The 49,303-nt window shown below is 66.1% G+C and carries 44 protein-coding genes and 2 pseudogenes; 28 read left to right on the forward strand and 18 right to left on the reverse strand.

Features of this window, described 5'->3' with window-relative positions; all coding sequences use genetic code 11:
• Nucleotides 1-117: 117 nt before the first annotated feature.
• The 6 genes from ACZ6C6_RS34080 (at nucleotide 118) to ACZ6C6_RS34105 (ending at nucleotide 6,321) form a co-directional block, all read left to right on the forward strand.
• Nucleotides 118-357, forward strand: a complete 240-nt coding sequence (locus ACZ6C6_RS34080) for an antitoxin MazE7 (protein ID WP_469208642.1) — start codon at nucleotides 118-120, stop codon at nucleotides 355-357.
• A gap of 3 nt (nucleotides 358-360) precedes the next feature.
• A complete protein-coding gene (locus ACZ6C6_RS34085) occupies nucleotides 361-753 on the forward strand; it encodes a toxin Doc (protein WP_469208644.1) in 393 nt (130 codons plus the stop codon).
• Between the two features lie 747 nt (nucleotides 754-1,500).
• Entirely contained in the window at nucleotides 1,501-3,111 is a 1,611-nt protein-coding gene (locus ACZ6C6_RS34090; RefSeq protein WP_469208646.1) for a hypothetical protein, read from the forward strand.
• Between the two features lie 75 nt (nucleotides 3,112-3,186).
• Nucleotides 3,187-4,614, forward strand: a complete 1,428-nt coding sequence (gene dnaB / locus ACZ6C6_RS34095) for a replicative DNA helicase (RefSeq protein ID WP_469208648.1) — start codon at nucleotides 3,187-3,189, stop codon at nucleotides 4,612-4,614.
• A gap of 154 nt (nucleotides 4,615-4,768) precedes the next feature.
• A complete protein-coding gene (gene tpg, locus ACZ6C6_RS34100) occupies nucleotides 4,769-5,329 on the forward strand; it encodes a telomere-protecting terminal protein Tpg (protein ID WP_469208650.1) in 561 nt (186 codons plus the stop codon).
• A gap of 245 nt (nucleotides 5,330-5,574) precedes the next feature.
• Nucleotides 5,575-6,321 (forward strand): DUF5131 family protein, encoded by a 747-nt coding sequence (locus ACZ6C6_RS34105; protein ID WP_469208652.1) that lies wholly within the window; start codon nucleotides 5,575-5,577, stop codon nucleotides 6,319-6,321.
• 42 nt (nucleotides 6,322-6,363) lie between these two features.
• On the opposite strand, the gene tcmP is transcribed toward ACZ6C6_RS34105, so the two are convergent.
• Nucleotides 6,364-7,479 (reverse strand): three-Cys-motif partner protein TcmP, encoded by a 1,116-nt coding sequence (tcmP, locus tag ACZ6C6_RS34110; protein WP_469208653.1) that lies wholly within the window; start codon nucleotides 7,477-7,479, stop codon nucleotides 6,364-6,366.
• 234 nt (nucleotides 7,480-7,713) lie between these two features.
• On the opposite strand from tcmP, the gene ACZ6C6_RS34115 reads away from it, so the two are divergent.
• The gene (locus ACZ6C6_RS34115; RefSeq protein ID WP_469208655.1) at nucleotides 7,714-8,199 is read left to right on the forward strand and encodes a hypothetical protein; all 486 of its coding nucleotides are present in this window, start codon (nucleotides 7,714-7,716) and stop codon (nucleotides 8,197-8,199) included.
• Nucleotides 8,200-9,032: 833 nt separating this feature from the next.
• Here ACZ6C6_RS34115 and ACZ6C6_RS34120 read toward each other — a convergent pair.
• Nucleotides 9,033-9,632 (reverse strand): hypothetical protein, encoded by a 600-nt coding sequence (locus tag ACZ6C6_RS34120; RefSeq protein WP_469208657.1) that lies wholly within the window; start codon nucleotides 9,630-9,632, stop codon nucleotides 9,033-9,035.
• Nucleotides 9,633-10,104: 472 nt separating this feature from the next.
• Between ACZ6C6_RS34120 and ACZ6C6_RS34125 the strand changes: the two genes are divergently transcribed.
• Entirely contained in the window at nucleotides 10,105-11,232 is a 1,128-nt protein-coding gene (locus tag ACZ6C6_RS34125) for a hypothetical protein (RefSeq protein ID WP_469208659.1), read from the forward strand.
• A 360-nt stretch (nucleotides 11,233-11,592) separates the two neighbouring features.
• Here the strand turns inward: ACZ6C6_RS34125 and ACZ6C6_RS34130 are convergent, their stop codons facing one another.
• Nucleotides 11,593-12,183: a hypothetical protein gene (locus tag ACZ6C6_RS34130; protein ID WP_469208661.1), complete on the reverse strand. Its 591-nt coding sequence runs from the start codon at nucleotides 12,181-12,183 to the stop codon at nucleotides 11,593-11,595.
• The gene (locus tag ACZ6C6_RS34135; protein WP_469208663.1) at nucleotides 12,180-12,731 is read right to left on the reverse strand and encodes an RNA polymerase sigma factor; all 552 of its coding nucleotides are present in this window, start codon (nucleotides 12,729-12,731) and stop codon (nucleotides 12,180-12,182) included. The genes ACZ6C6_RS34130 and ACZ6C6_RS34135 overlap by 4 nt, the downstream gene beginning before the upstream one ends.
• Nucleotides 12,732-13,319: 588 nt before the next feature.
• On the opposite strand from ACZ6C6_RS34135, the gene ACZ6C6_RS34140 reads away from it, so the two are divergent.
• The 12 genes and pseudogenes from ACZ6C6_RS34140 to ACZ6C6_RS34195 all read left to right on the forward strand — a co-directional run bounded on the left by ACZ6C6_RS34140 (nucleotide 13,320) and on the right by ACZ6C6_RS34195 (nucleotide 30,514).
• The gene (locus ACZ6C6_RS34140) at nucleotides 13,320-13,466 is read left to right on the forward strand and encodes a hypothetical protein (RefSeq protein ID WP_365686499.1); all 147 of its coding nucleotides are present in this window, start codon (nucleotides 13,320-13,322) and stop codon (nucleotides 13,464-13,466) included.
• 655 nt (nucleotides 13,467-14,121) lie between these two features.
• Nucleotides 14,122-15,345: an AlbA family DNA-binding domain-containing protein gene (locus ACZ6C6_RS34145; RefSeq protein ID WP_469208665.1), complete on the forward strand. Its 1,224-nt coding sequence runs from the start codon at nucleotides 14,122-14,124 to the stop codon at nucleotides 15,343-15,345.
• Nucleotides 15,346-16,581: 1,236 nt separating this feature from the next.
• Nucleotides 16,582-17,204: pseudogene (locus ACZ6C6_RS34150) on the forward strand (IS5 family transposase); the annotation flags it as partial.
• A 137-nt stretch (nucleotides 17,205-17,341) separates the two neighbouring features.
• On the forward strand, nucleotides 17,342-17,791 hold the full coding sequence (locus tag ACZ6C6_RS34155; RefSeq protein WP_469208677.1) for an SMI1/KNR4 family protein: 450 nt from the start codon (nucleotides 17,342-17,344) through the stop codon (nucleotides 17,789-17,791).
• Between the two features lie 494 nt (nucleotides 17,792-18,285).
• Entirely contained in the window at nucleotides 18,286-24,564 is a 6,279-nt protein-coding gene (locus ACZ6C6_RS34160) for an FG-GAP-like repeat-containing protein (protein ID WP_469208667.1), read from the forward strand.
• 1,033 nt (nucleotides 24,565-25,597) lie between these two features.
• Nucleotides 25,598-26,029 (forward strand): hypothetical protein, encoded by a 432-nt coding sequence (locus ACZ6C6_RS34165; RefSeq protein WP_365686497.1) that lies wholly within the window; start codon nucleotides 25,598-25,600, stop codon nucleotides 26,027-26,029.
• 82 nt (nucleotides 26,030-26,111) lie between these two features.
• On the forward strand, nucleotides 26,112-26,285 hold the full coding sequence (locus ACZ6C6_RS34170) for a hypothetical protein (protein WP_365686496.1): 174 nt from the start codon (nucleotides 26,112-26,114) through the stop codon (nucleotides 26,283-26,285).
• Between the two features lie 81 nt (nucleotides 26,286-26,366).
• Entirely contained in the window at nucleotides 26,367-26,765 is a 399-nt protein-coding gene (locus ACZ6C6_RS34175) for a DUF3307 domain-containing protein (RefSeq protein ID WP_469208669.1), read from the forward strand.
• A gap of 315 nt (nucleotides 26,766-27,080) precedes the next feature.
• Nucleotides 27,081-27,236: a hypothetical protein gene (locus tag ACZ6C6_RS34180; protein WP_365686494.1), complete on the forward strand. Its 156-nt coding sequence runs from the start codon at nucleotides 27,081-27,083 to the stop codon at nucleotides 27,234-27,236.
• A gap of 647 nt (nucleotides 27,237-27,883) precedes the next feature.
• The gene (locus ACZ6C6_RS34185) at nucleotides 27,884-28,093 is read left to right on the forward strand and encodes a hypothetical protein (RefSeq protein WP_365686493.1); all 210 of its coding nucleotides are present in this window, start codon (nucleotides 27,884-27,886) and stop codon (nucleotides 28,091-28,093) included.
• Nucleotides 28,094-29,355: 1,262 nt separating this feature from the next.
• Nucleotides 29,356-29,622, forward strand: a complete 267-nt coding sequence (locus ACZ6C6_RS34190; protein WP_365686492.1) for a hypothetical protein — start codon at nucleotides 29,356-29,358, stop codon at nucleotides 29,620-29,622.
• Between the two features lie 10 nt (nucleotides 29,623-29,632).
• Nucleotides 29,633-30,514: a helix-turn-helix domain-containing protein gene (locus ACZ6C6_RS34195; protein WP_365686491.1), complete on the forward strand. Its 882-nt coding sequence runs from the start codon at nucleotides 29,633-29,635 to the stop codon at nucleotides 30,512-30,514.
• A 115-nt stretch (nucleotides 30,515-30,629) separates the two neighbouring features.
• On the opposite strand, the gene ACZ6C6_RS34200 is transcribed toward ACZ6C6_RS34195, so the two are convergent.
• Entirely contained in the window at nucleotides 30,630-30,857 is a 228-nt protein-coding gene (locus ACZ6C6_RS34200; RefSeq protein WP_469208672.1) for a hypothetical protein, read from the reverse strand.
• 456 nt (nucleotides 30,858-31,313) lie between these two features.
• Here ACZ6C6_RS34200 and ACZ6C6_RS34205 point away from each other — a divergent pair, with 456 nt between their 5' ends.
• Complete coding sequence (locus tag ACZ6C6_RS34205) at nucleotides 31,314-31,553, forward strand: hypothetical protein (protein ID WP_365686489.1); 240 nt, start codon at nucleotides 31,314-31,316, stop codon at nucleotides 31,551-31,553.
• Nucleotides 31,554-31,664: 111 nt separating this feature from the next.
• Here ACZ6C6_RS34205 and ACZ6C6_RS34210 read toward each other — a convergent pair whose 3' ends face one another.
• Nucleotides 31,665-31,838: a hypothetical protein gene (locus ACZ6C6_RS34210; RefSeq protein ID WP_161207907.1), complete on the reverse strand. Its 174-nt coding sequence runs from the start codon at nucleotides 31,836-31,838 to the stop codon at nucleotides 31,665-31,667.
• Nucleotides 31,839-32,140: 302 nt separating this feature from the next.
• Here ACZ6C6_RS34210 and ACZ6C6_RS34215 point away from each other — a divergent pair, with 302 nt between their 5' ends.
• Both ACZ6C6_RS34215 and ACZ6C6_RS34220 read left to right on the forward strand, forming a co-directional pair.
• Complete coding sequence (locus tag ACZ6C6_RS34215; protein WP_365686488.1) at nucleotides 32,141-32,767, forward strand: hypothetical protein; 627 nt, start codon at nucleotides 32,141-32,143, stop codon at nucleotides 32,765-32,767.
• Nucleotides 32,768-32,915: 148 nt separating this feature from the next.
• A pseudogene (locus ACZ6C6_RS34220) lies at nucleotides 32,916-33,891 on the forward strand (tyrosine-type recombinase/integrase).
• A 49-nt stretch (nucleotides 33,892-33,940) separates the two neighbouring features.
• Here the strand turns inward: ACZ6C6_RS34220 and ACZ6C6_RS34225 are convergent.
• Entirely contained in the window at nucleotides 33,941-34,123 is a 183-nt protein-coding gene (locus ACZ6C6_RS34225) for a hypothetical protein (RefSeq protein ID WP_365686487.1), read from the reverse strand.
• A 122-nt stretch (nucleotides 34,124-34,245) separates the two neighbouring features.
• On the opposite strand from ACZ6C6_RS34225, the gene ACZ6C6_RS34230 reads away from it, so the two are divergent.
• Nucleotides 34,246-35,130 carry a hypothetical protein gene (locus ACZ6C6_RS34230; RefSeq protein WP_365686486.1) on the forward strand — a complete coding sequence of 295 codons (885 nt, stop codon included), beginning with the start codon at nucleotides 34,246-34,248 and terminating at the stop codon, nucleotides 35,128-35,130.
• A 327-nt stretch (nucleotides 35,131-35,457) separates the two neighbouring features.
• Here ACZ6C6_RS34230 and ACZ6C6_RS34235 read toward each other — a convergent pair whose 3' ends face one another.
• From ACZ6C6_RS34235 to ACZ6C6_RS34250, 4 genes are all read right to left on the reverse strand, one after another.
• Complete coding sequence (locus ACZ6C6_RS34235) at nucleotides 35,458-35,652, reverse strand: helix-turn-helix domain-containing protein (RefSeq protein WP_365686575.1); 195 nt, start codon at nucleotides 35,650-35,652, stop codon at nucleotides 35,458-35,460.
• A 209-nt stretch (nucleotides 35,653-35,861) separates the two neighbouring features.
• A complete protein-coding gene (locus tag ACZ6C6_RS34240) occupies nucleotides 35,862-36,386 on the reverse strand; it encodes an RNA polymerase sigma factor (protein WP_365686485.1) in 525 nt (174 codons plus the stop codon).
• A gap of 535 nt (nucleotides 36,387-36,921) precedes the next feature.
• Complete coding sequence (locus ACZ6C6_RS34245) at nucleotides 36,922-37,284, reverse strand: hypothetical protein (protein ID WP_365686484.1); 363 nt, start codon at nucleotides 37,282-37,284, stop codon at nucleotides 36,922-36,924.
• Nucleotides 37,281-38,117 (reverse strand): ParA family protein, encoded by an 837-nt coding sequence (locus ACZ6C6_RS34250; protein WP_365686483.1) that lies wholly within the window; start codon nucleotides 38,115-38,117, stop codon nucleotides 37,281-37,283. The genes ACZ6C6_RS34245 and ACZ6C6_RS34250 overlap by 4 nt, the downstream gene beginning before the upstream one ends.
• 134 nt (nucleotides 38,118-38,251) lie before the next feature.
• On the opposite strand from ACZ6C6_RS34250, the gene ACZ6C6_RS34255 reads away from it, so the two are divergent.
• The gene (locus tag ACZ6C6_RS34255) at nucleotides 38,252-38,929 is read left to right on the forward strand and encodes a hypothetical protein (RefSeq protein ID WP_469208675.1); all 678 of its coding nucleotides are present in this window, start codon (nucleotides 38,252-38,254) and stop codon (nucleotides 38,927-38,929) included.
• A complete protein-coding gene (locus ACZ6C6_RS34260; protein WP_365686481.1) occupies nucleotides 38,926-40,191 on the forward strand; it encodes a hypothetical protein in 1,266 nt (421 codons plus the stop codon). The genes ACZ6C6_RS34255 and ACZ6C6_RS34260 overlap by 4 nt, the downstream gene beginning before the upstream one ends.
• A 165-nt stretch (nucleotides 40,192-40,356) precedes the next feature.
• On the opposite strand, the gene ACZ6C6_RS34265 is transcribed toward ACZ6C6_RS34260, so the two are convergent.
• Both ACZ6C6_RS34265 and ACZ6C6_RS34270 read right to left on the reverse strand, forming a co-directional pair.
• Nucleotides 40,357-41,667 (reverse strand): helix-turn-helix domain-containing protein, encoded by a 1,311-nt coding sequence (locus tag ACZ6C6_RS34265; RefSeq protein ID WP_365686480.1) that lies wholly within the window; start codon nucleotides 41,665-41,667, stop codon nucleotides 40,357-40,359.
• A gap of 1,048 nt (nucleotides 41,668-42,715) precedes the next feature.
• A complete protein-coding gene (locus tag ACZ6C6_RS34270; RefSeq protein WP_365686479.1) occupies nucleotides 42,716-42,991 on the reverse strand; it encodes a hypothetical protein in 276 nt (91 codons plus the stop codon).
• A 503-nt stretch (nucleotides 42,992-43,494) separates the two neighbouring features.
• On the opposite strand from ACZ6C6_RS34270, the gene ACZ6C6_RS34275 reads away from it, so the two are divergent.
• The gene (locus ACZ6C6_RS34275; RefSeq protein ID WP_365686478.1) at nucleotides 43,495-43,923 is read left to right on the forward strand and encodes a hypothetical protein; all 429 of its coding nucleotides are present in this window, start codon (nucleotides 43,495-43,497) and stop codon (nucleotides 43,921-43,923) included.
• Nucleotides 43,924-44,211: 288 nt separating this feature from the next.
• Here ACZ6C6_RS34275 and ACZ6C6_RS34280 read toward each other — a convergent pair whose 3' ends face one another.
• Nucleotides 44,212-44,676 carry a hypothetical protein gene (locus tag ACZ6C6_RS34280; protein ID WP_365686476.1) on the reverse strand — a complete coding sequence of 155 codons (465 nt, stop codon included), beginning with the start codon at nucleotides 44,674-44,676 and terminating at the stop codon, nucleotides 44,212-44,214.
• A gap of 154 nt (nucleotides 44,677-44,830) precedes the next feature.
• Complete coding sequence (locus ACZ6C6_RS34285) at nucleotides 44,831-45,679, reverse strand: hypothetical protein (RefSeq protein ID WP_365686474.1); 849 nt, start codon at nucleotides 45,677-45,679, stop codon at nucleotides 44,831-44,833.
• Nucleotides 45,680-46,060: 381 nt separating this feature from the next.
• On the opposite strand from ACZ6C6_RS34285, the gene ACZ6C6_RS34290 reads away from it, so the two are divergent.
• Nucleotides 46,061-46,627, forward strand: coding sequence for a hypothetical protein (locus ACZ6C6_RS34290; RefSeq protein ID WP_365686472.1), 567 nt, complete (start codon nucleotides 46,061-46,063; stop codon nucleotides 46,625-46,627).
• A gap of 59 nt (nucleotides 46,628-46,686) precedes the next feature.
• Here the strand turns inward: ACZ6C6_RS34290 and ACZ6C6_RS34295 are convergent, their stop codons facing one another.
• The 3 genes from ACZ6C6_RS34295 to ACZ6C6_RS34305 are packed head-to-tail and all read right to left on the reverse strand — an operon-like array spanning nucleotide 46,687 to nucleotide 48,184.
• On the reverse strand, nucleotides 46,687-47,181 hold the full coding sequence (locus ACZ6C6_RS34295) for a DUF6420 family protein (protein WP_365686469.1): 495 nt from the start codon (nucleotides 47,179-47,181) through the stop codon (nucleotides 46,687-46,689).
• A complete protein-coding gene (locus ACZ6C6_RS34300) occupies nucleotides 47,178-47,339 on the reverse strand; it encodes a hypothetical protein (protein WP_365686468.1) in 162 nt (53 codons plus the stop codon). The genes ACZ6C6_RS34295 and ACZ6C6_RS34300 overlap by 4 nt, the downstream gene beginning before the upstream one ends.
• Nucleotides 47,336-48,184, reverse strand: coding sequence for a hypothetical protein (locus ACZ6C6_RS34305; protein WP_365686466.1), 849 nt, complete (start codon nucleotides 48,182-48,184; stop codon nucleotides 47,336-47,338). The genes ACZ6C6_RS34300 and ACZ6C6_RS34305 overlap by 4 nt, the downstream gene beginning before the upstream one ends.
• Nucleotides 48,185-49,303: the final 1,119 nt, after the last annotated feature.

Genomic DNA, 49,303 nt, shown 5'->3' on the forward strand with positions numbered 1-49,303 from the left:
GCCCTCATCTCGGGCCCGCTGAGAAGCACTCAGGGCTCGCCTCATCTCCGAGCTATACCGCGACACTCGACGCCAAACCCGTATTCACAACAGTATTCACAGGGGTATGCTGAGGTTATGGCTGACACAACCGTCAAGATCGACACGGCGACTCGCGACCGTTTCGCCGCCATCGCCGCCGCCCGCGGACAAAGCGTCCGCGGCTACCTGGCCACACTCGCGATAGAGGAAGAAAACCAGCTGAAGCTCGGCCACGCGACCGCCGCCTTCCGAGCCGCCGTAGCACGTCCCGGCATCACGGATGCCTTCGACCAAGACTTCGGCGGCCTTCCTCAGCGCACGAACCGGGCGGCCTAACTCTTGGACCTCCACGTCGACATCCGCTGGCTCCTTGACCGCCAGGAGGACCTCCTCGGAAAAGAGCTGACCGTACGGGATTACTCCGCCCTGGTCGCCGCCGTGGCCAGACACCGGGTGAACACTCCCAACCTTGACGAGGCATCACCCGACGCCTTCTGGAGGGCAGCGGCCCTGCTCGAACAGATCGTGCTGCTGCGCCCGCTTCCGGCCCGCAGCGAACTGTTCGGATACGGCGTCGCGATTGCCTACATCGAGGCATCCGGCGAGTCAGTGGAGGCTCCCTACGAGTCCTGGCGTGACCTGATCACGGACATCAGGGCGCTGCGCCTGACCGTCTACGACGTGGCTGACCGCCTACGCTCCTGGCGGGCACCCGAAACGGGGCCCCGATGACGCAGCCCGCTCCCGCCCGGAGCCCATAAACACCGAAGCCGCCCCGTCCTGGCAGGGACGGAACGGCTTCGATCACTCGCTGTTCGACTCGCAGAACTTCCAGGAACCCGAGTCGTGACCGGTGAGGTGACCTCGCCGGGGTGATGCCCGTGGACCATGGGTCCGCGCAGTCACCTATACCCAGAATAAGCGTCCCGCCCCGCGGAACGCCACCATCCCAGGGTCCGGTCAGGTCACACCCGCTGGTCACGGCTCCCCTATCAGGGGAGATCGACCCACTATGTACCGCCCGCCCACCCGTCGTCGCCGCTATGTCGCGGCCGCCGGCCCGGCATTTTTTTTGAAGATCGCTGTCACGTCTGAGGCCCCGCAGATCCTTGGGGTTGGCGTGACCACCATTCCCGCCGCCCAGGCCGCCCCCGTCCCGCCCCACGGGACGCCCATCAAGATCGTTGCCCGCCCTACGGGCCATGTCGCCCTTTCTCGGGCCGTACCGCCCCGGTCCACAGCCTGGCGGGTCCAGAGTCAGCGGATGCGTTCTTCATGCTGCTGCTCGACTCCTGCATGTCACGCGCGCGTGCCATCTCCCACCTCTATGTGCATCGCGCCCCCCTGTGACCAGCCACTGCCCGCCCGCTCCCGCAGCCTCCACCCCGGGGCGGCGCACGCCCTCCTCGGGCATGCGCGGAAGCCCGTAGACCATGCGGTGGCACCGTTCAAGACGCTGCTCGCGGTGGGGGGCGCCGCATGAGGTCCATCGATGGGTCGGTCTTCGGCCGCGGGGACGAGCCGGACCTCGTTGCGGTCACTCGGCAGGTGGCCGAGACACCTGGCCTTCAGCCCGAGGACGTCGGCGTCCTGGTGTACCTGTTGCTCAAGCCGCTGGGATCGCTGGCGACCGGCAAGGACATCGCCGGAGGGATGCGCGAGCTCGGCTGGAAGATGAGCGTCGACCGCTTTGACACCATCGCCAAGCGGCTGATCAAAGCTGGGCATCTGATGCGCAAATCGGTCTACAACCCCGACACGAAACGCCCGGAGTGGCGCTACTGGGCCTTCCACGACCCGGGGAAGAACCCGGACCACGCGGCAACGACCTCTGCCACGTTCTCGCAGGTCAGCACCGGAATCGGGTTTTTCCCGGTTCCCGGGGAGCAGGGCGCGAGCGGAACCGGGGAAAACCCTGTTTCGCCTGGTCAGCACCGGAATCGGGTTTTTCCCGGTTCCGCTCCGGAACCGGGAAAAACCCGCCTTCCCTCAGACGACGTTTCCGCAGGTCAGAGCCGAGATCAGGAAATCCCCGGTTCCGTTGCTGCCCCCCCCACTCCCCCCTATAGGGAGGAGGAGGATTCCTCCTCCCGTAAGTCCCCCTCCGCCACCACCGTTGCGGCTGGCGCTCCCGCAACAGACGCAGCATCCGTCACGGCGGCCTCCGAGTTCCTCGCGGAGCTCCCGGGGCGCTGGGCGTGCGGCCGACGAACCGCGGCCGAGCTCGCACCGCTGCTCGCCGAGGCGGTCCAGGCCCAGGGCTGGGAGCTGGGCGCCGATCTCGTTCAGCAGCTGACCCGGCGTGCCCCGGCCCGCCGCAGCATCACCTCGGTGTTGCAAGAGCGGATCGAGGACCTGCCCCGCTACCGCGCCGCACGCCGCGCCCTGGAACAAGACCGATCCCGGTCGGCGGCCGGGCAGGTGCCGGGCCAGCAGCTCGCCCTGGAGGACCAGACCGACGGCCAGGGCACCGCGCCGCTGCCCGAGGGCGTGAGCTCAGAGCGGATCGAGGAGGCCCGGGTGTTCCTGCTGACGCTGACCGGGCCGTGGGAGCTCCCTGCGCAGTCGGCACAGCGCCTGGCCCCGAAGCTTGCGACGGTGACGGTTGAGCGGGGCTGGGCGTTCGACGAGCAGCTGCGTCAGCAGTTGATGGCGAATCCGGGCGGCGGCCAGAACTACGAGTGGCTGCTGGAGCACCGGCGGATCGCGACGCTGCCGGACCGCACCCGCAAGGCCCGGGCGTCCCGGCCGGCTGCCAAGGCCGGGATGTGCGCACGTCACCCGGACTTCCGCGCCGAGGACTGCCACTCGTGCTTGGTCATCAAGCGCAGGCAGGAGCGAGCCGCCAAGGCAGCCGCCAAAGCTGCTGCCAATGCCGGGCCGGACACGCAGTCCGCTCCGTCGGCCCCTGCGGAGCAGGTACCGGCCGAGGTCGCCGCCTACGTCCAGGGCCTGGCGGCCGGTGCGGCCGCGGACGAGGTCGCACGCCGCGGTGAGCCGGTGCTCACCGACTGGGAGCGCCAGCACTTGGCGCAGGAGACCGAGCATGCACGGCGCGTTCAGGCCCACGACGCGGCCCTGAACGCCTGACCCGACCCCCGGCTACGACCGTGTGGGAGCGGGCCACCCCGGCCAGGGGGCGGCCCGCGAGGCACCCCACCAGCCATGACACCGTCAGGAGTGCACGTGAGCACCGTACCGAGCAGCCGCCGCCCCGCGAACAATGACCAGGACCAGCACGAGAGCGGTGCCCCCCTCTCCCTGCTGGACCGCCCCGCCCCGTACGACGAGGCTGCGGAGAAGTCCTCCCTGGGCGGCGCGATCCTGTCCAAGGACGCCATCGGCGATATCGCCAAGGCCCTCGAACCCCTTGGAGCCGCCGCGTTCTACAAGCCCGCCCACGAAACGATCTGGGCGACGATCACCGACCTGTATGCGGCCGGCACCGACATCACCCCCATCAGCCTCGGACACCAGCTCACCGTCCAGGGCGACCTGGAACGCGTCGGCGGCCACGCCTACATCTCCCAACTCGTCGACGCCTGCCCCAACGCCGCCCTGGCCGTCCACGACGCCGCAATCGTTCTCGACCGCGCCAAGCTGCGCCGCCTGGCCCAGACTGGCAACCACATCGCCCAGATGGCCACCACAGGCGCGGGCGAAGCCGACGACATCCTGGACGCCGCCGCGGCCGCCCTGGCCCAGGTCACCCAGACCGCCGACGCAGCCACCGGCTACACCTTCATGGACGAGGTCTTCCAGAACGCGGTCGACGAGGCCGAGGCCATCGAACGCGACGGCCGCGAACAGGGAATCCCCACCGGGTTCGTCGACCTGGACGCCCTCACCAACGGGTTCCTGCCCGGCCAGATGATCGTGGTCGCCGCCCGCCCCGCGATGGGCAAGTCGACCCTCGCCGTCGACTTCGTACGCGCCGCCTCCATCAAGCACCGCCTGCGCAGCGCCGTCTTCAGCCTGGAGATGAGCACCAGTGAGATCGGCATGCGCATCCTGTCCGCCGAAGCCCGCGTCGGCCTCCACCGCCTGCGCAGCGGCACCACCACCTCCGAGGACTGGCAGCGCATCGCCCGCATCTCCGACCGGGTCCGCTCCGCCCCCGTCGTCTTCAGCGACAGCCACGTCAACACGCTCACCCAGATCAAAGCCCAGTGCCGCCGCCTCAAGCAGAACGGCGGCCTGGACCTCGTCGTCATCGACTACATCCAGCTCCTGCAGTCCGGCGGCCGCCGCCCCGAGTCCCGCCAGCAGGAAGTCAGCGACATCTCCCGCAACATCAAGACGATGGCCAAAGAAGTCCAGGTCCCGGTCATCGCCCTGTCACAGCTCAACCGCGGCCCTGAACAGCGCACGGACAAGAAGCCGATGGTGGCCGACCTACGCGAGTCAGGCTCCATCGAGCAGGACGCCGACATGGTCATCCTGCTCCACCGCGAGGACGCCTACGACAAGGAATCCCCCCGCGCCGGCGAGGCCGACCTCATCGTCGCCAAGCACCGCAACGGCCCCACCGCCACCGTCACCGTCGCCTTCCAGGGCCACTACTCCCGCTTCGTCGACATGCAGCAGACCTGACCCCCGGCGACGACCCGCCAGCCCCACGCACCCCACAACGCCTCTATGCGGCGCGCTCGCTGACGATCACCCATCCCCGAGCCGGATTTCCTTGCCCGGGGTGGAGATCGCCACTCACAGACCCGTACAGACGATCATTGAGAGGAGCAGCCCGATGGGCATCATCGGTGAAAGCCTCGACCAGGCCGCGGCCGCCACGTTCACCCGCCCCATCCCCGCTACACCCGGGGCCCAGATCCGCTACCTCGTCAAGCAGGCCAAGGGCTCTACCCGCGCGGTCGCGCAGGCCCTGGGCGTCTCCCAGCGCACCGTCGAGCGCTACCTCAAGGGCCAGATCCGTCGACCCCGCCCCGACCTCGCCGCCCGCCTCGCCGACGAAGTGCGCCGCCACTGGCAGCCCCGGATCCGCGAGCGCGCCCGCCGCCAGGCCGCCACCTCGACCGGCATCATCGTCGAAGCCCGCGCCCGCTTCGGCTACACCGCCGCCCTCGGGTCGACGGACGACAGCCGCATCCGGTGGATCACCCAAGCCCTCCCACCCACCTACGCGGCCCGGCTATTCGCCGCCCAGGACACCGGTGCGGGCGAGCAGCAACTGCGGGACATAGTCGCCGAAGGGCTCCAGGAGGTCTATTTCCGCGACAACGGACGGCGCGCGGAAGGCCTCCTCGTCGAATTCACCGACATAGAGCACGCCGCCCTCGACTACAGCTGACCAGCTTCGACGGCCTGCCCGATGCGTGATCTAGACGTTGAGGCCCGGGTGCGGTGATCGACGCAGGCGGACCCACCCAGTAGCTTTCAAACGGAGGTTCGAGCAAGTGGACGACAGCAGAGCGAAAAGCTCGATCGGATACCTGCGTATCCGCCCCGGTACTCCGGGGGGAACGGCATCGTTAGGCAGCACACCGAGACCGCTTGCCACAGGGGGACCTCGGATATCTGAGCGGGAGGAATCCGGTGAGTGACCGCAGCGCCATCGAGTGGACCGAGGCGACCTGGAACCCCACTACCGGGTGCGACAGAGTCTCCTCCGGATGCGACAACTGCTACGCCCTGGCGCTGGCGAAACGGCTCAAGGCCATGGGCGCGCCGAAGTACCAGCGGGACGGAGACCCGCGAACGTCCGGGCCGGGCTTCGACGTGACGCTGCATCCGGACTCCCTGCACATCCCGTACGAGTGGAAGGCGCCGCGGGTGGTCTTCGTCAACTCGATGTCGGACCTCTTCCACGCCCGGGTGCCGCTCGACTTCGTCCGCCAGGTCTTCCAGGTCATGGCCGATACACCGCAGCACACCTACCAAGTACTGACCAAGCGAGCGCGGCGCCTGAGGCAGCTCGCGCCGAAGCTGGACTGGCCGGCGAACCTCTGGATGGGCGTCTCCGTCGAGTCCGAGACCGAGCTGCCGCGCGTGGACGACCTGCGCCAGGTGCCGGCCGCCGTACGGTTCCTGTCCTGCGAGCCGCTGTTGGGACCGCTGCCCGGACTGGACCTGGAAGGCATCCATTGGGTCATCGCCGGCGGCGAGTCCGGCCCCAACCACCGGGGCCTTGACCAGGCATGGGTGACCCAGATCCGCGACACCTGCCAGGAAGCCGACGTGGCGTTTTTCTTCAAGCAGTGGGGCGGGCGCACCCCGAAGGCCGGCGGCCGACTCCTGGAAGGCCGCACCTGGGACCAGATGCCGCTCCCCGTCCCGGCCTGACACACACGGCGGCCGGGCCCGAGACGGGCCCGGCCGCACCGGTCAGACGGACAGAACGCCAGGAGCAACGGTGATCTCCCGGGTGCGCTTCACGCCGACGCCGTTGCTGGGCGTCTTGCCCTGCTCGTGCAGGAGCCGTACCGCCTGGCGCGCCACCGGTTCGGTCACCTGCCCGTAGTAGGACCCGAAGATTTCGAGCGTGTGGTCCACCAGCTTCACCGGGCGTCGGGCACGCAGCAGCAGCTTCCCCAGATTGGCAGCGATCTCCGGCAGCGCCTTGGCCTCGACTTCCTTCGGATCGGGCGCCATCGAGAACAGCGTGCCTTCCTCCCGCTCCTCCAGTTCCTCCCACCACTTGGCGCGTGCCCGGGCGACGGCGTCGCCGAACACCCACAGCCCGTACGGGCTGCGAGTGGCGAACACCAGCCGGTACACGGCACGCTTGCGCGGCGAGTGCGACACCGGAACCGACTGCACCACCATCCCCGTGCGGCGCGCCAGACGGCGCGCGTACTCGGCCGCCACCGCCTCGATGGCGTCCTCGGCCGCACCGTCCCTGCCACGGGAAGCGACCGCGTCGGCGAAGTACTCCCGCCACCACGTCCCGCCGCACACATCATCGAACCGCTGCAGCGACTTCTCGTTCCCCTTAGGGGAGCGGACGTGCCCGCCCAGGCGCCACACCGCCATCATGCTGAAGTTCATCAGCAGCTCCGTCGCCGGCCGCTTATGCGGGCGCTTGCGCGCGAGCACATCCACCAAGCGGTCCTGCGGCAGGACCAGCCCGCAGGGGTCCAGGAAAAGGAACAGCGGCTCCCGCGCGGCGCGCTCCACAACCTGGTCCAAAATGCTGTCGACCTCACCGCGGTGCGCATGCGCCCGCACCCCGGAAGCCCGGTACTGAGCGATCACCTCCTGCAGCCGGTCGTACGACTTCGCCTGCGCCTCTGAGAAGAAGCACTCCAGCGTCAGCCCCGCCCGGGCCCGCAGGTGCGAAGCAACCCGCAGAGCAATCTCACCCGAGGCCGGCTGCCCGTTCTCGTAACGGCCCTCACCCGCATACCCGTCCAGATAGACCACGCGCTTGTCATGAGACTGCGTGCCCGTCATTCCCCCGAACTGCGGCAGATACCGCCGGAGCAAATCATGCTTGAACACACTGGGCAGCGCCTTATCCGCCCAGTACTCACCGCTTGTTCCAGACGACACTGCCAGCCCCCTGATCTCTGCTACCCGCACGATTACAGTTAGTGATGCACGAGGGCAGGCTCGGACACAAGAGCACAACCAAGCCACAGGTGCGGCCCGTTGCTCCAGGGCCGTTGTTCACACGATCGGATGAGCCAGCCCAGTTGGCCGGCGAGGTTGTGCTGCGCCCATAAGAATGCGCCGGTGAACATCACTTACAAGTCCGCTGCGGTCGTGCTGGGAGGGGCTCTGCTCCTGGCGGTGGCCGGTTGTTCTGTCGATTCGCCGCCCGAGCATTCAGAGCGATTGCAAAAGGCTGCCGGCCTGAAGACCTTCCAGATCGACACCACCAAGGAGCTGTGGACAAAGACATCGGATCAGACGCCGTACTACCAGGGTGAGCGGCCGATCAAGGCCAAGGTGACCGCCCTGCCCAGCGGTCTGGAACGGATCGAGCTCTCGGGAGTAAGCCTGGCCAACTATCTGCGGGCACTCGATTACGACGCGCACGGAGGGGCCGGAGGCGACGCTCCCTGGAGTCGGAACCGGGAAGCGGAGTCCATCCGCATGTACGACGAGATCTCTAAGGTCCTTGACCAGGTCACCAAACGGCCGGGCGCTGGGGATCCGCCGTTGCGGGTCATCGTGGACACAGCCTTTATCGATGCCAAGCCCTCCCCGACCGGATGACGGCGGGGCGCTGTATGAACCGCCGTGATCGGAGCACGAACCATTGGTTGGCGTGCGACGGACCGCGAGCACCGCCCAGGGCACCGCAGAGTGCCGCCTCGGCCTCGTCGTGTTTAGCGACTGCAGCCATGAAGGGCCATGCGAATTGGGCTGGTATGCCGAAGAGCGTAAGAGGAACTCCAAGCCTTCCCAGGGCTCGGTCACGTTAGTGAGAGCACCGGTCACGGCGCCGTCCCGGGGCGCAGAGGCCTGCGACGACCAGGATGACGACTACTGCGACGAAGCTGAGGATCACCAGTCACCGCACTGGCCTGGGATTCGGACGACACCCACCGATGACGGCGGCGGGCCTGCATGCGTCGGCAGAGAGACCGGCCCCTACCCTCCTGAACCCCGGATCGGCTGGTGCTGGGCAGCGAATTCAGCAAACCCCCCTGCCCCTGGAGGCGGCGGGTCGCCGCACGCGCGCGCCATGGCCTCGGCTCTGGCCCGCAGGTCCTCGGCGTCCCGGGCGAGGTAGCGGGAGGCCTCGTCGCCGACGACGTCGATGAGGCGTTGCAGCAGCGCGGCTCAGCGCTCAAGGGGTAACCCAGTCGGCTTTCGGCGCAGCGCTGCGGGTGTTGTACTGCTCTGAGTCGCCCAGCAGCCGCCCGCACCCTGCCCGGTGGTCGTCACGACGGCCTTTCGGCGAGCGGCAAGGGACTGCGCCGGATCAGCGGGAGAACGCATCAGTCAGGCTGATGCGGTAGCCGTTTCACCAGCACGACGGTGACGCCGAACGGGGCGGGGTGGTCCAGCCTGATAGGGGCGCGGGGTACGGCTCCGGGTTGGGATCAGCGCCTTTCGACGATGCGCCTTAGGTTCTTGAGAGCGCGCACGGAAGCGTCCCGCGCAGCCATCGCACTCACGAGTTCGTCCGCATCCAGCAGGCCAGCCATTCGCAGGTCATCAACGACGCGCTGAGCTGCCTTTTTGCCCAGCGTGTCGCCCCAGCCGTTGTTCTTGTGGAAGGTCAGCCGCTCCAAGGCGCTTAGCCACCGCTCGTCTTGCGCTTCGGCCTCCTTTTTCTCAGTGGAGAGGTTGAGCGCGCTGCACTCCCGCGCCCAGCCTCGTACGGAGAACGAGAACCCCTCAACCACCACGATTGAGGACCCGCGGGCCAATTGCTCGGCGTAGACGAGGCTCTCCAGCGTTGGTGCATAGGCGAAGACGGGCTCGCCCCTCGTTGGACGGCTCCGCGACTGAGGGCTCGTTACCTCGAACCCGCGCAGCGCCGGAATGCTGGAGGTTGCGTCCAGAGTGTTCGCAACGAGGACGGGGGCCGCCCTCTCGTCCTCGGCTCGCATCCGCACCCAACGCGCTGCGAGAGCCGCAGCATCTTCCCAATCCTGCTCAACATCTTCCGGCACCCAGGCCGCGTGTTGTATCCCCATGACCAGACGATACGCGCGGGTGGCTTTCGACTGGTGAGGATGACAACTATTGAGCGGCGCCCCCGGAACATTGCCCGTTCAGACCGCCGTCTGGCGGGGCGCGGGCGCATGAAAACCGACACTGCGGGGGGAGGTTCTGGGCTGGCACTCGTGCCCGTCACGACGGCCTGCTGCGGCTTTCTGCTGCGCGTCGGCGCACCGGCCCCCAGGCGCCGCCGACCACGGTCACCAGTGAAAGCGACGGCGCTGGTCGCCGGCTCCTGACCCAGCCAAGCCAGCAGGGTCCCCCGAGGACGGATACGGTCTCAGCAAGCACGAAGTCCAGAGCAGGCCATCGAGTAAACGAAACTCTCGGGTACGGCCAGGTGGGGGCATCGGATTGCGTTCGGGTCCGTGGTCCGTGACTGAACGTACGGTGGTCTGCAGCAGAGTTGCCCAGTTGACCCGTACGAGCGTGGGTGATGATGGGCCGGTGAGTCTGGATCTGAGTAACTACGAGCTGCGCTGGCCCGCCCAGCTGTTTGCGTCCGAGGGCGAGCGTGTTCTGCGGTCCTCGAACCGGTGGTGGGAGGACCAGGCGATTTGGCTGCTGACGGAGGCTTTGACCGGTACCACGGCGGTCGCCGATTTCGAGGAGCTGCCCAGCCGTCCCGCGTCCTCAGACGATCCGTGGGCCAGTACGACCCCAGGCTGGGGGAAGCGCGGGATGGACAAGCGCGACTGGCTGACGGAGCTTGTCAGTCGCGCCACCGAACTGCGCTGCGCAACCGAGCCGCGGCCGTACTGGCCGCAGAGGCAAGGCCGGGGCCTCTCGCACGACGGAAGTACCGCACGGGATGCCCGACGCGACTTCGAGCGGATCATCAGCGACTTTGCCGACAACGGTTACTTGGTGGAGGTCTTCGGCCAGGAGTGCGTCGATGACGGCAGCGAGCTGCCGGACGCCTCTCGCGTGATCGAGCGGCGCCTGGGCATCCCCGATCTGTGGCCCCTGACCCCCGAGACCTGGGACGAAGACACCTTCTTCGGTCTGATCGAAGTCTTCCATGACATGGTCAGCCGCCCCCGTACCCGCCGCTTCCACTCCTACAGCGGGTGCGGCTGGCACCACTCGGAGTTCCACAACGGACCCGCCCGCATTCTCTACCAGGGCAGGGTCAACGATCTGCTGCGCGAGGCCGGCATCGAGTACGAACTGGCCGCCGAAGGTGAGGATCTCGGGCGCCTGGTCGCCGTCACCGACGACGCCCGCAGCGCGCTGGTGCACCAAGCGCTCACCGGCAGCGCCCCGGACACCACTATCCGGATCCGCCACGCGGTGGCCCTGTTCCGCGGCCGGGACACGACAGTGGAGAGCAAAAGGTCAGCGATTGTCACCCTCGCGGGCATCCTGGAGGAACGCCGGGCTCTGATCAAGGACAAGCTCGGTAGGGATGAAGGGGCGCTGTTTGAGATCGCCAACCGCTACGACCTTCGCCACCGCGATGCGAAGCAGCGCACCGACTACGACGAGGCGTTTCTCGACTGGATCTTCTGGTGGTACCTCGGGACGGTGGAGCTGACCAACCGGCTCATCGCGTCACGGACCACCGGCGGCTGACCCTGCGCGCCCTCATCCGAAACCGCAGCCGAAGCCCTTCAGAAAGGGCTCCAGTCCGCCGGATGGTGGAGTCCTCGGTTGTTGGGTGCGGAAGGGCGTCCCCTCCCGACAATGGGCAGACCGGACATCACTGGAACACAGGCGTCGTTCGAGCTGGGTGATGGGCGCGGAGGTCGTCCATTGAGGCTCGTAGTGGCTGGAGACGACAGCGCGGCGGTCGCCTATCCCCCCGAGGTGGCGACCGCCGCTTTGCTGAAGTTCTCTTCCTGCAAGCCGATACGGACGACTTGCAGGTTTATCAGGTCATTCTGAAACCTTTCTTCGATGCCTCGGTTAAGAGGCATGGTTGTTTTCGAAAAGCTAGATTCGTCGGCCCCCGTCTGCTACTTGGTCCGGGTTGGCGAGAAATTTTTCGATTTCCGAAAGCAGCCTTTCGATGTCTGTTTTCGTTACCTGGGGGAGGCCAGTGCTGGAGCACTCCAACCTGCTGATGTTGAGTGCTGTCACGTAGTGGGAGATTCGATCACTGGCAGAAGCGACTCGTTCCCCTGGCCCGAACTTGTTCTCCGCCTTCAGGATTTCCAGGTAATCCTTTGCGTCCTCATCCCCAGAGTCGGCAGCCATCTGCCACCAGTAATTGGCGTAAGACTGCTCGTTGAGGAGTTCCCATAGCTCTGCCACCCGTCGTTGTTCGGAAGCGCTCAGGCCTTCTTCGTCGGAACGCTTGAGCAATCCCGCAAGTTCGCGGAAATGATTAAGCGTGGACGTCGGGAAAGATGTGCCGGCCAGTCGGTTTTCAGCCCCGGCCGGGGGCCGGCCCGAAGGCCGACCCCCCACACGGTCCGACATCTCTCCCAGTAGGTGGTCGTCGCACAGGGCCTGCTGGAAGAGCTCCAGCAGGACCAGCCTGGCGAGGGCATCACGCTCCTCCGAGGAAAACCAACTGCTCATGCTGACACCCCCTCCTCCGGCGACGCCGTCATAACCTTCTCCAGTCGTGTAAGCGCTGCTCGCAGATACCGTTTCACGGTTTCCTCGCTAACGCCCATCTTTGCTGCAACCTCCGAGGGGTGGACATCCCTCAGGAAGCAGGATTCAACAACTTCCTTCTGGCGTTCGGGCAGCTTCGATACGAGTTCATAAATGCCGTCCCGAACTTCCTGGTAAGCGGCCTCCGGAAGCCCTATGGACGAGACACCATCGGGAAGGGCTTCCGGCGAAACCGGGATAAGGGCGACCCTGGAATTTTTGCGGTATTCGTCAATAAAAACCCTCTTGAGGACTGTTCGGCTGTATGCCTCAAGGCGGCCCGGGCTAACCTTCGCTAGCTCGGGGAGGAACCTCTTGAACACCTTCTCCATGGTCGTTTGGACCGCGTCCTCTGCGAGATGACGGTCGCTGCTCTGCGCATACGCTGCGAGAAGCAGGGGTGTTCTCAGTTCCGTAAAGCGACTTTGAGGGTCGCCGTCGTACAGGTCGGGGCACATCTCCTCAGTCATGCGCCCCTCCCCTCACTGAGGGGAAGGGCGCCGCAGATCGGGCGCCCTGTGGACAGGACGGGGGGCTCTTGCTCCCGTCTCCTGCCATCGCGGGCCAAGCCATCGGCTCAGTCTCCCTTCCAGAGAACTTCAGCGGGTCGAAGGGCGTGCCTTCACCCCCAAGACGTCCGGGGACCTTCGAATCCGGATGCCTGCGCCGAACTTTTTTGGAGAAGTTGCGTAGCTGCTGGTCACACGGTGGGCAGGGTCTGCCTGTTGCCTCTGTGGCTGGCCCAGCGGGATGCCTTGCGTAGACCGGGGAGCACCGTGTCGAGTTGGGTTTTGCCGAGGTACTGGCCCTCGACTCGCAGCCCTGCCGGCCTGTCCGCCAAGAGGGCGCACTCGAAAGGATCTGGGCTCGGACGCGACTAGATCTCGATTCGCTCCGCTTCAAAGCCCGACCTGATGGTGAGGGGTGGGCGCGTATCCGGATTCGGCCCCATCGGACGTGTAAGGAGTGACGGCCGCGAAAGCGGGGGCGGACTACCGCGCTCCCGGCCGCTCGGCGTCGCTCGACCGGAGCGGCGAACACCTTCCCGAAGGAGAGACATGCCTGCCGACCGAGACCGCACCGCGATCGCCTTTGTTGGGGCGGTCGTCGCCGGAATCATCGCTGTTCTGCGCCCGGAACTCATTCCCGCCCTGACGCTCGCCCTGGCCGCCTGGGTCGCCCTCGCCCTCTACCTCAAGCTGTAAACGGTGTCATGGTCCGGGGAAGGTCCCCCCCCCGCCGGTTGAGGGCGGGGCGACCTCAGCCGCGCCAACTGAAAGCCCACACGGCATAGTCCGGAACCACTCGCACAGATAACTGTCATCTGTGGCAAGGGGTGGCGACCCCCCTTCAGGACCGCCTCTGCGGCGAGCATGCGTGCCGCCGGGCGATCGCTACCTGAACTCCCTCACCGTGGCGAACACCCGCCGGAGCCACACCACGACGCTCGGCAAAGTCGTCCCCGAGCGCGCGCGGGCCGGCCCTTGAAGTCCGTCGCCGACAGCGAGGTCGGCCAAGCTCGCACAGCTTTGAGGTACGGCGGCCGTCCCGCTACTCCACCGCGCTGCGCCGGCGGTTGCTGCGCATGTCGTGGTCCTCCTGCACACGCACCCGTTCTGGTCGACTGCCACCGGGGTACTGTGCGCGACTGGCTTGCTCGGGCTGCCGACCGGACGCGCCCGCACAAGCGCACGCCGACGTCCCTCGTCGAGCCGTTACATCGCCAGGAAGCGAAGGTGGGGGTGGCACGGCGATCAGCATCTATATGCTGGCTCGATGGTCAGCGTATGGACCCGGATCCACCAAGAACTCAGCCTCCCTCCAGGCCCTTTGACGTTTGAGATGATCGAGCGGGCCACAATGGAGATCGACGGTGAACGAGACGATCTCGACTGGAAGCGCGTCCTGCCGAAGAAACCTGAGGCTGGTCTCTGGTCGGAGTTCGCCAAGGACGTCGCCGCTATGGCCAACGCCCGTGGCGGCCTCCTCGTCTATGGCGTCCGCAACGACCGAGCCATCGACGGGGTGAACCCCGATGAGATAGCTACAGAGCACCTGTACAAGTGGCTTCGTGCCCACACCCAGCCATTCGTCGGCGGAGTCGACATCTATCCCCTGGAGTCCCCTGACCGTACAAGGACGGTCCTCGTCGTAGACGTCCCCGCGAGCCCCATGGCCCCGCACTTCGTGCTCGGAACGTCGTCGCGCGATAAGGAGCAGCAGGCATTTGCCGTTCCTGCCCGCTTCACTGATCACACCACCTGGCTGTCGGAGCACGAAATCGAGCGCGCCTACCGAGACCGGTTTGTGCGCCAGGAAGACGCCGGCAAGGCGCTGGATCGGTGCGTCGCCGAAACTCGCGAGGTAGTCCTCGGTGAGGGCGACAACACCGCAGCATGGCTGATCGTGGTCTCCCGTCCGTCTCGACCACTTCCGCTGCTGGTTCCCGATCCCCAGCACCACGAGGCCGCCTTCGCGATGAGGAAGGCCCTGTCCACGGCGGCCAAGCTCCGCGGCGAATTCGGAGGAAGCAGCCCCATGCGCGATGCGTTGACCGGCAGTGCCCGTGTCGGCCTGCGGCGCTGGATCGACGGAAACTTCCTTACCCTCTCAGGAGGGCCCCCCGCTGGGCGCCTTGCCATGGTCGAGCTCCACCACGATGGCACCGTCGTATACGCGGTCGATGTCTCAAGCCAGGCGTACAGGGCCCGGGTGCCTGTAGGCCTTCACGTCCCCGTCGAGGTACAGGTCGTGCAGAACGGAATCTGTGACGCCCTGGCCCTGGCCCACGAGGCCGCAGGCACCCGGCACCTGAACTCCTCGTCGGATGTCTTGGCCACCATCGTTTGCGACAGCGACTCACACCGAACAGGACCTACGAGCAGGTTCCCCGGTTTCATCGCGGTTCTGGAGCAACACCGCGGGGCCTTCGACGTTCCCAAAGCCGGCCGCTGCCCCGTCGTGGTGCGCCAGACACCGTACGAGCTCGCTCCCCGTGCCGGGATTGCAGATCTGCGTGCTGCCGTACAGTCGCTCGCTTCAGGCATCATCAACCAATTTGGCATCGAGCCGCATCTCACCTGACTTGGCCGCCCTCACTGGTCTCGCCGCGCGCTCAGCATGCCGCTCCACACAAATTCAGGCCCGGGGAGCACGTCCCTCTATACCGGCCGGTGTCCCAGCGTTGCCCCCTCAGCACACGTTTTGTGGGAAGGGGCGCCGTCGTTGTCGCGAAGATTCGTATAGCGGGAGCAGTGCCGGCACGGCCGTGCTTCCGGTGCCCAGTGATCGTTCGACCGCCAGTCCAGAACATGGTGCGCGCTCCAGCCGGTCTGCCGAGGGACTGTGGGCGCGCCCTGCACTACTGCCGAGGCCGAGGATGCGCACGGAACCGCCGGCCGCGGTTGAGCCGGAACTGTTGCTGGGCCCGGAGGAGCAGAAGGAGCCGGACGTGTAGGCGTCGGTACCGTGGTGGAGGGTGTGAAGAGCGGCCAGGCTCCAATATGCGTGAGCCGTACTACCGGATCCGGGACGACCGGACCGGCGGGGGACAGGGCCCTGGGCTGCGCTTCGCCCGGTGTGGATTTGGAGGGAGCTGAACGGCATGTGGGTGGCCGGTGGCTCGCGCGGTGGGGGAGTTCGCGTTCGGCCTCCGGCTCCACCGGTGGCAGAGCGGGGCGGCCGGCGTTGTGGTCATCAAGCCGGTCCCGGTCGGAGTCGCTGACCCAGAAGCGGTGTGTCTTCGCGCCGAGCTTCTGCTCGACCGGCACGATCAGCCCGGAGGCGGTCCTGCGGACGAGGTCGTCGAAAAAGACGTCCCGCGGCTTCACCGTGACGTGCTGCTTCCCGCACCGATTCGAGGTGTCCGGACACCGATACAGCGCCCGGGCGTCGCACCGCCAGAAGTCCAGCACGCGGAACCCCGACACAACACGCAGATCACCCGACTTCTCGATCACATGCGCCGGCAGCCTGTTGCTCCGCGTCCAGTGCGTGTCAGTCCGGGCCGCGTAGTCGGAACGGTCCGTGTGCCACGCCGGGGTGATCCCCAGCCTCGCCGCCTTGTTCGCACGCGCCTTCACACTGCGCGGCCCCTCCCGCCCGGCCGACGAAAGCTGGATCTCCCAACCAATCAAAAGCCCGGCTTCGCCCTGAACGAGCGTGTCGGTCTGGATCCACGACCGCGGCCCCACCGCCGTACGCACCTCGCTGCCAGCCAACCACCCCTCCGCCGACGACACCCGACAGATCCGCTCCTGGTACGCCTTGTGCTCGTCCGACAGCGCCGTCTGGTGCCGCGCTTCGTCCTCGGACCGCTCGGGCTCGGGCATGACGTGCTGGCGCCGCTTACGGGACTGGAACCAAGCCGGCGTCTGGCAGCGGCTGCACGAGGTCCTGCTGGCCGAACTGAACGCGGTCTCACGGCTGGACTGGTCCCGCTGCATGGTCGACTCCTCCCACGTCAGGGCGCTAAAAGAGGGAGCCAGACGGGCCCCTCGCCAGTCGACCGGGGCCGCGCCGGCTCCAAACACCACTTGATCACTGACGGGCACCGCACCCCTCTGGCTGTTCTTCTGACCGGCGACAACCGCAACGACGTCACTCAGCTCCTGCCGCTGCTCGACGCGATCCCGCCGGTCCGCGGCCGGGTCGGCCGTCCCCGCCGTAAGCCGGATTCGCTGTTCGCCGACCGCGGCTACGACCATGACATCTACCGCGACCAGGTCCGCGCCCGTGGCGTCGTGCCCGCGATCGCCCGACGCGGCACCCGACACGGCACCGGGCTGGGCACCTACCGCTGGGTCGTGGAGAGGAGTTTTGCCTGGCTGCACGGCTTCCGACGGCTGCGGATCCGGTGGGAACGGCGGGCCGACATCCACGAAGCGTTCCTGAAGCTCGCCTGCTGCCTCATCACCCACCGACAACTCAAGACACTGTCTTGACGTCGGGGTGCAAGGCCGCTGGGTTACCTCATTGGTTTCCGTGGCTTATGCAATGATCCAGCCTCATGAGTGACAGTTCGCTTTCACCCGCCTGGCTGGCCTCGTGGACAAGCAGAGTCTCCAGGGTCCTCGTGGCGTTGACGGGCGAGTTCGAGCGTGGGCACGGTTTTCCTCCCGGCACCAACGAGGTCCGGTCGGCCAGCCGCGACGATCAAACTGCGGCTCGCGCGCTTGCTCAAGCGGGTCTCATCCCGGCTGACCTGGTCACTTTCTACGACAGCATCGGCAACGTCACCTGGGCGGACGTCGGCAACGGCTATTTCCTCGACGCGGCAAGCGACGTCCTTCTGCGATTCCAGGAGAACGGCGCTGTCGATGCCGGCGCGGACCAGAAGGTTGCCATCGGCTCGAACGGCGGCGGCCTGTTCTACGTTGCGGGCCCTGACGGGTCAGTTCATCGGACGCGGACGTCATCACTGGACGAGCCCGAGCTCGACAAGGTAGCGGACGACCTGCGGCAGTTTCTGGAACTGCTGGAGCAATCCTTGACGCGGTTTGTCGCCGACAGCGAGCCGGGATCTCTGTAGCTCAGCCCGCAGCGCCCATTCTGTTAGGCGTTGTAAAGGCTGTCCCGTAACTCAGAGCCGGGCCGGCCAGTGTCACCTCGGAGAGCCGGATTGTCCTGTTGCAGCCCGGCTTGCCACCCGCAGTGAGCCCTCGACCAATCGGCCCGTACCGGACTCTGCCGAGGGGCACCAGTAGTTACGGGACAGCCTTTAGTTAACAGGGTGGAACTATTGATTCCGGAGTGACGTGTGTCACTCTTACTGTGTTCCATGTCATGAACGCGGCGCCTTCGGTAGCGTTCTCTTCTGCTATTTAAAGATCATGGCCAGGTGTCTTTAGAGGGCTAGCTGTGGGGGGAAATATGAGATCCAGCCGTTCGTTGCTCCGGTCGATGATCACATGTCTCGTAGTCTTCGGCGTAGTTCTTAGTCTGTTTGGCGCCAATGCGGTCGCACTGCCGCAGAAGCAGTCAGTGGCCGGAGTTGGGGCCTCCAAAGAGGGGCCCCGCCCGGCCGTGAAACAAAAGGCAATGACACTGAAAGAGCGGCACGATCAAGTGCTGAGGGATCGTGCTTACGCCCAAAAGTCTCTTCCTCCGACCTCGTCACCGAGCTCTCCTGAGGAGAGGCGGAAACAGGATCTGCGTCAGTATGCTGCCGCACAGAAAGATGCAGGAGCCCACGGCAGCGCGTCTTCTCCAGACGATCAACTCTGGTGGGGGTCAGCGAACTACATTCGTATCTACGGCGCCGAAGGGGGAATTCGAGCCTACGTTGAATATGCTGATGATGATCACGGAACTGTTATTCTAGGTGAAAACGTTACAGGCGTGGTTGAGGCAACCAACTCTGATGAGCGTTGGGATGCAGAAGGAAATGTAATCGATGCTCTCCACCCCGTAAAAGTAACATGGATTGTCGTGTGTCGGGGAGTCTCTAAGGAGTATGACCTTGGGCAAAAAGGGGTCACACACTCCTCTCTTTGGGATTTCTACAACAAGCCCGCTGACAACCCGGTCTTCACCTTTAATACCGCAGTGGCTGCGGACCAGTGCGACGAAGGAACGGGAACTCCTGGAGACTTTGGTATACAGGCAGAGGTAACTACGACGGACAATAACAGAACAGGCTTGGTTGCTACCTATGCGGAGCTCCTAGGTAGCATCCCTGACGGTCAGACGGCAGACTGTAGCAGTCGCTGCGGATCTTCCATAGCAGCCTTTTCGCAGCCCCAGACTTATCGGGGATCTTCGGTTAACACGGCTACCGGGGCGTTCTCGATCGAAGTTGATGATGTCTATGAGTCCTCTCCTGGTGGCGGAATTGATCTGACCCGCCACTATTCCTCGACCAACTCTGCTGATCCCGCTGGTCTTTCTGCCGAAGATACAGGCCGGTCGCTTGGTCCGGGTTGGTCGCTTCCGTGGGATGCCCGGCTTGTCATAGGGAATAATGGGGCAGTTACTTATGTCTCCGAGAATGGCGCCAGTTACGTGTACGAGAAGGACGGATCCTCGTTCACCACGCCGGTGACGTCCCGATCGAGCCTCGCTAAGCTGTCCGATGATACATATGCACTTATAACGCCGCAGAAAGTGACCTACGCCTTTAGTAAGGACGGTGCGCTGCTCTCACGAAAGGACCGGTCAGGTAATGGCGTGACTTATCACCGCGAGGCTGGCCGTGTGACAAGCGCGACCGACTCTGCCGGGCGCGTAACGACGGCGAGCTATAGCGGTGACCTGCTTAACCGCATTGTTCTTGCCGATGGACGAACCGTCGACTACGCATACTCTGCAGGGCGACTGTCCGGAGTCACTGGACTTGACGAGAGCAACACCATTTACGGGTATGACGCCTCCGGTCGGTTGGAATCGATTAAGGACGCTAGGGGAAATTATCCGGTCCGAAACATCTATAACAGCGAAGGGCAGGTAACCAGCCAGCAAGATGCCCTGGGCCGGGTGACTAAGTTCTCCTACAACGGGTCCACAACAGACACTACGGCTCCGGACGGCGGCGTCTGGACAGATGCCTATTCTGGCAATATCATCACCGCCCAGTACGACCCGTTCGGAAATAAGACGTTCTACGGTTATGACAGTTCCGCGAACGTCAGCAAGATCACGGACCCCGAAGGAAAAGTAACCCGGTACACATATAATGAAAATCAACGGCTAACCGGTATCCAAAAGCCGGCTTCGGGTCAATTCGAGTACGCCTACGATAGTAGCGAAAATGTCACCAAGTACACCGACCCTCAATTGCGTGAGACTACATACACCTACAATGGCGGCGGTTTGCTGGACAGCATCGTCGATGGGCTAAGCAACAGCACTAAATTCACTTATACGACCCGAGGGCAGTTGGAATCCGTCACGGACCCCCGTGGCAAAATTACACATTACGGATACGACAGTGCCGGCCATCAGATATCGGTGACCTACCCAGATGGCTCACGTGCCACCCAGACCTTCGATGACTCTGGGAGAGTCGCTTCGACTGTTGACCCCAGGGGGAACATCAGCGGCAAGGACCCGGCTGAATATACGACCAAGTACAGCTATGACGAAGCTAACCGTCTTCTGAATGTCGCCGGTCCGAAGAGTCAGCAGACGACCTATACCTACGATGCAGCTGGCAACCTGGCCACGACCACGGACGCGGCTGGCAAGACCACCATCTACACCTATGATGCCGCCAACCAACTTACCCAGACCAAAAATCCGGCGGGGCAGACCGTCAGTTCCGCCTACGACGTCATGGGCAACCCTGTCACCACCACCGATGTCACAGGTGCCAAGACCACACGTACCTACGACAAAGCCCAGCACATCACCTCGATAACCACTCCACGAGGCAACATCGAGGGAGCGGACCCGAAGCCCTTCACCTGGACCTACGGCTACGACAAAGTCGGAAATCAGATCACAGTTACTGATCCTGCTGGAAACACCACGCAGACTGACTACGACGCGGAAAACCGTCCGGTGAAGGTGACGAATCCGCTAGGACACACCACCGAGACCACGTATGACGGTGAGGGAAATGTCCTCACGACAACCGATGCCCTCGGGAAAGTTACGACCAACACCTACGACAAAGTCGGGCGACTCAAATCGGTCAAGGACCGGACTGGAAAGATCGTCAGGTACGAGTACGACGCCGCAAGCAACCTGATCTCAGAAACTTCACCACTCGGATTCAAGACCACCTACAGCTACGACGACAGCGGCCGTCAGATCGGACTGGTAGACCCGCGCGGCAACATCGCTGGTGCTGACCCGGACGAGTACACCTGGCGCACTGCCTATGACGCCGCGGGCAACATCACCAGCCAGAGCGATCCTCTTGGCAACAAGGTTGATGCAGTCTATGACCAACTCAACAACATGGTCGAGCGCACCGACCCCCGAGGAAAGAAAACCTCCTACGAGTACGACAGCCTCGGACGGCTGAAGAAGATCGTGGCTCCCGACAACGGGGCAACGACCATGGAGTACGACGCGCTCGGCAACATGACCAAACGGACCGACGCCAACCAGCACGCCACGTCGTACACCTACGACAACGCAGGACGCCTTGCCAGTACTACAGATCCTCTCGATCGGTCCCAGACCTACCAGTACGACCCCGAAGGCAACCTCACCAAGCTGACCAACGCCCGTGGCCAGACCATCTCAAACACCTACGACGTCCGCGGGCAAGTCACCAGACGAACGTACTCCGACGGCACCCCAGCCGTCTCATACAGCTATGACGCCATAGGGCACCCCAGCCGAGTCACGGACGCCTTCAGCACCCGCGCCTTCACCTATGACAAGACAGGGCGACTCACCGCAGTCACCCCCACTACTGGCGGTGGCGCCTTCACCTACGCCTACGACGCCGAAGGCCGCCTCACCAAACGGTCCGCACCCACACAAGAACAGGCCCTGGACTGGACCGGAGCAGCCCAGACCCTCACCGGAGACCTGAACGACGACGGCATCACCGACGTGCTCCGCACGGATGGTGATAGCGGCATCCGTACCTACCTCGGCTCGGCCGACGGAACCTTTGTCGATGGGACCACAATCGCTGGCTCGGGATCCGGCTTCAGCCAGGCACTACTCATCGAGTACTCAGGGGACGGCAAACTCGACCTCCTGGCGATCGAGAAATCCACCGGGCATCTGCTGCGCTACGACGGCAACGGCAAGGGAGGATTTGACACCCCTTCCGACCGCGGTTCGGGGTGGGCGGCAATGTCTCTCACAGCAGCCGACTTCAACAAGGACGGCAACCAAGACTTCCTCGCGATCAACGCATCCGAAGACAAAATGTATTTCTACCCCGGCAAGGGTGACGGCACCTTCGGAACCCGAATTGCCATTGGCTCTGGCTGGGGCACTTACCGCATCGCAAGCCTCGACTTCAACAACGACACCAAGCCGGACCTCCTTGCCATAAAATCCGATGGAACCCTTTACTTCTACCCAGGGACCGGCAACGGGCTGTTCGGTACTAGAGCTGACCTGGGAACCGGCTGGGGCCCCATGAACCTCACGCCCGGTGATTTCAACGGCGACGGCAAGCAGGACTTCCTCAGCCGCAGCACCACAGCCAAACTCACCTACTTCTACCCCGGCAAGGGTGACGGCACCTTCGGAACCCGGATCACCCAAGCTGACAGCTGGGAGAACTACGGACAGCCACTGGCCGGCAAGTTCGACGCCGGTGCGACCCTCGATGCCGTTGCCACCGACACGGCCGGTCACTTGCTCGCCTGGCATGGAGATGGCAACGGCAACCTCAAGTCACGCTCCACGGCCTCCCAGATAACGAACACCAGCGCCACATATAGCTATGACAACGACGGCCGTCGCATCTCAGAGACGGCCAACAACACCACCATAAGTTATGCCTATGACCAGGCCGGAAACCTCACCACCACCACACTTCCCGCAGGCAACGGCCACACTGAAAGTCGTAGCTACGATAACGCTGGCCAACTCACGGCAGTAAAGAGCACCAAGGGGAATACAACCCTTACCAACTGGCAGCAGATTCTCAACCCCGTCGGACAGCCCCTGAGGATTGACTCCGTTACTCAGGGAAAGACGGAATCATTCCGCTACTTCACCTACGACAGCACCGGCCAACTTCTGACCGAGTGCACCTCAGCAACCAAAGCCGAAACCTGCCCCAAAACAACTCCTGATACCGCCTACACCTACGACAAGGTGGGCAATCGAGCCACATCAACCACCGTCGGTGTCACTACCAGTTACACCTACGACGAAGCCGACCAACTGACTCATACCACCGGGGGCACCACCCATGCCTTCACCTACGACGCCGACGGCAACCAAACCAGCAATGGCAACGACCTTCTCACCTATGACGCCGGCAACCAACTCATCACCACCAAGAACGGCCCCGATACTGTCACATTCACCTACGACGCCGACGGAAATAGAACCGCCGCAGCCAAGAACGGGACCCGTCAACGCACCTCCTATTGGGACATCTCTACTCCGCTGACCACTGTCGCAGCCGAGACGAATGGAATTGGACAGCTTCAAAGCAGTTATACCTACGACGCCCAGGGACAGGTCGAGACCGTAAAGACGGGCGCAGGACCCTTCTACTACCACCGCGACGGCCAGGGCTCCATCACAGCGCTTACCAATGCGGTCGGAACGAACCAGTACACCTATAGCTACAGCGCGTTCGGGAAGTCCGCCACCAACAAACTCGTCACGACAGCGCCAGCTAACCCCTTCACCTACACCGGGCAATACGCAGAGCCCATGACTGAATCTGCGCACTACTACCTGCGCGCCCGCAACTACGACCCGGTCCTCGGCCGGTTTACCAGCCAGGACCCTCTCAACCGCGACGCAGTACAGCCCGCCAGAAGTAACTATTCCTACGCCGACAACCAACCCACCAACCTCACAGACCCATCCGGCCGCTGCCCCCTGTGCATATCCGCAGGATTCGGTGCTGCCGTCGGCGGCGTGGTAGAGGGAAGCATCTACGCCTTCAAGCATCGCAATGGTGGCTTTTCCTGGAGCGACTTCGGCAAGGCGACCGGGGAAGGAGCCGTCACAGGGGCTATCGCTGGTCTTCTCATGCCGGGTGCAGGGCAGGCCGCAACGCGTGCACTTGGACTGTCCGGGTGGCGCGGCATCGCCGCCTCGACAGCGGTCAACGCTGGTGTCGGTGCTGGATTTTCCTGGGCAGTCAACAAAGTCAACTGCCGTCCTACAGGCCCCTGGGACCTTCTACTGGGCGCGGTGGGCGGGGCGAGCAGTAGCCTCATAGGACCGGCGGTTAATTGGCTTCGAGCTCTAAAGGGTAAAGCTCCTGTCGCGAACCCCTTCCCAGGAGTCAACGCCCCCAGTAAGGCTGTAGTAAGTCCTGGGCGAGTTTTTCGTGGCGACAGCCGTGACCCTTCTGAGGTCTTCTCTACGGGGTTCCAGACTTCGCCGATGGATGCCCCGTTCGATCTCAAGCAGTACGGTTGGTATAACGCTGGTTCATCGTCGGTGGTGGGGACGAGTAAGAGAGCGGGTCTTGCTGCCATGTTTCCGCAGAAGGCGAAAGGCACCACGTGGGTTTACGAAATTGAATCCCCTGGGGTAGGCATAGATATGAACAAGGCTCTCGGGTTCGGGTACGTATTCAGAGCCGAGAAGGAAATAATCTTTCCCGCAATTCCTGGGTATAGGATAGTAAGGGCCGTGCGCTGGAGTTGGGGCATGCCAACGGATCAAGTGATAGAGAACCCTGGATACCGTCCATGATGCACAAAACGTTTGTATGTGCAAGAATTCCGGGAGGTGCTGAGCAGAAATGGCTCGTATGTTATGAAGATGAACCCCCATGGGGCCTACATGTCATCACTGCAGAGGGGGAAACGCTGTCCGCGACAGGCGTCGATCTTTTCGAAGCTCTTCGTGAGGTGCGGCGAGAACTGGATGATAGAGGAATCCTCATATGCTGCAATGGCGCCCGAATCAATGCCAGGCCCTCGCCAGCAAGTCACGCCCAAGGTTCCCTACTTGTCTATCTAATCCCTAGAGCTCGACCTGTCGTGGAACGCGACTTGGTTCCTCTTTTTGCGCCGGCGCCAGTGGGGGCAGTTGTCTCCGTGTGGCGGCAGGATAGGTTCTGGGAAAAAATCGTGACTGGGCCGGCGATCTTTCGAGCGGGAAATCCAATGCGTCTTTTTAAGGCCATCGAAGGAACCTTCCGCAGGAAGAGGTTCTGGGCCCCAGAAATCGACCATGAAGGCATGACAACCTGGCGATCGGTCCGAGGTGAATGGTGAGGATACGAAGGACCCTAAAATGTGGGCGGCGAGTTTTAATCACGCCTTGGGCGTGTAATTTTTATTCTCCTGGTATTCTCCAGTAAGATTTCCATTTGAGTCGACCTTCCACGCCCCGATGATGGCCGAGGGGGGCACCTCGCCGTATGGATCTCTCACCATTCCATTATCTATTTCGTATACCCAACCGCCTGGATGCCGTCTTGCTTCCTCTGTTAGCTCAGAGGGTGGAAGCTTAGGTGAACGATCCTTACCTGTGGCGGGCCTAGAGTCACTTGTCATGCTTGCGCGTCTCCTTGTCGAATTATCGATTACCGGACTTTGGTGTCACACAGGTGCCGACGGTTACATCATCGGTAGAATAACCAGCTTCATCAAGTATGGGGAACTATCTTTTTTGCGGTGTAGTGCATCCGTGTGTGCCGCAGGCCAGGTGCCAATATTAGTGGCAGGGATGTTGGGCGGCTTGGTGCTGCCCGGCTCGTGACTCCGGCGTGTGTCGGGTCATGACCGTGGTGGAAGTGCTGGCCGAATCGGACTTTGATCATCCGGTTCGCATGTGCGCGGCCCGGGCGAGCGTCGTCAGGGAACGTCTCCGTCGTCCCAGACCGACGGCCCGTCCGGGCGCCCGGCGTGGGCGTGTAGGCGGCGGGTTCGCGGCAGAGATCACCTGGACCCCGGAGGACGACCTCACCGGTTACCTCGCCAAGGCCGTGGAACCCGACCAGCTCGCCTACGCGCTGGAGGCTTTGGGCGGCGGTGACGTCGCCGAGAGCGGGGATCAGGCCCTGCTCGCCGCGCAGCACACCACCGCGCTCGCCCGCCTCTGGAGCGGCGTGCGGCTGTTCAGGTCGTCCGGCTCAGGGACAGCTACGGCCTGTCCTGGCGCCGGATCGCCGGCATCGTTCTGGACGCCCCGGAGCGGCAGTCCGCGGTGAGGCGGATGTACGACTCCGGCCCGTCGCCACATCGGCATCTGACCACCCACCACCGATCACCTACCTCAGAGAGGCCACCACCATGGGTTTCCACATCACCCGCTCCGACGTCAACAACAGCAACGGCGGGGCCCAGACGGACGCGAACGGCGGCATCGTCGGTGGAGTGTTCGGCGGGGTCCACACAGGCATCAAGGGCGGCATGTTCTACGGCCACGGCAACGTCACCTTCTCCGACTCTGACGACGAGAAGTAGTGCGCCTCGGGGCGGCCGTAATCACTGCCAGGAGACCGGCCGCCCCCACGCCCCCGACAGCCCCAGCCACCGGAGAAGACCATGTTCCCATCCCTCTTCGTCCTGCTCTACGTCGCCCATTTACTCGCGGACTACCCGCTGCAGACCGACCACCAGGCCAGCCACAAAGCCAACCGCGGCGCGGCCGGGTGGCGGGCGAACCTCACCCACGCCACCACACACGTCATCGCCTGCTTGCTCGTCCTGGTCGCCGCCGCCGTCGTCCTGGACGAGAGCATCGGCGTCCTGCCCGGCGCGGCCGCGGTCGCGCTGATCGGCGCCACCCATGCCTGGATCGATCGCCGGTGGCCCGTCGCTGCCTGGATGCGGATCGCCCGTCAGCAGAAGTGGGCCGCCGCCGGCGGTGCCGCCCACGTCGACCAGGCCGCGCACGTTTTGGTCCTGGCCGCCGCCGCCCTCACCCTCACCGCACTGAGCTAATACCCACCACCCGCACACCATCACGAGAAAGAGGAAGTCTCATGGACGCCCAGGAGATCCAGGAACAGCTGCGCCGCGAGCTCGAAGAGCAGGAGCGCGCTACCAGAGCGCTGGCCGAGGAGATCGCGAAGGCCGCGCAGCGGGACGGCGGAGCCTGAGCAGAGAGGAACAGCGGCCGGGGCCGGCACGGGGCCACTCGTGCCGGCCCCGGCTCTGTGCTGTCAACGCCGCGGGCCCAAGGGCGGTTTGCCGATGACCGCCTGGAGGGCGGTCCGGCGCGCGTACGGTGAAACGACGCCCTTCCAGGAGGCCACGATGAGCACCCAGCCCGCCCCCACTTCACCTCGTCCCGGCGTGGCGGCCTACCGCCACCCGGAGCTCGCGGACGTTCTGCTCTGCGTCGCGCACGGGCAGAGCTGGGAGGCCCTGATTCCGATGACCTCCGCCGAGGTGCCGTTAGGCGCCTTCTGAAGCTGGGGAACGGATGACGACATGACCGTGTGCGGGCGGGCCCTCCACAAGAAGAGGTCCGGCCGATGAGTACCCGCCCCAACCACGCGTCCGTCACGTCACCCAGGGCGAAGGCTGCCGTGGACGACACCGATCCCGCGCCCGCCCGATACCTGTAGTGGCACACGCCCGCTCGCCCCTGGAGGCACTCGATGAGCGAACAGCCGGGCCCCCCTTCTGACCACGCCCGGCAGTAGTTCGTGTTCCTGGCGGTCGTCGTTGGGCGGGTCCGGCGCAGCATTCGCACGGCCGGCGCGCCGGGCTCCAGGGACCCGGCGAGACCAGGCCGGCACTTCCTCACGGGAAGACGAGCTCCCAGGGAAGTAGTCGGCGCCGCGACCGGCGCTCTGCGCACCCCTTGTCGTCCAGGTCAGACGACGTCTTCAAGGCCCTGCACGAGGGTCGAGCGATGCGACCTAGGACGCGACTCAGGAGAGCACCCAGGGCGGCACGCAGGAGACGACCGAGGGCGCGACTCAGGAGGCGACCTGAGCGAGGAGGACCAAGATTTCGTCACTCCGCTCCGATACCGGGGGCCCCGAAACGCCGCTCCGCGACCGGTCGCGAGGGTGCACACGCGCGCGTGCCGGAGGCGGGAGACTCCTCCCATGAGCACCGCGCGACGACGACTCGTCACCGGCCCGAGCACCAGGACCACGCCCCCGGCCGGGCCCGCACCGCGGCTGCTGCCCGTCGAGCGCGTCGAGCCCGAGCGGCTCCTGGACGACGTCGAGCACCAGGCGGTGGCCGAGCACAAAGGCCGGCGGACCCTCGGGCCGGGCATCGCCAGGGAGCCAGAGGGGTCCCCAGGGAAGTAGTCGGCGCGCCCGGGCCCCCTTGTCCAGGCTGCTGAGCTGCGCCTTCGCCCTCGTCTCGTGGTGGAGCAAGGGGACCCGAAACGGGACCCGGAACAGAACTCCAAACGGAACTCCAAAGGGGACTCGGAACGGAACCTGGTACGGAGCCCCCATGGCCAGGCGTTTGCTCGCCGCGCTGGCCACCGACCGCAAGTGACGGCATGACGTAGGCCCGTCATGCCGTCATGACGGCATCGCTGCTCTGACCTGCAAGGGTCATCGTTTGGGTCACTTCCCGGCGGCATTTCGGCGACTCCGGCCGGGACGGTTGCCCTGCAGGTTGCCGTACAGATTGCTGTACCGGTTGCCGTACGGGTTGCCTTACACGTTGCTCTACAGGTTGCCGGGGGCCATTCCGCGGAGCCGTCTTCTCCCAGGTCAGGGACTGCGGGTCATCCAGCTCGCCCGCCGACACCTCTTCCCCACGGGGGAAGAGGGCCTTCTCCTCCAGTCCCCCGGCCGGCCTGCGCGGCGGCCCGACCCGGTCGTTCGCCGACGGACCGGCGACGGTCGCCCAACAGGTCGCCCTCCTCGTTGCGATCGGGGTTGCGGACTCGAGTGGCGCTCAGGGTTGCCCAACTCGTTGACCCTGGTCTTGGCGAGCGGCCCTGTCCGCGCAGGTCAGGAGGCGCGGGTCAGCCGGAACCAGCGCCGACACCTCTTCCCCTCCGGGGAAGAGCGCCCTTGCTCGGCTTTCTCGTGGGCAACGAAAGGAGGCCGGCGCCGCGTCTGCGGCAACGGCCTCCGGCGAGTCCGCGCGGCAACGCGAAACTCAGTTCCCTGCTGATCAGTGGATGGAGCCAGGAGTCACCAGGGCGAGGTTGTACACATAAGGTGCACGACCCGTACGGCCCGGATCGTGACAGCAGCGCGTACGGGACGCAACAAAGATTGAAGCGCGCGCGCATCAATTCGCCTTATCACTGCTCACTGACAGCAACGTTCGCACCCGGACAACCCGCAGCTCAGACATGCGGGTTCAACGTGCCGTTCCCACCCAATGCGGAGAAGAGGTCCACACCTGCGCATGGGCTTGCGGGGACAGTGGCGCATCAAAATGCGCGATTAGCCACCGCCACGAGGGAATTGGCGTTCCTGGGGTGCCAACATCTTGTCCACGCACCACGCCGGGGACGGCGGCAACTGTCCTGTGGTGCAACTCAGATGGAGCCAGGCGTTCGGCGGCCGCGAGGCCGCCGAACTGAACAGAATCAGGGACACCCATGTCCAAGCACCACCCCTCCACCAGACCCTGCGTGGAGCACGGATCGCCCAGTGCCCGCCGCCTCAATGGGGCCGAAGCCATCGTGATCATCGTCGTGGTCGTCATCACGGCGGCCCTCACGGCTCTCACGGGGGTACCCGCCCTTGAAGTCCTGCAGCTGCTTGCGGGGGCCGGCCTCATCGCCGGAGCCACCATCGCGCTCAGTACCCGTCTCTCCTTCCGGGCCGTCAGGACGGTGCTCAAGGCCGCTCTGACGGCTCCCTGAAGGAGGTGCTGTGGGACGCCGCGAGAAAGAGATCACCACGTCCAACGTGGGGCTGCGCCGGCTGGCGGAGTGGCTGCGGATGCAACGGGCCTGGGCTGGACTGACCTACCGCGAACTTGCTGATCGTGCCGGGCTGCATGCCACGACCCTGCAGCGCGCTGCCTCTGGCGCTTCGGTTCCCCGGCTCACGCCGGTACTGGCATACGCCCAGGCGTGTGATGCGCCGCCCGAAGAGGCCCGCAGGCTATGGCGGCAGGCCAGACGTGAGCATGTCCGTGACCAGCACGCTCGGCACCCGGCACCGTCTCCCCGGCTCGTTCGGGATTTCGCCGACCTGAGCGCCGCCCTGCGAGACGTGTACGAGCAGGCGGGCGCGCCGTCGCTGCGGACCATGGAGAAGAGGGCCGGCGAGTTCGGGGTTCTTCCGCGCAGTTCCGCCCACCGCGTGGTGAATAAGCAGATGGTGCCGCACACCCTCGAACAGTTCCGGGGCTTCCTGCGAGCCTGCGAGGTTCCGCCCGACTGGAAGGTGTGGGAGGACGCCTGGAACCGGGCGTGGCGCTTCGAGAAGCAGGAGGACGCGGGCCTGAGCGAGATGTGGGCCATGCCCCGGCCCGTCCGAGACCGCCAGGGAACCGGCGGGGAGGACATGTCGGTGGTGGTCGGTGACAAGGGCAGGGGTTCCGGCATGCGCGGGCCGGAGTACTACCGGCCGATGGTCCCGCGACAGCGGCACACCTTTGTCGCCAAGATCACCGTGCCCACCTCGCGGGTGAAGCGCCGGGCCGCCGACCCTGCTCTGCGTCGGCATGCAGCCAAGGCGAGTAGAGAGGCGTTCTTGGACTCGCTCTTCCCGTTGGGCGAGCAGAGGGACACCGAGACGCTCTTCTGATCGCCCCAGGGGCGGTTCGTTGCCGTACACGACCTGTCCGCCGACAAGCGGCGGTGTCCTCGGTCGTGTACGGCGCGCCGGCGTTCCCGGAGGCGCGCCGTTCGGCCCGGTGTGGTCAGCCCGTCTGCCGGTCGCACTCCCAGCGGACCGGTGGCCCGTCGCAGTGCGCGCAGGGCCAGTGCGAGCGGCAGTCGGTCCACCCGGCGTGCGGCAGCGCGACACCGGGACAGTCCAGGCCCCGCGAGCAGGACATGCTGCCGTCCTCGTGGTCGAGCTGACGGCCGGAACACCCGCCCATGCTGCTGAGGGCGGCGCCGAGGCCGCTCAGATCCGGCGGACCCATCCTTCCGGGCCATCGCGACCAGATCCTCCAGGACGAAGTCGCCGGCCTCCTCGGGCCGCTCCATCCGGAGGGCGGCGCACATCTCCTCCGGGACGCGATGTCCGTTGAGGAGCGGCCAGGAATCGGTTCCGGCCCGCAGAGACAGCCTGTCCGCACCGAGGACGTGGGGCCGCCAGTCTCCCGACTTGGGCTGCGGCAGCATCACGGCCAGGGCGTCGGCGATGTCCTCGGGCGTGCGCACCTCGTGCACGGTCACCGTGGCGCCCGCGCGCCCAGTGTCCCGCAGCCGCCTGTCCCTGCGGGCCGGCTTCGCGCGCTTGGCGTCCTTGCCCATCCCGGTGCCCGTCGGTTCGGTCGTTCCCTGCACCAAGAACGACGCCCCCCTCCGAACGTCGCGGCACGTCACCAGTGCGGCCGAGTCGCGTCGAAAATCGAACAACTGATCTAATGGCGGGTATGGCGCACGTCTTCCCCGAGGGGCTTCTTCAGGCACAGATCGACTGGTACGCGACCTACGGCCGCATGGCGGAGGCGCCGGCCGAACAGACCGCGCCCCTGCGCAGGCGGCTGCTCCGGCTGTCCACCCGGATCACCCGGGACCCGCACTGGACGCAGGTCGCCGACGGGCCGGTCGCCCGGATGGAGCTGAAGGAGCGCGCCTGGGGCGCCGCCGACACGCACCGGCGGACTTCCTGACGGGCGGGTACCGCGGGTACCCGGCCCGGTCCTCCGCCTCCTGAGAGACGGAGGACCGGACCGCTCTGCGCTCAGGAGGCCGCTGGTGCTTTGATGCGCGGCCATGCCGGGTCACCGCTTGCGTCGGTGACGCTGGAAGGCCGCAATGACGTCCGGCAGCTCCCGGGTGAGGGCGACGATGTCACCCGGCTTGGCGCGGTGCAGGGCGAACAGGCAGACGGCCAGCGCGCAGAGCGAGCCGACCACCATGGTGATCGGCAGCAGAAGCCACATCTCGATGGGCAAGAGAGTCCTCCTTGGTTGTCGGGCGGGAAAAAAGGTGTCCCCTCCCGACAGCGGGCAGATCGGACATCGCCCATGGCGCAGATAACTGCTCTGTTGCCAGGGGGCGGACCTGGTAGTGGATGCGCGATCCGCCCGCGGGGTCGTTCTCACGGAAGTCGATCAGCGGTGTACGGGGCGGATGGGGATGCGGGGAGAAGGTGCGGCGGCGACGGCGGCCGTGGACCCCGGGTGGGCGGCTGTCCGGATGTAGATGGCTGATCATCGTCTCGCGCTGTTCGGACGGCGGTCGCCACAGTGGTGCGATGGACGCAGGACTCGCCGCCGTGCTCGGTGCCACCGTCGGAGCCGTCGGCACAGCGGCGGCCGGGGCCACCGCGGCGTTCCTCAGCCGCAGTACCACCCGCCACCAGGTGAGGGTCGAGACCCTCCGGGCCCTGCGGGAGTCGAGGCGGGCCACCTACACCAGCTATGCGAAGACGGTCGACGACTACCTGGACAAGCTCTCCACCACGCTGATCCCGCTGGCGCGGGTTGAGCGCTTCCCTGAGCAGCGTGAGGCGTGGACCGAGAAAGCCCACAAGCGCTGGAATGAGGCGCTCAAGTACCGGCAGGGCGATGTCGATACTCAGCGGGTCCTCCTGCAGTTGGACGCCACGCCACCGGTTGCCGAGGCTGCGGAGCAGGTGGCCAAGTGGTGTGTCCTCCTCAGTCGGGCAACCGGCCGCGCGATCGCGACCCTCAAGGGGCACGACCTGGACGGCGGACCCCTCACACCACCGTCACCCGGATACGCCCAGCTCCTGATGGCGGACGGGTTCAACCCGGAGGCACCTGATCTCGAACTCCTGGTGACGCGAGCGCGTACGGCGTACCGGGCCTTCTTGAGCGCGGCCGCCGCCGACCTCGGCGAGAGCGGGATCTTGGCCTGACGCCTGACGTTCTCCGGGGAGACCGTTGTCCAAGTCGCGTTGATAGTGCAGTAACTGCTCTGTTATCTGTACTAGGTGTTCGGTGACCAGCGAGAACGTCCCCGCCGTCCTACGCCCAGGGGGCCCGTTATCTGTGGCAAGGAGATCCGTGGCGACCGTCGTCCCCCTCAAGACCGGCTCCGGAGTGGCGACCGTGTGCACCGCCGCCGACCGCTACCTGGACCAGATCACCATCGCCAACACCCGCCGGAGTTACACCACGGCGCTTGGCAAGGTCGTCCCCGAGCTCGGCGAGGGCCGGCCCCTGTCGGCCGTCGCCGACGACGAGATCGGCCAGGCGCTCGAACAGCTCTGGGGCGCGGCGGCCGCCAGCACCTGGAATGCCCGCCGAGGAGCGGTCGGCGGCTGGCTCGTCTGGTGCCACGACACGGGCCTTGAGCCGCCGCGCATCCCGGCCTGGTGCAAGCGGATGCCCGACCCGGGCTCGGACACCCCGGTCCGCTCGAAGACCGCCATCGACCGCTTGATCGCCCGGCGCGACGTCGGCCTGCGCGAGAAGGTCACCTACCGGATGCTCTACGAGACCGTCGCCCGCGCCGACGAGCTGCTCGGCGTCAACATCGAAGACCTCAACGTTGGCGGCCGCCAGTGCCCGGTCAAAGCCAAGGGCGCCAAGGCCGTCCGCTGACGCGGTCAGGCCCGCGAGGACTACGCGACGGAGACGATCTACTGGGACGCCGGCACCGCCCGGTTGCTGCCCCGGCTGATCGGGGACCGTACGCGTGGGCCGCTGTTCGTCACCCACCGCAGGCCCGGCCCGGGCAAGCTCCTCACCCCGCGCGACGTCTGCCCCGACACCGGTCTGGCCCGCCTCTCGCGGTCAGCTGCGCGCCCTGCTGGACCGGCACACCTGCGTCGGCGGCGAGGAGGGCACCGGCTGGGACCCGCACGAGTTCCGCCACTCCGGCCTGACGCATCTCGGCGAGCAGGGCGTTTCCATGCTGCTGTTCATGGCGAAGTCCCGCCACAAGTCCGTCAGCGCTGCCAGGAAGTACTTCAAGCCCGGCGCGGCCGCCCTCGCCGAAGTCACCAGCCTGCTCGCCCCCGGCGACAGCCAGCGCTGACTGCGGACACCACCAAGCCCCCGGGCCGCATGGTCCGGGGGCTTCGCTGCTACTGGCCGTCCTGCCCGCCGGGTAACCGGCGCGAGGCGTAGACGGCTTCCTCGGGGTGGGTGGCGGTGCGGAGCTTGACCCATGCGGCGTTGTGGTCGATGCCGGTCGTCCGTGAAAGCCGCCTGGCCTGCCATGAAGTGATGGGGGAGAAGATCCAGCGGCGTCGGGTGAGTTGGTTCATGCCGCGATGCATACCCTCGCCGGCCAGCCGTTGACCGCCCGTTCGGGAAGGGGCCCGCAGGCCGGGATCACGGCCGGAACGTGCTCTGTCGGAAGGCCGGTTGAGATCCTTAGGCTCTGCCCATGTCGAAGCAGCAGCGGGGCAAGAAGCACCGGACACCGCAGAAGCGGGTCGCCCGTCCCTCCGTACCGCGTCCGCGCAGGGCGGCTACGGCACTGCCGGGGAGCATGGATCTCACGGCGCGGATGCTGGAGCACGCCAAGCCGGACCAGATCGTGGAACTGGTGCTGCCATTCCTATGGGCGGCCCTCTCCGACGGACGCGCGCCGGCGAACATCTGCGTCGATGCGTGCATGACGCTGCGGAACGCCTACGGCCAGCTGGGAGTGCGAGCCGAACTGCTGCCGGTCACCGTGGCCATCCAGAAGAAGAACGGTGCCGGAACCCTCTACGGTTCGCTCACACCGACCTGGACGGGAACCGAGTGGAACGGGCACTGCGCCCTCGCACTCCCCGACTCCGAACGGTTCGTGGACCCGACGATCGAGCAGTTCGACGAGGTCCGAAAGATCGGCATGGGCCCAATGGTCGGCAAGGTGGCCATGGTGACCCGCGAGGACGGCTCGCTGGTGGAGCCGGGGGCGCAAGTGATCATGCAGCGCGGCGACCTGGTGCTGACGTACACCGTCGCCGGCCCCGAGGCCCTGGCCTCCATCGTGGAACACCCGGAGGCGATCGCCCACGCCGACGGACACCTGCGCACCGGAGTGAACACCGCCTCCCTCATGCTGGCCGCCCTGCGCACCGAGGGCGTACGCGACCGGGCGATGCAGGCCCCCCACCCGAGGCTGCACGCCCTGCTGCAGGCAGTCGGAGACGCCCCGTACGAGTCGGACGAGGCGCAGGACGTACGGTTCCGCCTCCCGGATCAAAGAGGCCAGGAGCGGTGGCTGCGGCTGGACGAGATCCCACTGCCGCCGAGCACTCCAGCCGCCTGGCCCCGCTGAGCGGGGACTACCGATCCGAAAGGGTCGGGTGGTCAGTGCCTCGAGGGGGTCGTTCGGGCCGACGACCCCGAGGCCGCAACGGTTTAGCTCACTGGGGCCCCATGCAGCTCTCAATATCAATCATGTATATAGCTCCCCGCTTGGGTATCAATTCCGCTAGCGAAAAAGAAAGCTTTAGAGTAGGCGGTTTGCTACGTATTTGATCTTCTGGGCATCCCGGCGGGAAGTGGCGGCAGGATCTATCCTCCCCGGCTTGCGGAGCCTGCCTTGCAGGTTCCGCCGCGAGTGCGGCCGCTTAGCAACCGATGTTCCCGGCGGTAGCTCAGGTCACCGGTTGTCGACTTCGGCGCCCTGCCAGCTCTCCCGCAGATACTCATAGACGGCTTGTTCGGGCACACGGAAGGAACGGCCGACGCGGATGGCCGGGAGGTGTCCGCTGTGGACCAGGCGGTAGACCGTAATCTTGGAGACACTCATGATGTTGGCGACTTCGGCCACCGTCAGGAAGACGACCTCATGCAGCGGGTGCTCCGACCTTTGTTGGGAAGCAGGAAGCGCTGGCGCGGCGGCGGACGGCTCGCGGGGCGCCCTTGAAGGAGCCAGTGGGTTCTGATCCGACGTCTCGCGACGGGCTCGCTCATGCAGGGCGGCCAGCCGGGCGCGGGCGGCGTTCTCGTCTGTCCACATTTCAGAGACGGCCGTGGCCGTGCCGTACAGGTGGCGCTCGATGCTCATCGTTCACCTCCACTGACGTCTGCAACAAGGGTTTTCAGGGTGTCGCGCCCCAGGCGCAAACAGGTCTTCACCGTGTTCACAGACACTCCCATGACGGTCGCGATCTCGTCGTTGGGTAAGTCGAGTTGCCAGCGCAGTGCCATCGCCGTGCGTTGCCGGCCGGGCAGTTTGCGCATCGCCTCAAGAAGGACGAGCTCCCTCTCTCGTAACCCTACGTCGTTTGGCCCTTCACTCTGCGGCAGTTCGCCGGGGTCAGTACTCAGGCCATGCCGTTGCCGAGAGGCATGGACGCGCTGCAGTCGCTGGCCGGCCACCTTGAACAGCCACGCCTGCGGCTTATCCAGGTGGTTGACGAAGTCCCAGTAGGTGTGTGCGGCCAGCATTGTCTCCTGGGCCGCATCGTCGATTACCGAATGATCCCCCTCAAGCCACAGCAAATAGCGTCTTACCTGCGGTTCCCAACGCAGGAAGAACTGGTCGTAGTCATCTGCGTCTGCCCTCAGTGAGCCTGCACGGGCCATGAGCTGCCCCCTTCTGCCGCCCGGGTCAACGCGTCCGACTAGGGGTACCAGCGCGTTCGCCAATGACCGTCCGCCGTCCGTGGACGACATCTTCCACCTGAACTCGGCGGTCCGGCAGCCTACGCAGCAACACCGAGAGGGTGGCGCGCCGCTCGCGCTCCATTCCGCTGGCGGTCCGGCCCCGGGCCAGTTCGTGGAGCACGTCCCACAGGCCCGCGCCGTTCTTTCGGGGCCGCAAGACCAGCCCAAGCAGGACGATCACCACTGAACCGCCCGCCACGTTCAACAGCTCCGGCCCCACCAGTACTCCATCCGTGAACGGTCGGGACCTAGCGCCCCGACTCTGCCCACTACAGGCATCGCGGGACGGAAAAGGGTGAACACCTTCCCAGAAATTCAGTGTGGCGCTGGTCACGCTCCTTGCTCGCTGCTGTACCGGATGGCCGATGTGGAGGCCGTTGGTGAGTGGTCACCTTCGTAGCGAAACAGCCAGCGGCCCCGTGGGCCTTCTGCGGGGCCGCTGGCGAGAAAGAGGTCAGGACGCTTCGGTCTGCTCCTCCTGGTCGCGCTTGGCGGCCTTGGGGAGCTTCCCCGTCCGCCGCAGATAGGCGGCGTAGTGGGCGATCGCGGCATCGGTGATGTCCTGCGGGCCCATGCCGGTCTCCTCGCCGATCTCGGTGACTAGGTCGTCGGTCTCCAACAGGACGCGTACGTTCATCATCACCCGGGTCGGACCGGGCTTGCGACCGCGCCGGCGCTCCGGACGGCCGAGCTGCTTGCGGCTGTTCGGAGCGCCGGCCGCGCGCTTCTTCGGCGACCTCACGTCGCCGCCGACGGCGATGTCGTCATCGTCGTCCGGCAGCTCCGGGTTCTCTGCGGTACGGATGTCCGGGCTCACGGGAGCGGAATCTCCTTCAGGAAGGTCTGGGTGAGCAGTTCGTAGGTCGCGCGGATCTCCGAGACCCGGTCGCCCTTGAACTCCTCAAGGGAGACGGCGTTGTTGTTGGCGGTCGCCAGGGACTCGATGAACTTCACCTTCGGGTCCCACACCAGCGGGCCGAAGATGCTGTGGATCGAGTCGCGCTGCTCCCGCTGACGGATGGTGTCCTTGTACTTGTTGAGGATCACGCCCCGGATCTGCAGGTCCGGGTTGCTCAGGTGGGTGGCCGCCTTCTTCACGATGAGGTCGCGTGCTCGGATCGCACCCTCGACGGCGTAGACGTCGGCGTCGGTGACGACCACCGCGTCGTGCGCGGCCGCGAGAGCGAGCTGGGTGAGGTGGAGCAGGCTGGGAGGGCAGTCGATCAGCACGTAGTCGAATCCGTCGTCGGCGCCTTCCAGGGCCTGCTTCAGCCGGAGCCAGGCGCCACCGATCCCGGCCTCCGACATCCGGTTTTCCAGCGGGAGCCGCGCGGGGGCGATCTGGATCCGCTCGGCGTAGGTGCACTTCCAGCCAATCGGCTGGAAGACTGCGCGGGCACACCCCAGTGCCTCGTTGGGGTCCGTGTTGGCCTTGATGGCCTGGCTGATCGTCGGCTGCTTCAGCTGGGGGTCGTACCGCCAGCCGAGCATTCCGGAGCTGTTGCCCTGCGGGTCCATGTCGACAACGAGCACCCTCTTACCGGCTTTCGCCAGGCCCTCGGCAACGCGGACCGTGGTGCCGGATTTCCCGACGCCCCCCTTGTTGTTGAGCATGGCGACGCGGCGGGCCGTCGTCGGACGAGTCATCATCTGCAGTTCCTCCAATCCGCTCGCCCGACTCATCAGGCCAGCTCATAGGGCTCGGCATCGGGTGCGGCGGTGACCGTTCCCAGCGTCCGGCTCGTGCCGGGGCGCCCGCGTGCCAGCGAGCGTTACCGGTCATCATGACGGCGAAGGCGATCACTGCCGTGGCGGCCGCTCTCAACGGCTACGCACCGCGCGGCCAGGAGCGGCCCGAAGTGCCGGCGGAAGACGTCCTCGCCGCCCTCTCGCAGATCGACGAGGCCCGTCAGCGCCTGGACGCCATGGAGCTGAAGCTCATCCGCGCCGCGCGTGACCGCGGCAGCTCTTGGCAGAAGATCGCTGACGCGACGGGCCTGGGCACCCGGCAGTCCGCCGAGACCCGCGCCCTGCGCCTGGAACGCGGCGCCAAGAGCTACCACGGCCGCGACGTTGCCGCGCAACGCCTGGACAAGGCCCGCGACCGGGCCGAGGCGGCTTGGTGCGAGGAGAACGCCGACACGATCCGGGACGTCGCCGAACGGTTCTACGACACGTCCGGCGCGTGGAACCTGCAGAACCTCGACGGCGACGCCGACATCCGGGCCGCCGTTCACAGCATCGGGGAGCTGCTGGCCACCGACGGGAGCCGGGCGCGGCTCGCCGGCCTTCTGGCCGTTTCGCGCTTCCGCCTCGCCCCCCACGACGGCGAGGCGGTGAAGCCGACCGGTACGCGGGCTGCCGACGCCGCGCAGGCCCTGACCGACGTGAAGAAGCTGATCAGCGAGCGCTCCGCCGCCCGCTACCGGGTCACCTCCGCGCGCGACACGGCGGCGTCATGAGCGCCGAAGACAGGGTCGTTGACGTCGTCGACAGCAGGCTGACCGGCGCCGAACTGCTCGCCGTGGCGGCCGCCGAGGTGACGTCCTGGCCCTCGGTGTCCGCCTCCCGGGCCCGCCAGGTGAAGTGGGTGGCGAACGAGTACACCCGCGCCCTGGCCCACGCCGAGCACCCCCTCGCTGCCGACACCGCAGGCGTCCGCCAGGTCTTCACCGCCGACCCGGTCGACGCCTACCTGCGCCTGGCCCGTACCGGGCAGCTGCGCGTGCGTACGGCCGCCGACCCGGCCAAGGGCTCCGACCACTCCGAGCAGATCCGCCTGGAAGTCCTCAAGCTGCTGGTCACGGCATGCGGCGCCGAGTACTTCGCCGAGCTCCCGCCGCAGCCGGACCCGCCACGCAAGGCACCCGTCGCCAAGCGCCCCCGCTCCCTGCTGCGCTCCCAGCTCACCGAGCTCGCCGACTCCCTCGACGCGACCACCAGCCAGCTGCGGATGCTCGCGATCGGCGCGGTCGTCTCCGACACCGGCATCCGGGCGGGCGAGATGTGCGCCCGCACGATCGAGGACCTCTCCCCGACGCTGGAGGACCTGCGGGTGGTGCGTCGGCCGCAGGGCTGGAGCGAGGCGGAGGCGTTCACCGAGCTGCTCGCCCTGTCCGGCCTGTCGAGGGCGGCCCTCAAGAGGTGGTTACCGGAGCGGTTGCGGCTGCTGGAACGCATCGGCGGCACCGCGATCGCGCTGTGGGTCTCCCTGCACGGCAACCATCAGGACGGCCAGGCCGTCCCGGCCGGGACGCCGCTGATGCCCCGCGGCCTGGCCCGCGCCTGGACCCGCGCCGTCGTCGACACAAACATCGAGATGGCCGGCCAGCCGTCCTGGGAGCCGCTGCCCACGCGCATGGAGCAGCTGCGCCGGGGTGTGAAGCCGACCGCCGTGCAGGCCCCGGCAGTGCCGGACGCCGAGAAGGCTGCCGTCCTCCTGGACGACGTCGCCGCCCGCGGCCGTGACCTCACCGAGCTGCGCCAGGCGGGCGAGGAGAACTCCACCGCTGAGCTGCAGGCCCGTATCGCCGAGCGCCAGGCGGTGCGCGGCGCATGGGCGGAGGGCATCGAGCACACGATGCAGCTGTCCGTCCTCGCCGACGCGGGCCTGCCCGACACGGCCTCGCTCGCGGCCGCCGGCTGGGAGCTGGCACTGCTCGCCGCGATCGAGCGGGCCGGGGGCTGGGGCCGCCCCTCGCGGGCAGCGGAAGCGGGCACCTAGCCTCCTCAGCAGCATGTTGGCCCGGGGGAGGCTGTTTGCGCCGGGCTATTTGGCGAGTGAGGGCTGCCCTGAACTGGGCCGCTCCGAAAGGATGGGATCGCTGGCGTCCGCAGACCGCTAGCAGGCCAATGGCTAGTGTTTTAGCTAGCGGAATTACTCCGCTGATCAAGTAGCTGAAAGGTCTGTGGAGATCGAAGGGCGAGTCGGACTCCCAGACACCATGGAGCTTCCGTTCAACCCCAGCGTGAAGCGAAGGCTTGGCGTCACGGTCAGCTCCATGGAGCTCTTGCCCTTGCGATGCAGCTCATCCAGCACATAGTTCGGGATCACGAATCTCTCCTGCCGGCCGGGCAGAGTGAAGGCCGCTTCGGGGCGAATCATTCGCGTGGCTCCTTGAGCCTGCCGCACCGCCTGGGGCTTTGGACGCCGAAGGCCCGGGTAGAGAGCCGCGTACAGCTCTTGGAAATTGCGTACATGCGCTCGGCCGTTGCCTGTGAGCTGAGCTGCCTCAACCTCGTCGAACGTTTGCTGCCACACCAGGGAACGCGGCAGCCTCCGCAGAGTCTCGGGGGTCCCCAGCAGGGTGGAGAAGACCCACGCCCCCTCGGGGTGTAGGCCCGCGTCGTAGAGGTTCACCAAGACGTGCCAAGCATCGGATGGCTGAGCTGACCGATGAAACCCTTCGAGCAGTCGGGGGATCTTCTCGATCTCCTGCTCGTAGAGCTCATTCCACCGTTCTATCGCCGCCCACGCACGCTGTTGCCTCATTGGATCAGGGTCGAAGTCGGCGATGATCTTCTCCCGCTGCATCCGTACCGTCATCTGCCGCAACTCGCCGAGCAGGTGCGTCATGAGACGTCGTATCCGCTGCGGGGGACGCCCGTACAACGTCGAGAGCTGAGTAACGCAGGGGTCGTCGATGTCGGGCCCCTTCCAAGTACCGGGCTTGGACACGTAGCGGTTCGCCAAGGTTTCGGTGAGAACCGCTGTCAGTTGACGCCGGTCTTTCACAGCGGCGACGTTGTCGATGGCCCTTTGCAACGCGCGCTGCTGCACACCCAGGACCTGCGCCACGTCATCAAGGAACGCGGGGCGTCGGGCAGGGACGATCCCGTTCTGCTCGAACCTGCGGTAGGACTTCGGCGAGATGCAGAGCGCCTTCACAACCTCTTTGGCCGTGAGTCCGCTCGCGCGGCGGATGTCCGCCAGGTCCCAGTGCTGACGACGCCCTCTACGCATCAACATGTGGGGCACCACGTTCAGGGCCTCTGCAAGCTCACGAATCCGCTTCGGATCCGGCGTCTGGTGCCCGTTTTCGTAGGCCAGGATCTGTGACTTCGTCGTACCTACCCGTGCCGCGAGAGCCTTGGCCGTCAGGGACCCCGTGCTGGGCACTCCGTTGCCGTCTAGCTCGAGGTACCTGGTCCGGAACTCAAGGAGAGCAGATGGATCGAAGTCCGCCAGGCCACGCGCCATGGTCATCCCCTTCAACTACCGGTGGGGACCGGTTTAGAGGTACCGTTTGTTTCCACCAGTCGGTGACTCCGAAGCGTAACGGAAGGTTCGGGCCTGCTGAAAGACCTTTTTTAGTGGCCAAACAGCTAGCTGGACGCGGGTAAATGAGCGAAGTTGGAGCTCATCGAGCGCACGGTGGGGGAACACCTCTCCATGCGCCCTGCGCACAGAAGAGTGGCCCCACGCCCCCTTGGTTAGCTAGACCGTAGGTGGGGGCGCGAGGCCGGCGAATGGGAGCTTCGGCTCCGTACGGGCTCCCTGTTCCACCAGGGGGCCCGTCGCCGTTTACAGGTCCAGCAGGTGACGCAGCAGGGCGCTGAGCCCTTGAAGTGCCAACCAGCCGAGAGCCTGCTTCACGACCTTGCGGGTCCGACTCTCCCCGCACTTAGGCGGGGTTGCTTCCATCTCGCATCACCTCCCTCCCGGGGCGGTCGACCCCGATCGAGAAAGACGACCGAAGCTCCCAAAGGGAAAGGCGATAGACAGACTCTACCGGGTTGCGACTACAGCCAGGCGCCCTCCAGGGGCGGCACAACGCTCAACTCCGCAGAAAGTTACTTCGCCTGACGGGGGAGCAGATTCGGAACCTCTTCAACCGCTTCTCCTTTACCGGGAAGTAACACGGAAGAAGGGGACGACGGGATCCAATCCTCTTCGAATCCTCATCGTTCCAGCCCGGTTTGCCGTGTAATGCCAGGGGCCCCAGCTGGCCTGCCGTGCCCCAGTAGCCCCTCACGCCATAGAACGCGAAGCGTGACGCTTACCACACTCTGAGCGAGCAGTGGTCCCCATTCCTGTCAGGCCCATGAAGAACTCGCAGGGTCATGGGCGTCTTGAGTGCATCTGGCCTGAGTTGCACTCGCCGAACCGTCTGCCAACCTCGAACATCTTCACGGATTCCAAAGCGGCGAACGAGACCAAGTGGTCGAATGTCTCGATCGCGGCCACGCAAGGGCCATGCCCTTGCGGCCCTCCACGCCCGCGGGACGCAGGGCGCCGCTGCGTCCGCTTAGGGGCGCGGCGACCGCTCGTCGTCGCGGGGCGCCGCGGCTACGTCCTGCTGGCACAACCGGCGCAATCGCTCACTCGTAGCTCGGTGCTCCTCGAAGCGCTCGCGTCGTTTCTCCGTGAGGAAGAGCATCGGCAGCCCGACGTCCAGGAGGAAGTCGGGGCAGGGGCCGGTAAGCGGGAGCGGGTCGAAGATGGCCAGCAGGGCCCCGCGCTCGTTAACGAGCGGGACTCCGCTGGAGTAGCGGCTGTCTCCCACACTCCAGCCGACAGTCACGCGGGTGAGGAACATGGCGTGCGGCGTGGGCCTTGGCTCGTTCGATTCCGGGCAGTCGGGCGGAGTGCCGGGCCAGGGCCGCCCGGTCCGGGTCGGAGCGTGCCATACGTTCGGCGAACGCGGCCTCTTCCCGGGCGTACCCCCGCCGCTCGGCACGCTCCTGCTCCTCCTGCGCTACCCGCTGCTGCTTTTCCTCATCTCCCAGCTTCTTGGCCTCCGCCAGTACGCACTTGGGGTGGCCCCACACCAGCGTTACCGGCCGGACCACGTGACGGTTCGGCGTGCGTGGAGCGTGCGAGACGAACCGCGAGGTGAGGACTCTGCCGACGAACTCGGAGAGCGGCATGGACGGCTCGGGGTTCCAGTAGGCACCGGTGAACCGGGCCATGGGCTCGACGGCGACCAGGTCCTTGTCCTGCCGGGTCAGCCGCACCGAGGGAACGGCACCCGTGGTCAGAGGGGTTCCACCTTTCAGCCGCCTTTTCGGTCCCTACAGTTGCCCCATGAGCACTGAAGTCGGGCCCGGGATGGTCCGAGAGAGAATGATCGTTGAGTACCCGGTCGACACCCGCCTCTCGCAGTCGAATATCGCGCCGGGCGGCCGCAACGGCCTCCTGCGCGACGAAGGTAACCACCTCGTCGGCCACAGCGTGCTCTACTCGGCTGACGGCGACCTGCTTACCCGCGCCGAGGCCGAAGCCCTCGCGGACGACAGGGCCAGGCTCACGCAGGCCGAGGCGGAGGCCATGCTCAAGCTGGCCATGGCGGGCGCCGCCGCAGTGGGCATCGTGGTGACCGCTGCGGCGGTCAAGGCCGCCCCGTATGCCAGAAGGGGCTTCGAGAACCTCAAGTCAAAGCTGAATCGCAGTACACCGGAAATCGCTGCAGAGGCATCCGGAACCATCATTGAAGTCGATGGATCAGCTCTATGAGCAATCTTTTTCGCTAGCGAAAAAGATTGCTGAGATGGTGTCTATAAAGCTACTTATATGGGGGAGGGGTGTCAGCAGCCCGCTGACACCCCTCCCTTGCCCGTCGGGTGTTTGGATCACGGGCCAGCGCTGGAAGCCGCCGCACGATGGCGGTGACATCGAGGCTGTTGGCGCCCTGCAAAGTGACCTGTAGTGTGTTGGGTAAGTCGGTGACCGCGGGTCGCCGGAAGTGGAGCCAGGTGACCTGGGGCAGACCGGGAGCCTGGCTCGGCGCATTTCCGGGGCGCTTCAGCAGTCGGTGGGCACATCGAAGTCGAGCAGAGTTTCCCCGAGCAGCATGGTGTACCGCGGATCGCCCTTGCGCTGGGCGTGAACGGCTCCCGCGACGATGTCGGAGATCCAGAGCAGCGGCTCCGTATGACCGGGCACATGATCGGCACGGAACACGGCCCCCTTGGGCAGGACCGTTTGCCGGGCACGGGCGACCGTGCTGATGTCCTTTTTGTTGAGTGTGGTCTCGCGTGCCTCGATGAAGAGCCGGTCGACCTCGAACGCGTGCAGTTCGATGACGAGCGCAGTCAGCGACTTGCTCCGGGCCCGTTCCTGTCGCCGCTTGGGCACTGGTGTACCAACGGCCACCACGTGCAGGCCGTTCTGGGTGGCTACGAGCTCGGCGGCGTCGCGACGCTGCCGATGGTCCATCTCGGTCCAGTGGGACTTGCTGGTGTCCCGCTGTCCCTTCAGCGCCCGCATGGCCGCACGGACGTCGTCGGTGACGGCGGGGTCGATGATGGTGGCGGCGAGGATGTAGAAGCCGTTCTCGCTGTTCTCGTGGAAGGACTCGTCCAGCCAGGCTGGCTTCTGTCCGCCTTCGGTGTGGGGTCCCCCCTGGGTCTGGTTGATCAGGTCACCCCTTGTTCCGGGAAGGGCTCGCGGCGCTCTTCTTCGCGGTTGTGGACTTCGTGGTGGCCGGCGCGGCCTTGCGGGCCTTGCGGGGCCTGGCGATCGCGGTCCGCTGGTAGAGGTACGTCACGGTGACGCCGGCCGGGGTGAGCGGAGCCTTCTTGAAGACCTTGATGCGCTCCACGAGACCGAGGTCGAGGAGCTTCTTCAGCCCGCGTTCGTGAGTGTCCGCCGACCAGCCGTACCACTCGGGCGCCTTCTCGGCAGGGAAGGCGGACCACGCCTTCTCCCGGGCGATGACCAAGAGCAGAGCGAGGGCCGGCAGGTCCAAGCTCTCGTCGTACCCCTTCGTCCAGAACGTGGTCGGGATCTGCAGAAAGCGGTCCTCCTCGGTTTTCCCGTCAGGGCGGTCGTACGCCCTGCCGCTGCCGTCCTCCCGCAGCAGGGTGACCGTGATCATGGCGCCCGCGCGGCTGCACTTGATCAGGTTCCGAACCTCCAGCCGGCGCAGCGCCCGCCAGGCGCCAGTTCGGGCGGACTGATCGGTCGCGGTCGCCTGGATGTCCATCAGCCGTGCCCACACCGCACTGTCGTGCCTCGTGGACCAGCCGGAGACACCGTTGCTGCACGCGGCCACGATCATCAGGTACGCCTTCAGGCCCCGGAGGTCTCTGCCCGTCACGAAGTCCTTGAGTGGGCCGTGGCGGCTCGCGGCCCCCTTGGGGGCCTGGACGAACACCTTGCGCAAGGGCACGTTGGACCGGATCGAGCGCTCAAGAACCTGCGCCCGGGTGTCCCTGCCGGTCGCCTTGTGTTCCTTCATGTCCTGCTCGGTGTGCGATGTCCTCTTCATGGCCCTGAAGATAGCCATCCCAGCGCACCCAAACCAAACGATTCAGCCCTACCGGAGGTGCACGCCCCAGCGGGTACATGAAAGGGCCAATTGAAAGATCAACCTGACAGTCCCAGGTGAAAGTTCAACTGGGATGACCAAATGACATGGGCTCCGGGACCCCTCAGCTCTGCAACCTGCACATGCTGCACGGGGCCTCACCGCACGATGGCGTGTCACGCCGACCATCTCGCTTCTGCGCAAAACCGGCTGAGGGCAGGCCCACGACCTGCGGTGCCGCCGCTTCAGGCCCAGGCCGAAGCCACCCGCCGGTGCCCAGCGCTGATACTGGCGGCCCAGGCAGAGCCGCGCCTCGGGGAGAGGCGCGAAGAAGGGGGACGAGTGGGCGGCGAGTTGATCACTGCGATAGTCGCCGTGGTCGTGAGCGTGGTGGGCATCGTCTACACGTCGTCGCAGACGAAGACGGCGAAGGATGCTGCCAAGGCCGCGCGGGAGCAGGTGGAGCTGATGCGGCGGCAGATCGAGGGGGAGGAGAAGGACCGCTTCGAGAACAGGGGACCTGTCTTCTCCGTGGAGCGCGCCTACACCGACGAGTCGGACGTGAATGTGCCTCGCGCTCTGGTGAAGATCGAGCAGGCGTCCGGTCCGCGGCTCGCCTCCGTGGCGGTCAGCGCGACGGGGGACGGAGTCGAGGGGATGCGGGGCGCGTACGACCCCGATTTGGCCTGGGACTACCGTCGCGAGCCGTCGATCGACCTGGGGACGTCGAGTCCCGGTGCACTGCACGATGTGTATGTGGAACTTGACTACCACACGCGCGAGACGGACGTGCACCTGACGCTCGTATGCGCCGACGAAGCAGGTGCACGCTGGGTGCGTTCACTGGGCACGCGGGTGGAGCCAGAGCCCGAGCCACCGCGGGGGCGAGGTCGGCGTTTCCGGGGTTGAGACGTGTGGTTCTCTCGGGGGCGCCTCTTCCCAGGGCGCCCCCGCGGTTGCAAGTCCGGTCACATTGTCGTGTCCGGTTCCTCCGCCCGACGGACGGGCCCGCACCGGGCCTCGGCCTCCTCGATGAGCCTGTTGGCGAGGCTGAGGTCGCCCAGTTCGACCGCGAGCACGGCGCGCATGAACACGGTGAGCGGGACGGCGCCGGTACGCACCTCGAAGCAGCGCAGCACCCCGTCCGAGAACGCGGGGTGGTGGCGGCAACCTGCGGCGACGCAGTAGCCCTCGACGGCCAGAGCGAGGCGCCGGTAGACGGCGTCCTTCTCCTCAGTGCACTGAGCGGGACAGCCGAGGTGGTCCAGCGTGATCCGCAGGTGGGCGGCCTTCTCCTCCGCCTTCCGGATGGTCAGCCGCCCGCCGCCGGGCGTGATGTAGCGGCCGGAGGCGGGCACCAGGGCGTACGGGTGGATCAGCGGCAGCTTCACCTCCGTCCCGTGCAGGACGGGCAGTCCGTCGTACTCGATATACGGGCCGGCGATGCCGCGGTCCTCGGTCATGCGCTCCTCGTCTCCCCCGCCTCGTCGGCGGGCTCGTGGTCCTCGTCCTCGTCGTCCTGGTGGCCGTCGGCGGGCCAGACGCCGAACGGTCCGGCCAGGCCAGGGCCGGCAGCGCCGAGCTGGGCGGCGCCGCCCTTGGTGCGGTGGTCCCGGATCACGGGCGGGGGGCCGGGGCGGTCTGGGGAGTCGTAGCGGGTACGTTCCGCAGCAGTGCGGCGGTCATCGCCAGGAGCGTCTCCGCCTCGGCCCGGTCGTAGAGGAAGTCCTTGGTGACCGGGTCGTTGTGCATGGCGCCGGACGTCTGGCTGTAGAGGGCTTCCTGGATGCGCCACCAGCGCTCGGACTGGTGGCACTGGTTGGCGAGCTTCTTCGACCCGGGCCTGTCCCAGTCCACGTGGTGCTGGATCCACTCCAGCGCCCGCCGGACTTCCAGGATCGACGCCCGGATCTCCCCGGTGGTCAGCAGCCGCTGCGCTTCCCGGAGCAGCCGGCCGACCTCGGCGCGCTGCGGGTCGCCGAGCGGGTAGGGCACGGCCATCTCGAAGGCCGCGGACGGCCCGAGCTGCGCGATCTGCTGCTCCCAGGTGCTCTTGGCCAGGGTGATGCTCTCCGTGGTCTGGGCGCACCCTGGGTATCCGGCCGCCTGCGGCAGGGTGGCGTTCAGGTCGATCTCGAACCGCACGTCACCGTTGCGGGCTTCCTCGATCGCGTGGACCTGCAGCGATGTCAGCGGGAACACCAGGTTCACCCGGTGGACCGTCACGACGGGGGTGTACGCGAGGTTCGCCGTGATCCGGCCGAGCCGGGATCGCTGCGCCGGCGCTGCGCCGAAGCCGAACAGCTCCGCCTCCAGGGCGAGGATCTTCCCTGCCTCCGCGAACGGCGACACCCCGACGGCGAGCTGCACGCTCAGCTCGTGGCCGCCCAGCGCGGGGCGCAGCCATGTCTGGGCACTGTCGACCGCCGTGGTGAACCGAATGTCGTCGAAGCGGAGTTCCTGCATGGCTCCCCCAAGAGCGTGAATGAACCGCTGATTCTGCCGGGCCGGACCGCCAGTCATCGCCGGTTTCTGAGGTCGACCGCCGGTCTGATCGTGCCGGGCCGCTCAGCTCGTCGGCCGCCAGCGCCCGAAGCCGTCTGCGGCCGCTGGAGCGGCGAACGGGCCCCGCCCCTCCCCGGCGGCCTCCGGCGGACGATCGCCCGGCACACAGCGGCCCAGGCCGCCTCCCGGCCCCCACGCCGCCGACCATCGGTGCGCCGTCCGCCCACCGCCTCCACTCTCGGGTGGACCCACGGCCTGAGGGAGGCCCGAGAAGGCCCCTGTGCGCCCCGGAGAGCGCCGATCGCGAGCCAGTGACCCTCTTCCACCCCCGACCCGCGAACGACCGTCAGGCGGCGATTTGCGGACGCCGCTCCCCGCCTCTCTCAGTCGCCGCGCGGAGCGCGTCCGCTCCATGGGTTGACCTGCACGTATCACTCAGGCCAGCCCCCACAGCGCGGGGCCCGTCACTACGCTGGCCACGACGATGCGGTCAGCCCGGCACCGGCCCTCATCCGAAGGGGTGACGGGCCCCGCGTCCTCTCCTCGAACCCCTAACAGGCCCTCCTGAGAGGGGGTGGTGATTGGCTCGGGATGCTACACAGCACATCGGTGATGCATAATGCAATGCATGTAATGCATGTACAGGGGATGCACGGGTATCGTGGTAGCGGTTCGGTGTTCTATCGGGGGGAGTTTCAAGCCATCTCCCACTTGCGGGGGAGGTGCTTCCGGATGCGGGTGGAGCGCAGCGGAATCCGCACCTGTTGCCTGGTGGCTGGCACTCGGGCCGGGGTGATGGGGTGTCACGGTTCCGGGGGTGGCCGTGTTCTCGGGATGCTACACAGACCTGCGGTGATACACCGTCATCGTGTAGCCAGCTGTTCCGGCGGAGCCGGAACCGGGTGGGGGAGCGAAGCGGACCCGCCCCGCTGTTCGGGGTGGAGCGGAGCGGAGGCCCGTGGATTGGAGCGAAGCGGAAATCCGAAAGCCGCGAAGCGGCTTTCCATCGCTTCGGCCGGGTTGCGAAGCAACCCGGTTCGCTTTCCCATCGCGCAGCGATGGGGTACCCGCTCCGCGGGG

The sequence above is a fragment of the Streptomyces sp. NPDC041814 genome (genome assembly GCF_055590565.1).

Coding starts and splice junctions, on each gene's coding strand:
- ACZ6C6_RS34225 (WP_365686487.1), bottom strand. CDS start 34,123: ATGAACCAACTCACCCGACGCCGCTGGATCTTCTCCCCCATCACTTCA.
- ACZ6C6_RS34275 (WP_365686478.1), top strand. CDS start 43,495: ATGAGCACTGAAGTCGGGCCCGGGATGGTCCGAGAGAGAATGATCGTT.
- ACZ6C6_RS34185 (WP_365686493.1), top strand. CDS start 27,884: ATGAGCACCGCGCGACGACGACTCGTCACCGGCCCGAGCACCAGGACC.
- ACZ6C6_RS34215 (WP_365686488.1), top strand. CDS start 32,141: ATGGACGCAGGACTCGCCGCCGTGCTCGGTGCCACCGTCGGAGCCGTC.
- ACZ6C6_RS34265 (WP_365686480.1), bottom strand. CDS start 41,667: ATGGCGCGTGGCCTGGCGGACTTCGATCCATCTGCTCTCCTTGAGTTC.
- ACZ6C6_RS34280 (WP_365686476.1), bottom strand. CDS start 44,676: ATGCGGGCGCTGAAGGGACAGCGGGACACCAGCAAGTCCCACTGGACC.
- ACZ6C6_RS34180 (WP_365686494.1), top strand. CDS start 27,081: ATGAGCACCCAGCCCGCCCCCACTTCACCTCGTCCCGGCGTGGCGGCC.
- ACZ6C6_RS34165 (WP_365686497.1), top strand. CDS start 25,598: ATGACCGTGGTGGAAGTGCTGGCCGAATCGGACTTTGATCATCCGGTT.
- ACZ6C6_RS34135 (WP_469208663.1), bottom strand. CDS start 12,731: ATGACTGAGGAGATGTGCCCCGACCTGTACGACGGCGACCCTCAAAGT.
- ACZ6C6_RS34255 (WP_469208675.1), top strand. CDS start 38,252: ATGACGGCGAAGGCGATCACTGCCGTGGCGGCCGCTCTCAACGGCTAC.
- ACZ6C6_RS34205 (WP_365686489.1), top strand. CDS start 31,314: ATGGCGCACGTCTTCCCCGAGGGGCTTCTTCAGGCACAGATCGACTGG.
- ACZ6C6_RS34090 (WP_469208646.1), top strand. CDS start 1,501: ATGAGGTCCATCGATGGGTCGGTCTTCGGCCGCGGGGACGAGCCGGAC.
- ACZ6C6_RS34230 (WP_365686486.1), top strand. CDS start 34,246: ATGTCGAAGCAGCAGCGGGGCAAGAAGCACCGGACACCGCAGAAGCGG.
- tpg (WP_469208650.1), top strand. CDS start 4,769: ATGGGCATCATCGGTGAAAGCCTCGACCAGGCCGCGGCCGCCACGTTC.
- ACZ6C6_RS34250 (WP_365686483.1), bottom strand. CDS start 38,117: ATGATGACTCGTCCGACGACGGCCCGCCGCGTCGCCATGCTCAACAAC.
- ACZ6C6_RS34295 (WP_365686469.1), bottom strand. CDS start 47,181: ATGACCGAGGACCGCGGCATCGCCGGCCCGTATATCGAGTACGACGGA.
- dnaB (WP_469208648.1), top strand. CDS start 3,187: ATGACACCGTCAGGAGTGCACGTGAGCACCGTACCGAGCAGCCGCCGC.
- ACZ6C6_RS34260 (WP_365686481.1), top strand. CDS start 38,926: ATGAGCGCCGAAGACAGGGTCGTTGACGTCGTCGACAGCAGGCTGACC.
- ACZ6C6_RS34130 (WP_469208661.1), bottom strand. CDS start 12,183: ATGAGCAGTTGGTTTTCCTCGGAGGAGCGTGATGCCCTCGCCAGGCTG.
- ACZ6C6_RS34305 (WP_365686466.1), bottom strand. CDS start 48,184: ATGCAGGAACTCCGCTTCGACGACATTCGGTTCACCACGGCGGTCGAC.
- ACZ6C6_RS34080 (WP_469208642.1), top strand. CDS start 118: ATGGCTGACACAACCGTCAAGATCGACACGGCGACTCGCGACCGTTTC.
- ACZ6C6_RS34145 (WP_469208665.1), top strand. CDS start 14,122: ATGGAGATCGACGGTGAACGAGACGATCTCGACTGGAAGCGCGTCCTG.
- ACZ6C6_RS34240 (WP_365686485.1), bottom strand. CDS start 36,386: ATGGCCCGTGCAGGCTCACTGAGGGCAGACGCAGATGACTACGACCAG.
- ACZ6C6_RS34175 (WP_469208669.1), top strand. CDS start 26,367: ATGTTCCCATCCCTCTTCGTCCTGCTCTACGTCGCCCATTTACTCGCG.
- ACZ6C6_RS34140 (WP_365686499.1), top strand. CDS start 13,320: ATGCCTGCCGACCGAGACCGCACCGCGATCGCCTTTGTTGGGGCGGTC.
- ACZ6C6_RS34170 (WP_365686496.1), top strand. CDS start 26,112: ATGGGTTTCCACATCACCCGCTCCGACGTCAACAACAGCAACGGCGGG.
- ACZ6C6_RS34285 (WP_365686474.1), bottom strand. CDS start 45,679: ATGAAGAGGACATCGCACACCGAGCAGGACATGAAGGAACACAAGGCG.
- ACZ6C6_RS34200 (WP_469208672.1), bottom strand. CDS start 30,857: ATGGGTCCGCCGGATCTGAGCGGCCTCGGCGCCGCCCTCAGCAGCATG.
- ACZ6C6_RS34190 (WP_365686492.1), top strand. CDS start 29,356: ATGTCCAAGCACCACCCCTCCACCAGACCCTGCGTGGAGCACGGATCG.
- ACZ6C6_RS34120 (WP_469208657.1), bottom strand. CDS start 9,632: ATGGGGATACAACACGCGGCCTGGGTGCCGGAAGATGTTGAGCAGGAT.